This is a genomic window from Pseudomonas sp. GW821-FHT01C01 (genome assembly GCF_059422645.1).
On sequence record NZ_JBWKXF010000025.1, the window covers coordinates 10,464 to 68,134 of the forward strand.

The window sequence follows — 57,671 nt, forward strand, 5'->3', positions numbered from 1 at the left end:
AAATTGGTAGACACGCCAGCTTCAGGTGCTGGTGACCTTACGGTCGTGGAAGTTCGAGTCTTCTTCTGGGCACCAATTTCGAGCTTGAGATTAGATCAATTTCAAGGCTCACACAAAAACCCGCGAAAGCGGGTTTTTGCATTTTTGGCCTCTGGTTTATTAATTTTAAAATCAGGGGTTTACAGATCAAAACGCTCTCCGTATAGTGCGCCACATCAACAGCGGCAACGCTGAAGATGATTGCCCAGATGGTGAAATTGGTAGACACGCCAGCTTCAGGTGCTGGTGACCTTACGGTCGTGGAAGTTCGAGTCTTCTTCTGGGCACCAATTCAAATTCAAGGTTACGGCCTTGAATTCACAAAAACCCGCGAAAGCGGGTTTTTGCGTTTCTGGGGCGCAGAAAACACGCCCCCTCCTGTAGGAGCGAGCTTGCTCGCGATGAACGTGCAGGCAATGCATTTCTCCAGGCAATCCTAATCTTCGTTAACGCCCATCGCGAGCAAGCTCGCTCCTACAGTAGCAATGCACGCGCTCTATCAAACACATGCCAACCTCACAAGGCGCATTTGAGAAACAATATCGTTTATCATTGTTGCAAGTTTTTGCAATGCGACAGTGAGGAACCCTGCGAATGATGTATCGAAATACCCTGCGCCGCGGCCTGACCATCACCCTGCTCGGCCTGGCACTCGCCACTCCCCTCACCCAAGCCGCCGATCCGGTTTCCCTGACCCTCTACAACGGCCAGCACAAAGAAGTCGGCGACGCGGTCGCCAAAGCCTTCGAAGCCAAAACCGGCATCCACGTCAATGTGCGCAAAGGCAGCAGCAACCAACTCGCCAGCCAGGTCGTCGAAGAAGGCGATCGCTCCCCCGCCGACGTGATCTACACCGAAGAATCGCCGCCACTGAACAAACTCGGTGAACAAGGCCTGCTGGCCAAGGCTGACGACACAACGCTGGCCGTTCTGCCCAAGGAATACGTCGCCGGCAACGGCACCTGGATCGGCGTGACTGCCCGGGTGCGCGTTGTGGCCTACAACCCCAAACTGGTTGATGAAAAAGACTTGCCGACCTCGGTGATGGAATTCTCCAATCCAAAATGGCAGGGCAAAGTCGGCTTCGTACCCACCAGCGGCGCCTTCCAGGAACAAGCCGTCGCAATCATCAAAGTGCACGGTATGGACGCCGCCGAAGAATGGCTGACCGGGCTACGTGCATTCGGCAAGACCTACAGCAACAACATGGTTGCATTGAAAGCCGTGGAAAATGGCGAAGTCGCCACCGTACTGGTCAACAATTACTACTGGTTCGCCCTGCAGCGTGAAAAAGGCCAACTCGATTCGAAACTGCATTACTTCACCGGCGGCGATGTCGGCGGACTCATCACTGTTTCCAGTGCCGCAGTGCTCAAATCCAGCAAACATCCCAAAGAAGCTCAGCAATTGCTCGCCTACATGGCCAGCGAGGAAGGCCAGCGCGTGATCACCCAGACCACCGCCGAATACCCTCTGCACAAAGGCATGGAATCTGATCGCGGGCTCAAGCCATTACGCGAATTGCAGGCGCCGAACGTGACGCCAGCCGATCTGGGCAATGCCGAGGAAGCCCTGGACCTGGAACGTGACGTTGGCTTGAATTGATGAGTACTTCGTTATCCGCCACCAGCCCGCACGGCACGAACGCGCCACGTCGCAAACGGCCGCCGGTGGGGCTGGTGTTGCCGGTGTTGCTGCTGGTCGTACTCAGCTTCCTGCCGCTGGCCTATGTCGGGCTCAAAGCCTGGCAAGCAGGCTGGGCAGAAGCCTTGCATCTGATTTGGCGGCCCTATGTGTTTGGCCTGCTGCGCAACACCCTTGCACTGATGCTCGGCGTAACCGTCGCCTGCGGCGTGATCGGCTTGTCCCTGGCGTGGCTGCTGGAACGCAGCAATCTACCGGGACGGCGGCTTTGGGGCGTGATCCTGTGCCTGCCGTTCGCCGTGCCTGCGTTTGTCAGCAGCTTCACCTGGGTTTCACTGAGCGCCCACTTTGAAGGACTCGGCGGGGCGATCCTGGTGATGAGCCTGTCCAAATACCCGCTGATTTTTCTGCCCGTGGCGGCGACCCTGAGCAATCTCGACCCGTCCCTGGAAGAGTCGGCCCGCACGCTGGGGCAGAATCGCTGGGGCGTGTTTTTCCGCGTCACCCTGCCATTGCTCTGGCCTTCACTGCTGGCGGGTTCATTGCTGATTGCGCTGCACATGCTGGTGGAGTTCGGCGCTTTGTCGATCATTGGCCTGCAAACCTTCACCACGGCGATCTATCAGCAGTTCGAGCTGGCGTTCAGTAACGCCAACGCAGCCATGCTTTCAGCGGTACTGCTGGCGCTGTGCCTGATGTTGCTGTGGCTGGAGTTGCGCGTACGCGGCAAAGGCCGACATGTGCGCACCGGCCAAGGCGCGGCGCGCAATGCCGAGCAGGTTCAACTGGGACCGTGGGCATTGGCGGGACAGCTTTACTGCCTGCTGCTGGCAATCATCGGTAGCGGGATTCCGCTCGGCATGCTGGCCTACTGGCTGGCAGTGGGATCATCGGCCGCCTTTCCCGTGGCGGCAATCGGCGAGGCACTGCTGTCATCCCTCGCACTGTCGCTGGGTGGCGCTACGCTGTGCCTGGTCCTGGCGGTGCCGGTCGGACTGCTGGTCGTACGCTACAAAGGTCAACTGGCGATCTGGGCCGAGCGGTTGCCGTATCTGCTGCACGCCCTGCCGGGGCTGGTCATTGCCCTGACCCTGGTGTACTTCGCCCTGCACTACGTGCCGATGCTTTACCAGACGTCCGCGTTGCTGCTGATCGCCTATGCCCTGCTGTTTCTGCCATTGGCCCAAGCGCCGATCCGCACCGCCCTGAACAAGGCGGCGCCGCAACTTGAGGAGGCGGCTCGCACACTGGGCGCATCTTCATTCAGTGCTTTCTGCCGAGTGACACTGCCGATTATTTTCCCGGCGCTGGGCGCAGCTTTTGCGCTGGTGTTCCTGGATGCAATGAAGGAACTGACGGCAACCTTGCTGTTGAGCCCCACCGGGCTGAACACCCTGGCAACGGAAGTCTGGGCGCATACCGCGAATGTTGAATTTGCGGCGGCGGCGCCTTATGCGGCGTTGTTGATATTGGTGTCGGGGTTGCCGGTCTATCTGCTGACGACCCGGATGTATCTGAGCCGTTGAGACCGTATTCGCGAGCAAGCCCGCTCCCACACTAGATCTGCTGTGAACTCACTATTTGTGAACACCAGAGATTAAATGTGGGAGCGGGCTTGCTCGCGAAGGCGTCGGTCCAGGCAACCCGTCAAGCCCGGAACTGCCCCAGGCTCGCCTTCAACTGCGCCGCGAGGCCGTCCAGTACCTTGCCACTGGCCGTGGTCTCCACGACGGCTTGCGCCGCCTTCTCGGCCTGGGCATGAATGGTCTGGACCCTGCCTCGCACCGCCTGCGCGCCCTGAGCCTGATGCGCCGCGGCCTGGGTGGCCAGACCGATTGCCGCATGTACCTGTTCGACGGATGCCTGCACCGACTGCTGCAACCGCGCACTGTCACGCAGCACCAGCAAACCCTCACTGGCCTGGCGCCCGGCCTGACCAATCGCCGCCACCGCCTCACGCGCACCTTGCTGCAACGCCACGATATGCGCCTGAATATCGCCAGTGGAGCTCTGCGTCTTGCTCGCCAGCGCCCGCACCTCATCGGCCACCACCGCAAACCCGCGCCCGGTCTCGCCGGCACGCGCCGCTTCGATAGCCGCGTTCAGCGCCAGCAGGTTGGTCTGCTCGGCGATCCCATGAATCACCGTCAGCACCACCTCAATCTGCTCACTTTGCTGTGCCAGGCGCTCGATCACTTGCGCGCCGGTGTTGACCTGACCCGCCAACTCCTCGATCAGGCTGCCGACTTTCGCCGAGGTCCGGGTGTTTTCATCGGTGGCCTGGCGAATGTCCACGACTTGCTTGAGTGCCGCCTGCATGGCGTGGCTTTCCGACTGCGCCTCATCAGCCATTTGCGACAGCGCACGCAAACTCTCCGCCACCTCGTCGCGCTGCATCCCCGCCGCCGCATCCGCCCCGGCATTGCGTAAGGTCATGGCGCCAATTTCCACACCGGTACGCTGGGCCACATCGCCCGCCTCGCGCACGATCGGCTGCAACTTATCCACAAAGCGATTGACCGCCGAGGCCATGTCGCCGATCTCATCCTTGCTGCTGATCTGCACACGCTTGGTCAGATCGCCCTCGCCCGCTGCCAGGTCATCCATGGCAACGATCAGCATTTTCAGGCGATTGACCACCCGGCGACCGAGCACCACCGCCAACAACAGCAGGACACCGAAACCCACCACCGCCAGACACACACCGATGCGCCAGCGCAAGGTTGCCGCGGCTTCCTGCACGGTACCGGTGGTGTTGGCTTTCATTTCCGCCGCCGTGGACTGCGCTGACTGCAGGCGCGAGCGCATGGCCGCTGCGCTGTCAGCCGCCGCGCCTTTCAGGCTGTCGCCCACCAGTTGATCGCTGCTGGCGATCAAGGCCGAGAAGCGCTTGTCCAGGGCCGCGAGATCGGTCTCCACCGACGCGGTCGAGACCCCCATCAGAACCTTGCCGATTTCCACGCCATTGGGGTTGATCGAGGCCTCGACGTAGAACACCGAAGGATCGTTCTTCGCTGCATCCAGCACCTTGTCGAGCGCCCGCTCGCCCTGGCCTTTTTCCAGCAATGCCTTGTTGATCGGGTTTTCCCGGTTGAGGTAGCGCGTCAGGTGCTGGCCGGTAGCGTCGTCATACACCACGAACAGCACATTGGGATTGCGCTGGGCCCGGCGGGCGAACTCGGAAAGTGTCGGAACGTCGTTGTCCCACATGGCGCGGGGTGCGACCGAAGCCAGAAGCTGCGCCATGTCGCTGGCGGAGTCCTTCAGGTCCTTTTCCAGGGTCGAACGCAATTGCGCCTGCTCTTCCTCCAGGCGCGAGGACAAACCGGCCGTGAGGCGCTGACGGGTGCTGGTAGAGAGACTATCCAGACTGGACGTGACTTCACGACCGGCCTGCTCAAGCTCGGCGGAAAGTTTTTGACTGTCCGCGCCCAGGCGCATGCCCAGATCGGCTTCCAGCGCGGTCACCGTGCTCCGGGTCAGAGCAACAGCCACCAGCACCTGCACCAAAAGGGCGATACCAAGGGTAACGAACACGGGCCGCAACAAACGGCTTTGTAACAATGAGAGAACGGCCGACATCTGAAATCCCTCTGCTTTGGCGCCATTAAATTGATAGCACGCCGGAAGCAATGCTTTTTTTAATGTTCGCAGCAAAGGTCATGCCGTCCAGCAGGCATAAACGACAAAGGGCCCAATTAAGGGCCCTTTGTTTTTTACATCAACGACTTATCAAGCAAACGGATGACGCAGAACGATGGTTTCGTTGCGATCCGGGCCCGTCGAAATAATGTCGATCGGCGCGCCGACCAGCTCTTCGACACGCTTGATGTAGTTGCGCGCAGCCTGCGGCAGTTCTTCCAGGGTCTTGGCGCCCAGGGTCGACTCGCTCCAGCCCGGCATTTCTTCGTACACCGGCTCCAGGCCGATGTAGCTGTCGGCGTCGGTCGGGGCGTCGATCACTGCACCGTCAGCGTTTTTGTAGCCAACGCAGATGTTGATGGTTTCCAGGCCGTCCAGTACGTCCAGCTTGGTCAGGCACAGGCCCGAGATGCTGTTGACGTCGATGGCGCGACGCAGGATGACGGCATCGAACCAGCCGCAACGACGGGCACGGCCGGTGGTTGCACCGAACTCGTGGCCACGCTTGGCCAGGAACGCACCCACATCGTCGAACAGCTCAGTCGGGAACGGACCAGAACCCACACGGGTGGTGTAGGCCTTGGTGATGCCGAGGATGTAATCCAGGAACATCGGACCCACGCCCGAACCGGTCGCGATACCGCCAGCGGTGGTGTTGGAGCTGGTGACGTACGGGTAGGTACCGTGGTCGATGTCCAGCAGGGAGCCCTGGGCGCCTTCGAACATGATGTCTTTGCCGGCGCGACGCAGGTTATGCAGCTCGGCGGTGACGTCCAGCATCATCGGCTTGAGCAGCTCGGCGTACTCCATGCACTCGTCCAGAGTCTTCTGGAAGTCGATGGCCGGCTCTTTGTAGTAATTGACCAGTACGAAGTTGTGGTAATCCAGCAACTCGCCCAGCTTGGCGGCGAAACGCTCGCGGTGGAACAGATCGCCGATGCGCAGGCCACGACGTGCAACCTTGTCTTCGTATGCCGGGCCGATGCCGCGACCGGTGGTGCCGATCTTCAGCTCGCCACGGGCCTTTTCACGGGCCTGGTCCAGCGCTACGTGGTAGGACAGGATCAGCGGGCAGGAAGGGCTGATACGCAGGCGCTCGCGCACTGGTACGCCTTTCTCTTCCAGCTTGACGATTTCCCGCATCAGGGCGTCAGGTGCAACCACCACGCCGTTGCCGATCAGGCACTGCACACCTTCGCGCAGCACGCCCGACGGGATCAGGTGCAAGACGGTCTTCTCACCGTCGATCACCAGGGTGTGGCCAGCGTTGTGGCCACCTTGGTAACGCACTACGGCGGCAGCATGTTCGGTCAGCAGATCAACGATCTTGCCTTTGCCCTCATCACCCCACTGGGTGCCCAGGACTACGACATTCTTACCCATAACACTTGTCCTCATTCGCGCAAACTTGGTGCCGGCGGCAGCCGGCGGGAAAACTCAAGAAGCCAGTGGCGATACTTGCCAAAGCCCGTTCTGCTGAATCAATTGCCGGTCGCAGTCCGCTTCACGGGCGGCGGCCAAAGGTTGTCCAGGCAAGGCCTGAACGACACGCTGACCCTCACTGCGCAACTGGCAAACCTGCTGCCAGAGTGCCGCATCCGTACTGTCAGGCATCCAGATACCGCCAGACGGTAGCTCGATCTCAGCACGCCCCAGGGTCACCAGGGTTTTCAAATCGGTGGAGAAGCCGGTTGCCGGACGCGCGCGACCGAAGTCGGCGCCGATATCGTCGTAACGACCGCCCTGGGCAATCGACTGGCCAACACCCGGCACGAACACGGCGAACACTACACCCGTGTGGTAGTGGTAACCACGCAGCTCGCCCAGGTCGAAATACAACGGAAGCTCAGGGAAACGCACGGACAGCCGCTCGGCAATCGCCAGCAAGTCGTCCAGCGCCGCCGTCACCTGTGCCGGTGCCTTGGCCAGACGCTCGCGGGCCGCAGCCAGCACTTCACGGCCGCCACACAGATCGACCAACGCGCGCAGCATGCCCGACAGATCGGCAGGCAAGCCCTCGGTCAAGGTAATGACCTCATCGATGGCCTTGCGTTGCAATGCGTCGAACAACTGCTGCTCGACTTCACCGGACAAACCGGCGGCGCGGGCCAGGCCACGATAGATGCCGACATGACCGAGGTCCATGTGCACATCCGGCACGTCGGCCAGTTGCAGCATGGCCAGCATCAGGCTGATGACTTCGACGTCGCTGCTCGGGCTGCCATCGCCGTACAACTCGGCACCCAATTGGATCGGGCTACGCGAGGACGACAAGGCGCGAGGCTGAGCATGCAGCACGCTACCGGCATAACACAGACGGCTCGGACCTTCGCGACGCAGGGTGTGCGCATCGATGCGCGCCACTTGCGGCGTGATGTCGGCACGGAAACCCATCTGCCGGCCCGATTGCGGGTCGATGACCTTGAAGGTGCGCAAATCCAGGTCCTGGCCTGCGCCGGTCAGCAGGGATTCCAGGTACTCGATATGGGGAGTCACGACAAACTCGTAACCCCAGCTCTGGAACAGATCCAACACCTGACGACGCGCGACTTCAATACGCGCCGCTTCAGGTGGCAGTACTTCTTCGATGCCATCTGGCAGAAGCCAGCGGTCTACCGTTGCCATTACGCCTTCCCCTTTATCCGGGCGGCCAGCCCTCGGCCGAGCCTTGAGTGAAGCAGAAAATGATTGCTTCGCGCATGAGCAACGAAGCGAAAAGCCTCTTACCGGCTTCGCTAACCACTTTCCTCGAAAAACTGTCGAGCCAATCGGCCCGGCGCCTGCTTAAAAACAGCAATCAAACGTGCAGACGCAAAAAAGCCGGGAATTTCCCGGCTGCCGCATCATACACACGTTTTCCCAAAGGATCACCCCGCCAGAGGTTTTAGCCGCCCGGCGGGAGGATTCAGGTCAACGTCGTATCAAGGCTTGGCTTTTTCCAGGTAGTGGAAGAAGTCGCTGCTTGGGTCGAGGACCATGACGTCGGATTTGTTCGCGAAGCTTTCACGGTAGGCGCGAAGACTACGGTAGAACGCGTAGAACTCCTGATCCTGACCGTAGGCCTTGGAGTAGATCGCAGCGGCCTGGGCATCGCCGTCACCGCGAACCTCTTCGGATTCACGATAGGCTTCAGCCAGCAGCACGCGGCGTTGACGATCGGCGTCGGCACGGATGCCTTCGGCCAGCTCGTTACCCTTGGCGCGGTGCTCGCGAGCTTCACGCTCACGCTCGGTGCTCATACGCTCGAACACACTGCGGTTCACTTCTTTCGGCAGGTCGATGGTCTTGACCCGAACATCGACAACTTCGATGCCCAGTTCCTTTTCAGCCATCTTGTTCAACGAAGAAGTAATATCCGCCATCAGCGCATCACGCTCACCGGAGACCACTTCGTGCAAGGTGCGCTTACCGAACTGGTCACGCAGGCCCGACTCCAGACGTCGGGACAGACGCTCGTCGGCGATCTGCTTGAGGCCGGAAGTCGCGGTGTAGAAACGCTCTGCGTCCTTCACGCGCCACTTGGCGAAGGCATCGACCATCACGGCTTTCTTTTCCAGCGTCAGGAAGCGTTGCGTCGGTGCATCCAGCGTCATCAGGCGTGCGTCGAATTTACGCACCTGGTTAACGTAAGGCACTTTCACATGCAGACCCGGCTGGACATCGGCCTGAACCACGCGACCGAACTGCAGCAACACCGCACGCTCGGTCTGAGCCACGATGTAGAAGCAGTTCCAGGCAGCGATCGCCACGACGACGCCGACAATAAGGGCGATCAGCGATTTATTGCTCATCAGCGACTCTCCCTGGTACGTGCTTGCTGTTGCTGCAGATCTGCTGCCGCACGCGCATTCGCTTCATTGCTGTTGGCTGTGGCGCTGGTCACCGGAGTGCTCGTGTTGCGACCACTTTCGACCATTTTGTCCAGCGGCAGGTACAACAGGTTGCTCTGGCCGTTCTTGTTGCCGGTCACGAGAACCTTGCTGGTGTTGCTGAAGACTTCCTGCATGGTGTCCAGGTACAGACGCTGGCGAGTGACTTCAGGGGCCTTGCGGTACTCGGCGACCAGTTTGGTGAAGCGATCGGCCTCACCTTTGGCGCGCGAGACGGTTTCGTCACGGTAACCATTGGCATCCTCGAGAATGCGCTGGGCCTGACCACGAGCTTCCGGCACGACGCCGTTGGCATAGGTTTCGGCCTGGTTGCGCGAACGCTGCTCGTCTTCCCGGGCACGGATCACGTCATCGAAGGCTTCCTGGACTTCACGCGGTGCCGCTGCGCTCTGAACGTTGACCTGAGTAACGGTGATACCGGTGCGGTAGGTGTCCATGAAGCGTTGCAGGCGCTCCTTGATTTCGCTGGCCATCAATTCACGACCTTCGGTCAGCACCTGGTCCATCGCGGTGGAACCCACCACATGGCGCAAGGCACTGTCGGTCGCGTGCTGCAGGCTGATTTCCGGCTGGTCGACGCTCAGCACGAAGTCCTGCAGGTTGCTGATCTTGTACTGCACGGTCAGCGGCACTTCGACGATGTTCTCGTCTTCAGTCAGCATCTGGCCCTGCTTGGTGTAGGCACGCTCACGCGTGACGTTTTCCAGGTACTTCCTGTCGATCGGCGGGAAGTAGATATTCAGGCCCGGACCCACGGTTTCGTAGTACTTGCCGAAGCGCAGCACCACGGCCTGCTCCTGCTCGTCGACGACATAAACCGCGCTGTACAGCCATACGGCGGCCAGCACGACCAGCCCGATGCCGAGCAGGCTGCCAAAGCCGCCACTCTTGCCCGGACCACCACCGCCGTCGTCACCACCACGTTTCTTTCCACCACCGAACAAACCGTTCAGGCTTTCCTGCAGCTTTCGGAAGGCCTCGTCGAGATCCGGTGGTCCCTTGCGGTCGCCGTTGTTACGACGCTTGCCACCCCAAGGATCCTGATTATTCGAGTTGCCACCCGGCTCATTCCAAGCCATAGCGCTCTCCATCTGATAAAGCAAAGACGCACCCACGGCGCGCCGACCAATGCTACAGAATGCCTGTCACCACGACACAACCGCTTTCTCAGGCTTTTATTGCAAAGTGTGTTGCTCGATGAATTCCATCGGTTGCAAACCTTCGCGGCTCACCAGCCGATTCAATTCGGCTCGTGGCAAACGAACGGCCAGTAAACTGATGCCTTCGTCATCGTGTTCTTCTTTCTGTACTGCACCGAGTTCGAAAAACTGCGCACGCAGTCGAGCAAATCGATTCGGCAAGCGCAAGGTCCCGACAAACAACTCATCGCCAAGCAGTTCGGCCACAGCCTGCTTGAGCAGGTCCAGGCCTGTACCATCTTTCGCCGAAAGCCAGACCCGCTGCGGTTTGCCATCGGCATCGCGCTGGATCTGCGGCTCCACGCCCTCGAGCAAATCGAGTTTGTTATAGACCTCCAGGATCGGCAAGTCTTGAGCCCCGATCTCTCCGAGCACCACCATGACCTGTTCAATCTGGGCCATGCGCTCGGGTTCATGAGAGTCGATCACGTGCAGCAACAGGTCGGAGTTGCTCGACTCTTCGAGCGTAGCCCGAAAAGCCTCGACCAGCTTGTGCGGCAAGTGGCGAATGAAGCCCACGGTGTCAGCCAGCACGATCGGGCCGAGGTCATCGAGTTCGAGTCGGCGCAAGGTCGGGTCGAGGGTGGCGAACAACTGGTCAGCCGCGAAGACATCGGAATCGGTTACCGAGTTGAACAGCGTCGATTTGCCGGCGTTGGTATAACCCACCAGCGAAACCGTCGGAATGTCCGCTCGTTTGCGGCCACGGCGCGATTGCTCACGCTGGCTGCGGACCTTTTCCAGGCGTCCCTTGATCTGTCGCAGGCGAACCCGCAACAGGCGCCGGTCGGTTTCCAGCTGGGTTTCACCCGGACCGCGCAGGCCGATACCGCCTTTCTGCCGCTCAAGGTGAGTCCAGCCGCGAACCAGCCGCGTACTCATGTGCTCAAGCTGGGCCAGTTCGACCTGGAGCTTGCCTTCATGGGTGCGGGCGCGTTGGGCGAAGATATCGAGAATCAAACCCGTACGGTCGATCACGCGACACTCGAAAATACGTTCGAGGTTACGTTCCTGACTGGGGGTGAGGATGTGATTGAAAATCACCAGATCGACCTGTTCGGCCTGGACCAGGTCGCGCAACTCTTCGACCTTGCCGCTGCTGATCAGGGTTTTGGCGGTTGGCCGATGACGCGGCACGTTGAAAAACGCGACGGTCTCGGCGCCAGCCGAAATTGCCAACTCCTGAAACTCCTGCGGATCTTCGCGCGCCTCAGGGTCCTGACCATCCAAGTGAACGAGAATGGCTCGCTCACCACCACCGTGGCGCTCAAAGAACAAAGGAGACTCCTATCAGGCGTTACCTGGCTCAGCATCACCTGCATCGGATTCGGTTGCGCTAGGCAGACGAATTGGACGAACCGGCACCACTGTAGAGATAGCGTGTTTGTAGACCATCTGGCTAACGGTGTTTTTCAGCAGGATGACGAACTGGTCGAAAGACTCGATCGTGCCTTGCAGTTTGATACCGTTGACCAGGTAGATGGACACCCCAACTTTTTCTTTACGTAAAGTATTCAAGTAAGGGTCTTGTAGCGAATGCCCTTTTGACATGTGCCGCACTCCTTTAAGGATTCAATATAAAAAATAGGTAAACAGATGGCTTTGGCCGTCACACCCCCAAGGATAGACGGCAATTGCAGGGACTCAGCTCAATATGGAGATGGTCCCCAGGTATTTCAAGGCGCGCGGCAGATTGTCGCAATCCAGACTGTCCAGCCAATGCAGATCAGTCCAACTGCGCAGCCAGGTGAACTGGCGTTTCGCCAATTGGCGCGTGGCAATGATTCCACGCTCCTGCATCTCGGCTGACGTCAGCTTGCCATCCAGGTAGTCCCAGACTTGGCGGTAGCCTACTGCACGTATAGACGGCAACCCGGTATGCAGGTCACCTCTTTTACGCAGGGCTACGACCTCGTCAATGAATCCCTGTTCCAACATTAAAGTGAATCTTTGTTTAATTCGCTCGTGCAATACCTGGCGATTTGCCGGGGCAATTGCCAAGTTCGCGACAGTATAGGGCAATTGTTGCCGTCCCGAAGCGGCTGCTTCAGTACTTTGCGCAGATTGTTGCAAACGCAGGGCGGTCATGCTTTGACCGCTGACACGATAAACTTCCAGCGCTCGACTCAGGCGCTGGGGATCGTTCGGGTGGATCCGCGCCGCAGACTCCGGATCGATCACTGCCAATTGTTCGTGCAAAGCTTGCCAGCCAAGACGTGCAGCCTCTTCTTCGATTTGCGCACGAACGTCGGGATCGGCCGCCGGCATATCGGCCAGACCTTCAACCAAAGCCTTGTAATAGAGCATGGTGCCACCCACCAGCAGCGGTATTTTTCCGCGGGCAGTGATATCGGCCATGGCTTCCAGGGCGTCACGGCGGAAATCCGCAGCCGAATAGCTCTCGGCCGGGTCGAGAATATCGATCAGACGATGCGGATACTGCGCCAGCAGCTCTTTGGAAGGCTTGGCGGTGCCGATATCCATGCCACGGTAGACCAACGCCGAATCGACGCTGATCAACTCGCAGGGCAGGACTTTGCTGAGCTCGATGGCCAGGTCGGTCTTGCCGGCGGCGGTCGGGCCCATCAGGAAAATCGCAGGTGGGAGCTGGCTCATCAACGACCGCGCAAGAACAGTTTGTCCAGATCGTCCAGCCCCAGTTGGGTCCAGGTCGGTCGGCCATGGTTGCATTGACCGCTGCGCTCGGTGTTTTCCATGTCTCGCAGCAGAGCATTCATTTCCGGCAGGGCCAAACGCCGATTCGCACGAACCGCTCCGTGGCAGGCCATGGTCCCGAGCAACTCGTTCAGATGCGCCTGGATGCGGTCGCTGGTGCCGAATTCCATCAAGTCGGCCAGGACGTCGGCGACCAGCCGGTTGGCCTCGGCCTGCTTGAGCAGTGCCGGAATCTGCCGGATCGCCAGGGTTTCCGGGCCCAGGCGCTGCAATTCAAAACCCAGGCGCTGGAACCAGGCGACATGCTCCTCGGCGCAATCGGCTTCACGCTGGCTGACGGCCAGGGACTCCGGCACCAGCAACGGTTGGCCGCTCAGGCCTTCGCTGGCCATGGCGACTTTCAGGCGCTCGTACATGATCCGCTCGTGGGCGGCGTGCATGTCTACCAACACCAGGCCCTGAGCGTTTTCCGAAAGAATGTAGATGCCCTTGAGTTGTGCCAGCGCATAACCCAGCGGCGGGATGTCGTCCTGCCCGGCCGGTAGCGCGACGGCATTGGCCTCGGGCAGCGGCGCAAAAAACTCGCGATAAGCGGCCTGCGCTTCGGCGACAGGAACACCGGACTGCGGACGCGGCGTGTATTGATACTGATAACCCGCGCCAGCTCCCGAACCCGCCGGCGCATTGAACGACGGCTGAGCCTGAGGCTGCTCCAGCAGCGCATTGGCGGCCAGGCGCATTTCGCCCTGGGGGCCGAACTCACCGGCTTCGAGGCCGGTAGGCCGGACGATGGCCGTGGCAACCGGTGCCGCCAGATGATCGTCCGGTCGCACATCGCCCAAGGCGCGGTGCAAGGTGCCGTAGAGGAAATCGTGGACCATGCGCCCTTCACGGAAGCGCACTTCGTGCTTGGTCGGGTGCACGTTGACGTCGACGCCGGTCGGATCGACCTCGAAAAACAGTACGAAGGTCGGGTGCCGGCCATTGAACAGCACGTCGCGATAGGCCTGGCGTACCGCGTGGGCTACCAGTTTGTCGCGCACCGCACGACCATTGACGAAGAAATACTGCAAATCCGCCTGGCTGCGGTTGAAGGTCGGCAAGCCGACCCAGCCCCACAGGTGCAAGCCGTTGCGCTCGATTTCGATCGGCAGCGCCTGTTCCAGGAAACCCGGCCCACAGATTGCCGCCACGCGCCGGGCACGGGCCGCATCGTCGTGGGCCTCGTGCAGGCTGAGGATGGTTTTGCCGTTGTGGCGCAGATGGAATGCCACATCGAAGCGCGCCAGGGCCAGACGCCTGATCACTTCTTGCAGGTGATCGAATTCGGTTTTTTCGGTCTTGAGAAACTTGCGTCGCGCCGGTGTGTTGAAGAACAGGTCGCGCACTTCAACCGAAGTGCCCACCGGGTGGGCCGCAGGCTGCACGCGGGGCGCCATGTCCCGGCCCTCGGTCTCGACCTGCCAGGCCTGATCGGCGTCACGGGTGCGGGAAGTCAGGGTCAGGCGCGCGACGGAGCTGATCGATGCCAGGGCCTCACCGCGAAAACCCAGGCTCATGACCTGTTCGAGGTCTTCCAGGTTGCGGATCTTGCTGGTGGCGTGACGGGCCAGGGCCAGCGGCAGGTCATCGGCGGAAATGCCGCTGCCATCGTCACGCACCCGCAGCAATTTGACGCCGCCCTGCTCCACATCGACATCGATGCGTCTGGCACCGGAGTCGAGGCTGTTTTCCAGCAACTCCTTGATCACCGAAGCCGGGCGTTCGACCACCTCACCCGCGGCGATCTGGTTCGCCAGTCGCGGGCTGAGCAGCTCGATTCGTGCGCCACTGTTCAGGACCTGATTCATTCTTTGGCCGCCAATTCAGTGCCCGGAATAGTCAGGTGCTGACCGATCTTGAGCTCATCGCTCGACAGGTTGTTGGCGCTGCGCAGGGTGGCTGGCGACACCTGATAACGCACGGCGATCATCGCCAGGGTCTCACCCGGATTGACCCGATGATCACGTGGACCTTGCACAATCTTGCCGGAGTCGCGCAGCCAGGCAATGTAAGTGCCCGGCGGCGGGTTCTGCTGGAAGAACTGGCGTACACCGCTGCTGATTGAACGCGCCAACGCCTGCTGGTGGTTCGATGCCGCGAGTTTCGAGGCTTCATTGGCGTTGGAGATGAACCCGGTTTCGACCAGGATCGACGGAATATCCGGCGACTTCAGCACCATGAACCCGGCCTGTTCGACCCGCTGCTTGTGCAGTGGCGTAACCCGGCCAATGTTGCTCAGCACCTTCTGGCCAACGTTCAGGCTGGACGTCAGAGATGCCGTCATCGACAGGTCGAGCAGCACGCCGGCGAGCATGCGGTCCTTGTCATCGAGGCTGACGTTGCCGGCACCACCGATCAGGTCGGAACGGTTTTCGCTGTCGGCCAGCCAGCGCGCCGTCTCCGAAGTTGCGCCGCGATCGGACAGGGCAAACACCGAGGCACCGAAAGCGGCGGCAGAAGGCGCGGCGTCGGCGTGGATCGAGACGAACAGGTCGGCGCCTTTCTTGCGGGCAATTTCGGTACGGCCGCGCAACGGAATGAAGTAGTCGCCGGTACGGGTCAGTTCGGCGCGGAAGCCTTTCATGCCGTTGATCTGACGTTGCAATTCGCGGGCGATCTGCAATACCACGTCTTTCTCACGCTGACCGCGAGAACCCGATGCACCCGGGTCTTCGCCACCGTGTCCGGCGTCGATCACCACAATGATGTCGCGCTTGCCGGCCGGGGCCGGTGGCAGCTTGATTGCAGGTTCAGCAGGCGTTACCGGCACTGCGGGCACCGTGGCGACCGAGGGTGCAGGCGCCGGAGGTGGAGCGGCATCTGCGGCGTTATCGAACAGATCGACCACCAACCGGTTGCCATACTGGGCGTTCGGCGCCAGGGAGAAGCTTTTTGGCGTCACGGCCTTTTTCAGGTCGATGACCACCCGCAGGTCGGTCGGCGTGCGTTGAGCCGAGCGCATGGCGGTAATCGGGGTGTTCGAGGTGTTGACGTTGAGCGGCGCACCGAGGGTCGCGCCATTGATGTCGATGACCAGGCGATCCGGAGCCGTCAGGGTAAAGACGCTGTGTTGCACCGGGCCGGTCAGGTCAAACACCAGTCGCGTGTTGTCCGGTGCCCGCCACAGACGAACACTGTTGACCTTCGTATCGGCCACAGCGTCGACGGTCACCGCCAGAAACAACACCCCTACGGCAGCAACCAACGCGCGAAAGCGCATACCTAACCCCATCATCTATATGGATTCCAATGCCAAAGCGGCACACCAGGACTCGCCGCGCGAACCCTGGGATAAAATTTTCAGCGAACGTCCGCTGTCTTGCGGGCTAATGGTAATGGTCAGGTCGGGCTTTGGCAAAAAGCCTGCACCTTTCTCGGGCCACTCGATCAGGCACAGGGCATCGTCTTCGAAGTAGTCGCGGATGCCGAGGAATTCCAGCTCTTCCGGGTCGACCAGGCGATACAGGTCGAAATGGAAAGCGCGAATGTCGCCGATCTCGTAGGGTTCAACCAGGGTGAAGGTCGGGCTTTTTACTGCCCCGACATGCCCCAAACCGCGGATGATGCCCCGGGACAACGTGGTTTTACCCATCCCCAGGTTGCCCTCAAGGAAGATCAGGCCATGGCCTTGGGTGATTCGGGCAATGCGTGCGCCAAAGTCGCTCATGGCCTGCTCATCGGCCAGGTACAGGGTTACTTCAGACACGGTGCTTGCTCCTCCAACAACTGACGAATGGCTGGAATCAGATCACTGGCCGCCAGCCCACGGCCGAATTTACCTTGTTGTTCACCGGCATTGGCGTGCAGCCAGACCGCCAGGCAGGCCGCATCGAATGCCTCCATGCCCTGGGCCAGCAGCGCGCCGACCAAACCGGCCAGCACATCGCCCAAACCGGCAGAAGCCATCGCCGGATGCCCTTGATGACACAGCGCCAGACGCCCATCTGGATGGGCGATCAGGCTGCCGGCACCTTTCAGGACGACGACCGTTGTATATTTTTTGCTCAAGGCATGGGCCGCCGCCGGACGGTCTGCCTGAACCTCGGCGGTGCTCATGCCAAGCAACCGTGCAGCTTCCCCCGGATGCGGGGTGATTACGCAGCCCATGGGCAGGCTCACCCGCTCTTCGGCCAGCAGGTTCAACGCATCCGCGTCCCAGACTTGCGGCAGCAGCGCGTTGGCGGCGGCCGACAAAAGACTGCGTCCCCAAGCGGCCTGGCCCAAACCGGGGCCGACGACCAACACGGAAACTTTTTGAAGCAATCCCATCAACTGATTGGCTGACGAAGTACCCAGCACCATTGCCTCGGGCACCCTGGCCAGAGCGGCCGGGACATGTTCGCTGCGGGTCGCCACAGACACCATGCCCGCACCGCTGCGCAGCGCACTTTGCGCGCTCAACAGGATTGCCCCCCCGAAACCACGATCACCGCCGATCAGCAGCACATGACCGAATCTGCCTTTATGGGAGGCCGGAGCCCGGGCCGCCGGACGCGGCAGGTTACCGGCTGTCAGGCGAAGTGCCGTGATTGCAGCGCCCGCAAGCAATTGCGGATCGGCGTGCAAGTCGTTGAACACCAACTCGCCGACCACATCCACTGCATCACCGGTGAACAGCCCCAGCTTCAACCCGATGAACGTCACGGTGAGGTCGGCACACACAGCGCAGCCAAGCACACGACCGGTATCGGCGCACAGCCCTGAAGGGATATCCACCGCCGCAACCGGCAGCCCGCTGGCATTGATCGCTGCGATCGCGCTGGCATACGGCTCACGCACATCGCCACTCAGCCCGGTGCCAAGCAAAGCATCGAGCACGATGCCGCGCAATCCGGATTGTGCGGTCCAGGGCTCGATGAGCACTTTTTCAGACAGCGCTTCGGCATGGGCCAGCGCCGCGTCACCCTGCAAGCACTGCGGATCCCCTACCGCCAGCACCCGCACCGTCCAGCCGGCGCGCCGGGCCAGCGCCGCCACCAGATAACCGTCCCCGGCATTGTTGCCATGACCGGCCAACACGCTCAGTTCGCTCGCCGTCGGCCATTGGCGGACGAGCGCACGCCACGTCGCCCGCGCCGCGCGCTGCATCAATTCGAAGCCCTTTGTTCCGGCCGCAATCAGGCTCGCATCGAGCCCTCGCACTTGCGCGGCACTGTACAGCGCGTCGGGAAATTCATCTTTAGTGTGCGGCATGCGTCTTCGGGCTCCGATGTCTGGCAGAATTATACGCACCTCAGCTCCGGTTTCTCTCGCCTCATGCCCGCTATTACCACAGACCTGCCTGCCCTCGCCCAATCCATCAAGGACTGGGGTCGCGAGCTGGGCTTTCAGCAAGTCGGCATCAGCGGCCTCGACCTGGCCGAGCATGAGCAGCACCTGGAGCGCTGGCTCGAAGCCGGTTATCACGGCGAAATGGACTACATGGGCGCCCACGGGAGCAAACGTTCGCACCCGGAAGAGTTGGTGCCCGGCACATTGCGCGTGGTGTCCCTGCGCATGGATTACCTGTCGGGCGACACGCAAATGGCAAAAATGCTCGCCCAACCGGAAAAAGCCTACGTCTCGCGTTACGCCCTGGGTCGCGATTACCACAAGTTGATCCGCAAACGCGTGCAGCAACTGGCGGAAAAAATCCAGGCCGAGATCGGCCCGTTTGGCTTCCGCGCTTTCGTCGACAGTGCGCCGGTGCTGGAAAAGGCCATTGCCGAACAGGCCGGCCTGGGCTGGATCGGCAAAAACACCCTGGTCCTGAATCGCCAGGCCGGCAGTTATTTCTTCCTCGCCGAGCTGTTCGTCGACTTGCCGCTGCCAGTCGACCCGCCCCACGCCACCGAACATTGCGGCCGCTGCAGCGCCTGCCTCGACATCTGCCCGACCAATGCCTTCGTCGGCCCCTATGTGCTGGATGCCCGGCGTTGCATTTCCTACCTGACCATCGAACTCAAGGGCGCCATTCCCGAAGAATTGCGCCCCCTGATCGGCAACCGGGTGTTCGGTTGCGATGATTGCCAGATCGTCTGCCCGTGGAACCGCTTCGCCCGTCCGTCCGGCGAAAGCGACTTCAAGCCGCGCCACAATCTGGATAATGCCGGGCTGGCGGAACTGTTCATGTGGGATGAAGACAAGTTCTTGAGCAGCACCGAAGGCTCGCCGCTGCGCAGGGCGGGTTATCAGAGTTGGTTGCGCAACCTGGCGGTAGGTTTGGGAAATGCGCCTTCAACGATTCCGGTGCTGGAAGCGTTGAAGGCGCGACAGGACTATCCGTCTGAGTTGGTGCGCGAACACGTTGAATGGGCGCTAAGGCAACACGCCAGTCGCCTGGCCTGAGGCAGCCGGAGAACTCAGGTATGCCCCCCTACTTGCAGTATTTCGACAATGTGATCGGTTTCATCGACCAAAAATGTCACCCTGTCTTTGCCGCTTATACGCACTTCAAACCGGTTCAATTTTTTCTCCAGTAGCGTGTACTTGGGGTCGCCCATTTTCTGGGATGCCTGCACCGGAGACAGACCTTCGTCAGCTACCCCCTTTCTGAATACGTCGTACTGTTCCATGGCGCTATCGCTCAAATCGGCCTTGATGTTTTTACCCTTGGGCTCTTTGAGGCTCCACTTGACGGGTGCGTCATCCGCCTTTCTACCTGACTTGGCAACCTTCGCCGCAGCCTTGGCGCCTTTGCCTTTTACCATCGACGATCCCGCCTTCGAGCTCCCCTTGCCCATTCCCCTGGCCATTTCTTTGGCAGCCGCCTGCGCTCCTTTGCCGCTCAGCCCAGGCTTATAGGCATTGGCCAGCTTGTTCCCCCATTGCACGGCACCTTTGCCGAGGGCTCCCAAACCCGCTCCTGCCGACAGCACGCCAGTGGCCAGGCTCGCCCAGCCCAGGATGCCTCCGATCCCCGACTCCGGCGCCACTTCATTGACGATGATGCCAGCGACCCCCAGCGTCGCAGAGGACGCCGCCAGTGTCAGACCGATCACCGCCAGAGGCGTGGCGGCACCCATCGTCACGACACTCAGGGCAAAACCGGCAATCGACAGGGCAATCCCCAACAGAGCTTTCCAGAAATGGCCGGTGGGATCGACCCGATTGATCGGGTCCCCGCCGCAGTAAGCGTAAGGATTCAACCCGCCCGCACCAAACGGACTCATGCTGTCCGGGCTGAGAAAGCGCATCAGCGTCGGGCTGTAGGCCCGGTAACCATTGCCCAACAGATACAGCCCGGTCAAAGGATCAAGTTGCTGGCCACTGAAACCGAGCAGGCTGAACAGCCCGCCCTCTGCCGGCCGATGCCCATAGGGGCTGTAGGCGACGTCCTGGCGTTGTGCGCCCATCACTTCGGTCAACACACTCTGTTGCTGATCCGTGCCCAACAAGCGGGTGCTCGCGCTCTGCCCCTGCCGACTCTGCCCCAACACCACGTCAACATTGTGCAAACAGGTGCTCTTGTCCAGGCCATTCTCCTCATTGATCACCCGTCCATCACGGTAGTAACGCCGGGTGACCGGACCGACCCGTTGCGACATTTCGACCAATCGGTCCTGGGCGTCGTAGTGATAACCGCGCACCACCGCGCCGACGGCACTGGCCACTTGCGTCAGGCGACCCAACGCGTCGTAAGTCAGCGTGCAGGCCTGTTCGTCCTTGATCAATTGCCCGTTGGCGTCGTACTGCAGCACCACAGGTGCCGGATAATCCTTGTGACTGTGCCGGATGCCGATCAACTGGGTAGGGTCACTGGCGCTGTAGTCGTAGGAACACAGGTTTTTACCACCGGGAAATTCGGTTTCCAGCGTGACGATGTTGTCCATGGCATCAAGCACGAAAATCTGCTTGATGATCTCTTTGCCATGCGGATCTCGCGGCCGTTGCGTACCACTGCAGGTGTACTCAGTCAGCCGACCGCGCCGGTCATAGCTGAAACGCTCGTCGCGCAGGACCTCATTGCCGCTTTTCAACATTCTTTGCGCCAGTTTGCTGGCCAGTGTGTAGCTCGAGGTCAAGGTTTGCGTGCCGGAACCGCTGACCTCAAAACTACGCGACACCTCGCGTCCCAGATCGTCATAGGCCAATCGGGTGACCAGCGAACGCGTACCGTTGGCCTCTTGTGCGTTGACCATCGCCAATTGGCCAAGTGCGTTGTAAGCGAATGCGGCTTTGAGCGAGTTGTGCTCAAACGATTTCGGACGCCCATGTTGGTCGTAATCAGTTTTGTGCTGGTTACCGAACACATCGGTGCAGGTTAAGGGGCGTCCGCCGAGGGAATAAGTATACAGAGCCTTGTCCTGTCGGGCGCCCTGGGTCGAGGTCTCACCCTTGAGCCGCCCGGACGGGTAATACTCGAAACGGGTCTCACGCCCTTGCTCGGTACACATCGTTGGCAGGCCGAGCCGGTGATCATAGGAGTAACTGGCGACAAGTCCGCCTGCCTTGCGCTGTGTCACCAGGCCACCGAGGTTAGGTTCGTATCGGTACTCGACCCGGTCACCGCCCGGCGTCTGTTCCCAGACCGGCTTGCTGACGCCAGCCTCGAACCCCGCCGTCGTCACCCGCCCACCGACCTTGCTCTGGATCAAACGTCCGAGACCATCAAACGTCTGTTGACCCAGACTGCGCCCCGCAACCTTTACCTCGACCGGCAACTGCCCATGGCTATGCACTGCATACTCGGTTTCCACCGCGTGACCATCCGGCAGTACGCTGCGCCGCAGGCGATTGAAGACATCGTATTGGTAGAGTGTTTTGTTTCCTGCCGGATCCGTCTGGCTAACACCACGACCCAAGCCATCGTACTCATGAAGGATCTTGCCCAGGCTCCTTCCTTGAAGGTCGAAAGTCTCTACGCTCTGCGGCTTACCGAACTTCTGGTAAACCGTGACGGTTTTGCCCATGCCTTGCTGCCAACTCGCTTCCTGCAGGGTCACAGGGTCGAACTCAAGATGCTCAGCGCGACCATCGGCGTGGAGAGTGGTTTTCAGTTGCCCCCATTCATCAAAGACAAAGCTCTTTTTTTGCCCCAGAGGCACGCCCTGCAACCAGTCAGTCGCGATCTCTTCGACAAGTTGGCCTATGGCGTTGTATTGCACTGAATAAACCATCCGCAGCGGCCCGCCAGCCTGGCTGTCGCTGTCCTGTTCATCGATACGAATCGTCCGTCCCAGCCCGTCACAGGTGACTCGCTGTTGCACGCCGTTGACATCGACGCTGACCATCGACGCCGGAGTAACGCTGCCGGAAGCCAATTGATAGGACCAGCTTCGGCTGGCTTCAAACGCCGTGCCCGGTGCCACGGTCTCGCGAAGCAGCCTGCCAAACGGGTCATGTGTGAAGATAACAGTCCCTTCATCTTCATTACGCTCCGATAATTTCGTGCCGTTGATTGCAGAAAGCGTTCGGGCCGTCGTCTTGCGAGCGCCATCGAAACCCGTCTGGGTAGTCTGCAACTCAAGGACCGTCCCGCTTAAACGGTATTCAAATTCGCAGTGCGTCGGCTTGCCCTCGCGAATAACCGTTTGCTTGCGTACGAGCCCATGACGTGTGGGATCGCCCGGGACGTTGAAGTAATCCAGATCCGTTTGAGCGCGCAGCGTCTGGGCTTGCCCACTGAGCTCCAGAAACTGCTCCTGAACAGGCACGATAACCGGCACAGTCGCACTGTCCGCCTTGGTCAGCAGGTCATAACGATAGCGAGTGAGTGAGGTAGGGGCAGAGGCAAACCCTGTCGCCGGGGAAACTGTGCGTTGCTTTTCGAAGCGCACGAAACCCAAAGGGTCGTCCGGGCAGCCGTCGCTCGCAGTCGATGGGTAGAACTCGCAAACCGTCGTCACACCGCTCGGCTCGATCTGCCTGAGCAAGTTGCCCCACTCGTCGTACTCGGTACGGGTAACCTGCGGCGACGACTTCACTCCCGTCCTGCGATTCTCATGGATGACCGTCTCGACTTTAGGCATGCGAAATTGCTCCGGTTGCCCGGCCAGATTCACGCCTGGCAATTGGTGATACTCGATCGATCGTGTCGTCGATGCATCCCCGCAAATGCTGACTTGCGACACCAACAGATGAAATTTGTTGTAGGTCCTGACGGTAGAGCTGTGTACTCGATCACCCAGCATCAGGCGTTCGGTGGACGTATAGGTGTAGTTGGCGCCTGCCCGGTAGAGATTGTCGCCTTCGTTTGACCAGTTGATACCGGCACCGAAACCCAAAAAATTGGCATCGGAAAAGTCGTAATTCGTGGTAATCGACGGTTGATCGAACCTGGGGTTGCTGATGTGTGCGCTCACACAAGGCATCGATTGCAACGGACCCAAGGGTGGAAAACGATGCCCCACCGTTTTATAGCGGATGGTTTCCATACCACCCAGCGGAGACTCGACAGAGATGATGCAGTTCAGGCCGCCAATCTGCTGCAAGCCCAGTTTCCACTCGCCGCCAATGGGCATACCGACTTTTACCTGACCACTGGATTGTGACAATGTGAACGCTGCTTCACAGTCCGTGCCGGGATACAGCGTCAGTTTGACACTCGCATTTCGCGTAATGCTCAGCAAAACGCGCTGAGCATCCCGGACTTCACTCAGTACCGGCAATCCATTGATCGAGGTATAGGCAAGGGTAATACTTGTGCCGTTTACCGCAACAATTCGAATCGGCACCGCAATATTGCTTGATCCATGAAGCCGAAGCTCCTCAAGAACTCCGTTTTTATGGACGATGTCATAGCGCCCTGCCTCAGGCTTACTAACCTTGAGTGTATTGAGCTTCAATTCGCTAAACAGTAGAGCAGAAGCCGTTTCTGACGCCTTGTACCGTTCGCCGCTCGACAACGACAGGACCTTGTTGAGTACGTCATAGCGCGTCAATGCCAAATGCCAACCCTTGCCAAAACCGGTATCAGTGGAATTAAGCGGATTGAACTGCAACTGAATAGGCAAGGAAGGCCCATTCAACCCTCCGGACTTGATTTCGCCCAGGGACACGCTGAACGTGTACATACCCGTGCGGGCGTCGACACTACCATTAACAAAATCATTAAAGTTAAATGCATTGGAATAGACAAGACTTTCAGAAGCCATCAGAGATTCGCCTTACAAATTAATAAATATCCTCCGCCATATTGCCAATAAGTGAAAATGACATAATCAAGCACCGGACCAACCGACGTATTAAACCGAATTGGCCCGACTCTTTAATAGCGGAACGTTAAACCACTATCAGCCACGATCCAGAAAGATGTCTTTTAGTTGATTATCGGCATAAAATGTTGGTCGCAGGCTCAATCTATGCTCAGTACCGTATTCATCAATAGCAGAGAAATAAAATACACCCAATTTTTTCGGGCCTGATGCAGTTTGGTAATTCAGGACCGAAACAAGGGTAAGCTCACCACGTCGGTCATTTACCGAAACAGGGAATGTCCCGCCCCCATTCATCAAGGGGACCGGATAGCTTTTAGTCTCTTCGTGGGCCAATGCATAAAAGAAGGTCCAGATTTTCGGCTCCTTCACATCACGGAAAACCTCACTGCCTGGGCGGCCTACCGAACCGTCCCGCTCCCGCCAGCGGCGCAACTGCACGCTTCTGCCCGGTGGATTCAATCTCAGATATATTTTGTTCATCGGACTAAGGCTCGGCGCGTTCTCCACACGCACCGTTTGAAGACTGAAGTAATCGATTGGGTACACCACCGGCAATAGAGCGTTTAGCGTTACGCTGCTGTCGAACTTGTTCGCGCCGGTATTGTTGGTTCTGATCGTCTCACCATTGAGCACCACCTTTGCCCCGACTTGAGCGGTGCCGACAATCTCGGATGAAATCCAGAATTCCAGAACATGGGGAAGTTGCTGGCTCAGGTTGCCTGTTTTTGTTTCTGAGAGAACGCCGTGATCGGACAAAGTGTTTGAGGGCAATTCATGTAAATAGTCATTCTCCGCCCCCCATACAGACCAGTTCCCGCCCAGGGATTGACCCCCATTGTAATAAATCGGAAAAACCGAATTCAAAACAGAAGCCGGCAGGGGCACTACGTTCTCATCCTTGTCCTTTCCGGATATCAACACCAATACCCGGACCTGCATCCGACCATTGCCGTACAAGCTTTTATTGCGAATGGCAGAGTCCGCATCGAACTGGACATCGAACTGACTGATGGCTACTGCCGGATTGTTCGCGACTTCAACATTGATACTGGATGTACCCGACAACTGTTCAGCAATAATCATGGCTAACTCCCAACTATCTATTTGCGCAGCATATCGACTGCAGTTATTCGCCATTGAAACCTCATGAAATTTCAACAACGAGTGATTGAGCGAAAGAAATAACACAGGCGCAAAATGCCTACCAGCCAGGAAAAACCACACAACAACAACCTCACAACTTACTTACTGAAACCGACAACCAATAACGTTACCCAAGATTACAAAAACAAAAAACTTTTATAAAATTCATTTCCTCAACACATAAAGCAAACAACTCAAACCCACTACAAAACTCCATCCGGCTTGCCACTCAGGACATGAATGGCTAACCGATATCACCCATTTACAACCAAACAAACTTGTATCAACCACCGAAACAACAACAAAACACAGCCCCAACTAAAAAACATTAGCGAGCATCACTTTCTTCGCCACTTTCGACCCCACTCTCATCAGACTCAGAACTGAAGCCATCTTCAAACTCATCTTCACTGTGCGCACTCACTTCATCATCGAATTGAATCAAGACTTTTCGATCCAGGCCTGAATTTTCGACATACCCAGAGATACGTTGCCTGCTTTCATCGCTCAACGGGTTGTCACAAAAATTGAAATTGGTCGGCTGCGTGTCTGGAACGTCGAACAACTCGTCCGGCAAATCGACAATCCGATTGAACGTCAAATCCGCAAAGCGCAATTTTTTCAGGTTGAAGAGCCCGTGAGGTGCCTCGGCCAATCCGGTGGATTTCAGGCTCAGACGCTGCAGGCCCTTGATATAGCCAACATCAGGTGTAAAGCCCAGGAGATTGTTGTCCAACTCCAGTTCTTCAAGACTTTCCATATGGGCTAACCCCTCCGCGGTGGCTTCGCTCAGGCGAAGGTTGCAATCGTCCAGCGTCAGACTGATGAGCGAGCGCATCTGGAAGGTTTCAATCGGGAAACCATCGAGGCGAACGCCCCTGATCGTCAGATACTTCAAACCGGTAAAGCCCTTCAAGAATTTGCCAGCGCTCAAAAACGGGCTTGTATTGATCAACAGGAATTCGGACACATGACTGAAATCCGCCGACAACTCGGGTAAATCACCGAGGATGTCGAGTTTGGAAAAGAACCTGCCGGTATCAAACCGGTTCTGCGCCGTCAGGCGCCGACTCCAACTCGCTTGCACCACGTCAGCAAACGCCTCCCGGTAGCGCCTTTGGCTGGCAGCGCCCTCGGCCGTCAACGCGATGCCGGACAGCGGGTCATGGGAAGGCACTTCGCCGACCCACACTTGCAGATGATTGGCCAACGCGACGTATTCGTTTTCCAGACGTGCCATCGCCACCAGCGGCTCGGTATGCAACAACTCCCGGCGCAAGGTTTCCAGTTCCTCTTCATTGAGCGTGGGGAACAGCCTGCGCATTCGCTGCGCAACAGATTCCGCCTGCAACGGTTTGAAATCGCCGCCGCCCAGTAGATAGCCGGCACGCCCCACCGCAAGCGCCATGGGTGAACGCAACGCGGGATCCAGTGGTGGCTGTCCCAACAGTGCCCTGAGCTGCGAGCGAGGCAAAGGTGCCTGCTTCCTGAGCATCAGCTTGAGTTCGCCACCCTGCCCGACATGGGGCAGACCAAGCGCTTTGCGTTGCGCATCAGGGAGAGCATGTTGCACTGCACTGAAAAAATCGTCGAAGCCATGCAGCTCTTCACCGGCCCCACTGTATGCACGGTAACCAACGTTTTGCCTGACCAGGACCTTGCGGATTGGCACGTCTGACCCGCCGATACTGTCCAGCAAGGCACCATCGAAATGTCCGTCCCGCACCTCGATACGAATGTCCGGGGACCAGCCGTTCACGGTTTCGAGCATGTGCAGCGCCAGGACATCGCTATCCACGCTGGCTCGCGCCTCCAGGTACAGCCCTTCATAGGCACGGCTCAGGCGCACCTCTCGCAGGTAGAACAACGCTTCGTGCGCCATGTGCCGGGGGATTCCCGGTTTGTTGAGCAGGTGCAAACGGTCGCTCGCGCTGGCCTCGGACCATAACTCTTCGGCGATGGATCGCGGCAGCTCAGGGAAGATCCTGCGAATTTGCCGGGTTGGCGCGTCCGCGCTCAGCTCAAATGAATCCTCCAGCAAGTTGAACAGCTGTACTCGCTGTTCCTGCGCCCAGTCGGCCATTCTGATGCGCAGCAGGGCAGCGCGAACAGGGATTGCCGGCAAACTGTCACCAGGCGCAGGACTCAATCCAAGGAGTTTTTTCAGAGCACCCTCCTCCAGCGTTTCCACGACGGTTTGAATCACGTCGGCATGGCGTAACTGACTCTGCGACAAATTGACCTGCTGCCCCTTCAGTACATGCAGTTGCAACTGTGCATCGGCGTCGGTGTAGATCGCCGGATCGCTGCTGGACATTTGCACCCTGAACTTTTCAATCTGCCTATCGAGCTTGAATCGCCGAAGGGTGTCCTTGAGCAAGGCCGGCGGACGCCGTGCATGAACGTGAAGGTGCCGCAACATCGCTTCATCGACCCCGCTGATCGTGAGGATGCGTCGTGCCGTCTCATCGGAAAACTCCGCGACCGAATGCCCCAGACGCCGGAACAGTTGCGCGCCTTGCCACTCCATCGGTCGCTCGACCTCATGGGCCCAGGCGCCGGTGTTGTTGTGGGTCAGACGCGGTCGGTAGGCGTTCGGTCGCTGCGGGTGGCGGACGTGATAGGCGTCACCTTGAGTGTCGGCAGCGATTTCATAAGTGCGCGCGTCAAGGGTGAGAAAGGTTTTGCCTGCTTGATGCTGTAAGCCCAGTTCGTCCGGTTCGCCCTGGAGGGACAGCGAAGCCGGTTGCTCATAGGGCTGGAGGTCGGGATTCCATAAACGTATGCGGCCGTCGTGCAGCTCAACCGGTTTGAGCCCCTCCACAAACACCGAAGGCTTGATGGCCAATACTTTGCCAGCTACGGCTGCGGCCACTCCGAAGGCTGCCAGTTGCGCCATGTTTTCGGCGATGGTCAGCAGGTGGTCGGCGGCCTCGATCACTTGCCCCTCGGCCCAATCGAGAATGCCGGTAAAGGTTTCGTCGAGCAGTTGATAAGCGGTGTAGGCCAGCATCAATTCGCCCAGAAACGGCACGAAAGGGATCGCCACCAGTGTCGCGACCTGCATGACGATCGATGCCACGCTTTGCAGACTGTCCCACAACGCCCAGCGCGACTTACGGTCTTCATCCGCCGTGGGCACGGCAATGTTGCGCGCGTCATTGAGGATTTTGTTGAGCGTGTCCTGATACAGCCATTGCCAAGGATCAGCCGGGATTCGATGCGCGTCAAAGTGCAGCGCAGGATTGTCGACGGGAGTGCGGCGCCAGGCGGGTTGCGGATCATTGGCTTGTGGTGGATGCCAGGTCACAACATTCAGACGCTGGTCGAGCATGGCAAAGAACTGCCCGCGTTGCTCATGCGCGATAAACCGCGCAAAAAATGCCTGATAGGCGGGTGTGCGCAGTTGTTCGGTCAATGTCGCCCTGAACGCCAGGGTCGACGGATATTCCTTGAGCGGATGCTGCGGATCATCGGGTATGTACACCACCAGCGGCTCTACTCTGGACGAACGCTCAAGGTCACCCGCCAGCACCATAATCCCGGTCAGCCTGGCCGTCATGATCTGCAACTGATGGCAGTACAATGCCGGACTCGCCACGCCATCAGCCAGCTGCAACAGCCTTTGCTGCGAGTCCGCGCCGATATCGCCTTTCATCCGCGCCAGGAGCACGGACGCCCTGAATGCATCTTTCTGACTGGCCTTGACCCTCAGTTCCAGCACCGCTTTGGCCACCGCATCCCTGGGTAATAACAGCGCTTGCAGTTGTCGTGAGTACTGGCCGCCAATATCTAACTCCCGGCACATCGAAACAAATGCACTGATACTTATCCGTTCATTAATCGGGAGTACTTTGAAATGGCCACGATTGTCGGGCTCATTGATAAAACCAGAGGCGTGTTCGAAATAGTTGTCGGTCGACTCTTTTTTCTCGAAGTTGTGCAGCGCTGCATCCAGCAGTGAAAGGGTTTTAACTTGATACGCGGTCAACACACCTTTGGGCAGATAGAGCCGCAGGTACGTTCGCGCGACATCCAGCTCAATATCAAAGCGATCTTTCAGCGCCTTTCGCAATAAGGGTTCGGCGAACCGACGGGCATCTGCCAGCGGCTCGAACACCTTGTCCAGCCGGGTCTGCGACAGCCATCTGGCTTTAACGGCTTGCGCCAGTTGTGCATGCGAAGCGGCTGAGGCGGCTCTGTACCAATCGGGAATAACCACGGGGGTACGCTGCAACGCCTGGCGCCTGTGGGGCAACGCCTGGGTCAGCCAATCAGGAATTTTTTCTTCTATGAGCGGGCGATGCTTACTGTCGGGACGCTGTTGTGCGGGTACTTCAAACATATAATCAGTCTCCAAGCCGAAATGAAACTTCAGCTTAGGGAACTCATCGCCCGGAAAAGTCTACATAGTTAACGCACTCAATCACGCAAACTGTGGCAAACAACGGTCAATGTTCGTCGTTATACACAAACTTTGGCATTTCCCAGTGAAAGCGGATCGCCAGTAACCGCAACAGGAAACCGCCGAACAGGGTGATCAGAATCGATTGTTCGCCAGGTAATTGCAGGTAGATGCAGAGCATGTAACACCACGCCGCCGCAAACGACACGCTGGCGTAGAGTTCGCGACGGAAGATCAGCGGAATGTCGTTGCAGAAGATGTCGCGCAGGATGCCGCCGAACACCCCAGTGATCACACCGCTGACCGAAGCCACCAACATGCCATGGCCCATTTCCAGGGCGGTGATGCAGCCGATCAGGGTGAAAGCCACCAGGCCCATGGCATCGAGCACCAGAAACAACGAGCGCAAATGGCGCATCCAGCGCGCCGTGAACACCGTGATCATGGCGGCGGCCGTGGTCAGTACCAGGTATTCCGGGTGTTTGACCCAAGTCAGCGGGTAGTGCCCGAGCAATACATCGCGTACCGAACCGCCACCCAGCGCCGTGACACAAGCGATCAGCACCACACCAAACCAGTCCATGCCACGCCGGCCGGCAGACAAGGCGCCAGTCATGGCTTCGGTGGTAATGGCGATCAGGTAGAGCATCAGCAGCATGGTGGCGGTCCTTGCAAAAAGGCGCGCAGTCTACTGACTTCGCTGGAGCACCAAAAGAGGGCGCTGCTACTTGTAGGAGCCGGCTTGCCGGCGATGGCGCCCTCAAGGGCCTCTTCGCTGGCAAGCCAGCTCCTACAGGTCGGGTTTCAAGCTCAAGCCTTGATGAAATGCTTGCGGTAGTGCTGCAATTCAGCGATCGACTCGCGGATGTCGTCCAGCGCCAGGTGGGTGCTGCCTTTCTTGAAACTGTCACGCACGTCCGGCGCCCAGCGTGCGGCCAGCTCTTTCAGGGTCGACACGTCGAGGTTGCGGTAGTGGAAGTAGCTTTCCAGGGACTTCATGTGGGTATAAAGGAAGCGACGGTCCTGGCAGATGCTGTTGCCGCAGATGGGCGACTTGCCCTTCGGCACCCACTTCTCCAGGAAGGCGATGGTTTCGGCTTCGGCTTCGGCCATGCTGATGCGGCTGTCACGAACCCGCTGGGTCAGCCCGGAGCCGCCATGTTGACGGGTGTTCCACTCGTCCATGCCGGCGAGGATTTCGTCGCTGTGGTGAATGGCGATCACCGGGCCTTCGGCCAGGGTGTTCAGGTCACTGTCGGTGACGATGGTGGCCATTTCGATGATGACATCGGTATCAGGGTTCAGACCGGTCATTTCCAGGTCGATCCAGATCAGGTTCTGCGGGTTTTGCATGTGTCGGCTCCTAGGCAATGCTGCGCAGTTTAGCCTAGGCCGGTGGCCGGGCGTGCTAAACTCGCGGCCGTTTTACCTAATCGCTGCATTATTGATACGGAACACCCATGGCCAAACGCCAACTCAATCGTCGTCAAAACTGGCGCATCGAAAAGATTCAGGGCGAACGCGCCGCCCGCGCCGCCAAACGCGAGTCCTCGGCTGTCGAGGCACTTGAGGGTGGCGACCTGGGCCCGGAACAGCACGGCCTGGTGATCGCGCACTTCGGTGTGCAGGTCGAGGTCGAGGCCCGCGACGGCGAACTGGCCGGCCAGGTGTTCCGTTGCCACCTGCGCGCCAACCTGCCGGCGCTGGTGACCGGCGATCAGGTGGTGTGGCGCGCCGGCAACCAGGGCATCGGTGTGATCGTGGCGCAACTGCCGCGCAACACCGAGCTGTGTCGCCCGGACAGCCGTGGTCAGCTCAAGCCGGTGGCGGCCAACGTCGACATGATCGTCATCGTGTTTGCGCCGCTGCCCGAGCCCCACGCCAACCTGATCGACCGCTATCTGGTGGCGGCCGAGCATGCAGGCATCAAGCCGCTGTTGTTGCTGAACAAGTTCGACCTGATCGACGAAAACAACGCGCCTGCGCTGAATGCCCTGCTCGCGGTTTACCGCACCCTCGGCTATCCGGTACTGGAAGTGTCGGCGCACCACGGCAATGGCATGGAGCAATTGCAGGCACAACTGGACGGGCGCATCAGCGTGTTCGTCGGTCAGTCCGGTGTCGGCAAGTCGTCGCTGGTCAACAGCCTGCTGCCGGATGTCGAAACCCGCGTCGGCCCGCTGTCCGAGCTGTCCGGTCAGGGCACCCACACCACCACCACCGCGCGGCTGTTCCACTTCCCTGGCGGCGGTGAGCTGATCGACTCCCCGGGCATTCGCGAATTCGGCCTGGGCCACGTCAGCCGTGCCGACGTCGAAGCCGGTTTCATCGAGTTCAACGACCTGCTTGGCACCTGCCGCTTCCGCGACTGCAAGCATGACCGCGAACCCGGTTGCGCCCTGCTCAAGGCCCTTGAAGACGGTCGCGTGCAGCAGCAACGGATGAACAGCTACCGCTCGATCATCGCCAGCCTGCCGGAAAACGGCTACTAAACAGACGTGTCGGCCGCCCTGACTACAGCGGGGCGGCCGGCGACTGGATCTTCCCCCGCTTACACATCAGATCTTTCTGTAAGGCTTGCGCACGCTCGCTTGTAGGGCATTTCTCTTTCCGCCCCCGCCCCTTGTGGTCGCCCTTCAATCGCCTAAGTTCAAACCCTCTTCGCACTCCAGCGACACCGAGGGATACCATGCAAACCTACCACCTGTTCATCAGCCACTCGTGGAACTACTCCAACGCCCACGACAATCTCGTGCGCCTGCTCAACGCGCAGCCCGGTTTCACGTACAAGAATTTTTCGGTGCCGCCGGACAATCCGATTGTCGGCGCGAAAACCGACAAACAACTTGAGGAGGCCATCGAAAACAAGATCCGCCTGTGTTCGGCGGTATTGATCATGGCCGGGATGTATTCCACGTACAGCAAGTGGATCAATAAGGAAATCGAGATCGCCAAACGCATGGGCAAGGTGATCATTGCGATCAAGCCGTTCGGCGCCGAGCGGATTTCCACGGTGGTACGTGACGCGGCACATGCCGAATGTGCGTGGAACACGAGCAGCATCATCAACGCGATTCGCCAGCATACGGCGGTGTAACCATGCGCAAGGGACTGTTTATCGGCATCAATGACTACACCCATGTGTCGCACCTGAGCGGTTGCTGCAATGACGCCATGGCCATGGCGTCCGTGCTGAAGACCGACGCCAACGGTGATCCGAACTTCAAGAACATCGTGCTGACCTCCGCCGAGGACTACCTGAGCCGGGAAAAACTCGAGAACCAGATCCACGAGCTGTTTTCCGGGGACTGCAATGTCGCGCTGCTGTATTTCGCCGGCCACGGCAGCTTCGACACCGACACAGACGAAGGCATGTTGATCCCGCAGGATTACAAGAACGCCAAGGACGGGATTCGCCTCAGCGACATTCTCAACTGGGCGACCAAAGCCACCCGGATCAAAAACAAAGTGATCATCCTCGACTGTTGCCAGAGCGGCGCGGCCGGCGAACTACGTGCCTTGCGCAGTGAAGGCAGCGTGGTCGGCGAAGGCATGACGATTCTGACCGCCTGCAAAAAGGAAGAGCCGGCGATGGAGGGCGTGCAGCATGGCGTGTTCACCGGCTTGTTGCTCCAGGCCCTGCACGGTGGCGCAGCGAATATCCTGGGCAAGATCACGCCCGGCAGCCTCTATTCGTTTGTCGACAACGCCCTCGATGCCTGGGAACAGCGCCCGGTGTTCAAGACCAACGTGTCGCAGTTCATTTCCCTGCGCGAAGTTTCGCCGCTGATCCCCAAGGAAATCCTGCGCAAACTCCCTGAATGGTTTGCCGAAGCGGAGTCGGTGTACCCCCTCGCCCCCAGCTTTGAACCCACCGAACCGGAATTCAACCCGGAACACGGCGAGGTCTTCGCCCAGTTGCAAAAGTGCAACCGCCACAGCCTCATCGAACCGGTGGAGGCCGAGCACATGTATTACGCCGCCATTCACGCCACCGGCTGCCGCCTCACCGCCCTCGGTGCCTATTACCGCGAACTCGCGATCAAGGGACATTTCTGATGCCAGTGTTTATCAGCTACCGCCACATGGATCGCGCCCACGCGGTCAAAATCAACACGCGCCTGATGCAGGCCAGCATCAAGACCTACCTCGACGTGCTGGATGCCGAATCCCAGACCACCGATGACATTACCGGGGTGATCACTCGCAACATCAGCGAATGCACGCACCTGCTGGCAGTGGTGTCGGAGAAAACCGCGCTGTCCTGGTGGGTGCCGTTCGAAATCGGCGAGGCGACCATCACAAATCGGCGTATCTGCTCGTACAGGACCGGCCCGACAGAGCTGCCGCTGTACCTGGACAAGTGGCCGAAGCTGAGCAGCGACCGGGACATCGAGTTCTTTATCGATGCCTATCGAAACGAAGCGATGCTCAAGCGCTCAATGTCGCTCGAGTCCGTGACCGGCAGCGAGTCAGCGCGCAGCGTCAATAAATCCAATGCGGATCGCTTCCACGCCGACCTCAAGTCCCGAATCATCCGCGGGTTCTGACGTCGCCCTGCTCCCCGATCCGTCCTCGTGACCGGTCGGGGGTTACTCTCACCCACCATCTGTAGGAGCCAGCTTGCTGGCGATGGACTCCAGTACGCCGAGTGGATTCAGACAGCACGCGTTATCGTTGACGACCATCGCCAGCAAGCTGGCTCCTACAGGGGATCATGCCCCTGGTGGCCTCCAAACCAGTGAAAGCCGCACAAAAAAGCCGACATCGCTGTCGGCTTTTTTGTACGTCACTGCTTGGGCGCTTCACCCGGTTTCGGCGCCGGAGCATCAAACAGATTCAACCGTTCGCGCAATTCGTGAGCCGGCAGCGGTTCCTTGTCCGCCGGCAACGCGTTCGGGTCGACCGGTGCGGCTCCCGGAACTGCCGAACCTTGCGGAGCGTCAGGTGTCGGCTCCGCGCCTTGCGAACCTTCGATCGCATGCTGGGCTTTCTTGGTCAGCACCACGATGTCGATGCGACGGTTGACCGGGTTGAACGGATGCTCGCGATCGAACAGGGCCGACGAGGCATAACCGACCACGCGCGCCACCTGTGCATCCGGATAGCTGCCCGCCACCAGCGCACGACGTGCGGCGTTGGCACGGTTGGCCGAAAGCTCCCAGTTACCGAAATCACCGGTGCCGGTGTACGGCTTGGCGTCGGTGTGGCCGCTGATGCTGATCTTGTTCGGCACCGCTTTGATGGTGTCGGCCATGGCCAGCAGGATGTCTTCGAAATACGGTTTCAGACGGGCTGAACCCGAATCGAACATCGGGCGGTTTTCCGCGTCCACGATCTGGATGCGCAGGCCGTCCGGAGTGATTTCGAACAGGATCTGGTCCTTGAACTTCTGCAGTTGCGGGTTCTCTTCGACCTTGTTCTGCAGTTCCTGCAGCAACAGTTCGAGGCGTTCTTTTTCGACCTGCTCGGCCATGCCTTCAACCTGATCGGTATCGATGGTGACCTTGTCCGGCTGCGGCTGGGACTTCACCTCGGGGTTGAGGGTGTTTTCCGGCGCCAGGGTCGGCGTGCCGCCCAGATCGATGATGTACGGTGTGCCGCTTTCGGAGAAGCCGATTGGGTCCTTGAAGTAACCGGCGATGGCGATCTTCTGTTCCGGCGTTGCCGTGGACAACAGCCATAACACCAGGAAGAACGCCATCATCGCTGTCGCGAAATCCGCGAAGGCGATTTTCCAGGAACCCCCGTGATGCCCGCCCGCGTATTTCTTGACGCGCTTGATGATTATTGGCTGGTTATTTTCCATGACTTAGCGACCGCGAACCGCTTGTTCCAGCTCAGCGAAGCTAGGACGGTGCGCCGGATACAGAACCTTGCGGCCGAACTCCACCGCCAGCGATGGCGGCATGCCGGAAGCCGAAGCAACCAAAGAGGCCTTGATGGCTTCGTAGACGTTCAGTTCTTCCTTGGCATCGTGACCCAGGGCGTGGGCCAACGGACCGAAGAAACCGTAGGCGGCGAGAATACCGAAGAAGGTACCTACCAGCGCTGCACCGACGTGCAGACCGATCATTTTCTGGTCACTTTCACCCAGGGAAGCCATGGTCACCACGATACCCAATACCGCCGCGACGATACCGAAACCGGGCATGGCGTCGGCGATGCCGTTGACTGCGTGGGAGGGGTGGTCCAGGTCTTCCTTGAGGCTGGTCAGCTCCATGTCGAACAAGCCTTCAAGCTCATGGGGAGCCATGTTGCCGGAGGACATGATGCGCAGGTAATCGCAGATGTACGCGGTCATGCGTTCATCTTTCAACACCGTCGGGTACTTGGCGAAGATCGGGCTTGCGGCGGCATCTTCGATGTCACCTTCGATCGCCATCATGCCTTCGCGGCGGCTCTTGTTGAGGATCTCGTAGATCAGCCCCAGCACTTCCAGATAGAAGCCGTGGTTGAAGCGCGAACCGAACATGCCCAAGGCCTTCTTGAGCACGCGCATTGTCATGTGGCCGGGGTTGGCCTGCAGGAATGCGCCAAGGGCCGCACCCCCGATAATCATCACCTCGAAAGGCTGGATGAGAGCGCCGATTTTGCCGTGGGAGAGCACGTATCCGCCGAGCACGCTCGCGAATACGACGATGATGCCGATAATTTTAGCCATAGGTAGGAGAGCACTTACTGAGTCGGGTTCAAGGTCATATTCGGAAGTTAAAAAATCTCTTCTTCTACTTATCGGCAAAACTGCGCCAGACTATAGGCCGTTCAGGCGAAAAGCCAATTTGACCCAATCCGGGCATAGGTAATGTTGACGATGATCGCCTCCCACCATGGTTAACGAAACGAACGTTCCAACGCCAAAACCGACGACGCTCGAAGGCTGGGTCAAGCTTCTGGATAGTGTGCGCCTGCCGGTTCCGCAGGACAGTCACGACCGAGTCTGCCGGGCGATCCGCGACAGTCGCAGCTCGCTGCGCGATATCACTGAATTGATGCAGGACAGCCCGGCCCTGGCCCTGAGTGTCATCCGTGAAGCCAACCGGCACACCCACGGCAGCATGACCGAGCCGGCGGAAAACCTTGAGATCGCGATCAATCGCCTCGGCTTGAAGCGCACGGAAGAGCTGCTCGCGCGCCTGCCCGCCGAACCCCAGTCCGAAATCCCCAAAGCCCTGCGTCAGTTGCAGATGATCAGCCAGCACGCCACGCAACAGGCCAACGGTTTTTTTGCCAGTCGCCTGGCACGCCTGTGGCAGGACATCCACTGGGGCAGCCTGCTGTTTCTTTCGCCTCTGTGGCCGTTGGCACTGACCCATCCAAAACTGCTCGAAGACTGGGAGTTGCGGGTCATCCATAAAGGCGAGTCGGCACGCAAAGTCGAACAGCAACTGTTTGGCGTACGTCTGCTGGACATCGGCCAGGCGCTGGTGGATATCTGGCGCTTGCCGATCTGGGTGCAGCAGGGTTATCGGCTGTTACTCACTGAACAGCGGGAACTGGTGAAAGTCCTGCGCATCGCCCGTGACAGCGAGCATCCACTGCGCCAGCAGAACCGCCTCGATGACGATCCGACCCTGCGCCGCTGGCTCAATCAACCGGCCAACACGGTGCTGCTGGCCAACGGTCTGGCGCTGTCGGCACAACACGCCTGGGACAGCCCGCACAGTGAGCGCTGGCAGCTCCTGACCAGCCTTTACCTGCAAATGCCGATGGACGAGGTGCAGCAGCAATTGCACCAGCAAGCTGCCAACAGCGCACGCCAACACGCCATGCCCGACCTCTGGCACCCCGCCGAATCGCTGATCTGGCCGTGGGGCATGAACCGTATCCACGCCGGTTTGCTGCCGGCGGCGGCACCGAACGCCGAAGAGCTGGCGATGTGGCGCAAGCAATGCGCCGAATTGCTGGTCGAGCCGAGTCGCTTCACCAACGCCATGCACTTGACCATCGCCGCCCGGGACGCCCTCGTGGCCTGCGGCATGCGTCGGGTGATGATCCTGATGGCCGACCGCACCCACGCCAATCTGCGCGTGCACCAGACGGCCGGCCTGCCAAAGGAAGCGGCCGGGCTGAACTTCGTGGTCAGCCAGAGCAACGTGTTGCAACGCCTGCTCGCGCAACAGGCCCAGGTGCGCCTGACGCCAGCCAACAACGCGCAATTCTCGCCCCTGTTGCCCAACAACCTGCGTAAACAGTTCAGCGGCGAACACCTGCTGCTGCGCTCGCTGGTCAACAACGGCCGGGTGATCATGATCGTCGTGGCAGATCAGGGCGGCGGTCCGTTTTCGGAAATTTCCGTACAGGCCTTCGGCAAAACTGCGCAGTGCATCGAAAAAGCCCTGCACAGCTTTAGCCACCGAGGCCAATAAGCTGCGTTACAATCCTCCCTTTTGTGCTCTGGAGACCTCACATGTCTGACTTCTCTGGCTTGCCGCTGGTGATCGAGCCGAGCGACTTGCTCCCTCGCCTCGACGCCCGCGAACTGATTCTGGTGGACCTGACCAGTGTCGCCCGCTACACCGAAGGGCACATACCCGGCGCGCGCTTTGTCGATCCGAAACGCACGCAACTCGGCCAGGCGCCCGCCCCGGGATTGATGCCCCCCCAGGCAGCGCTGGAAACGTTGTTTGGAGAGCTTGGACACAACCCCGATGCGGTCTACGTGGTGTATGACGACGAAGGCGGCGGTTGGGCCGGACGCTTTATCTGGCTGCTGGACGTCATTGGCCACGGCAAGTACCACTATGTCGACGGCGGCCTGCGGGCCTGGCTGGCAGAAGGTTTGCCCATGTCGATCCAGGTCCCGCCAGCCGTGGGTGGCCCGGTTTCACTGACCTTGCACGACGAACCCACCGCCACCCGCGAGTACCTGCAAAGCCGTCTCGGCGCCGCCGACCTGGCGATCTGGGACGCACGCGGGCCGCTGGAGTATTCCGGTGAAAAAGTGTTGGCGGCCAAGGGCGGACACATTCCCGGCGCGGTCAATTTCGAATGGACCGCCGGCATGGATCAGGCACGCCAGCTGCGCATCCGCACCGACATGCCGCAGATCCTCGAACAACTCGGGATCAGCAAAGACAAAGAAGTGATTACCCACTGCCAGACCCACCACCGCTCTGGCTTCACCTATCTGGTGGCCAAGGCTCTCGGTTATCCGCGGGTCAAGGGCTACGCCGGCTCCTGGGGCGAATGGGGCAACCATCCCGATACCCCGGTAGAAATTTAAGATTTTTAAGGACTGTGAATGAACAAGCGTCTGTTTCTCCTCGGCCAGTACCTGCTGCCCCACAACTTGCTCTCGCGACTGGCCGGCTGCATCGCCGAATGCCGCGTGCGCTGGTTCAAGAATGCCTTTACCGCCTGGTTCGCCAAGCGCTATCAGGTGGACATGTCCCAGGCACTGGTCGAAGACCTGACTGCCTACGAACACTTCAACGCGTTCTTCACCCGCGCACTGAAAGACGGTGCCCGTCCGCTGGACGAAACTCCGGGCGCGATCCTCAGCCCGGCCGACGGCGCGATCAGCCAGCTCGGCCCGATCGAACACGGTCGTGTGTTCCAGGCCAAGGGTCACAGTTTCAGCGTGCTGGAACTGCTGGGCGGTGATGCGGCGAATGCTGCACCGTTCATGGGCGGTGAATTCGCGACCATTTACCTGTCGCCGAAAGACTACCACCGCGTGCACATGCCGCTGGCCGGCACCCTGCGCGAGATGATCTATATCCCGGGCCGCCTGTTCTCGGTCAATCAGACCACCGCTGAAAACGTTCCGGAACTGTTCGCCCGCAATGAGCGCGTAGCGTGCATTTTCGACACCGAGCGCGGCCCGATGGCCGTGGTGCTGGTGGGTGCGATGATCGTTGCATCGATTGAAACCGTCTGGGCCGGCCTGGTCACGCCGCCGAAGCGCGAGCTGAAAACCTTCCGCTACGACGAAGCCGCGCGCGCACCGATCCACCTGGAGAAAGGTGCGGAACTGGGTCGCTTCAAGCTGGGTTCGACCGCTGTCGTGCTGTTCGGGCCGGATCAAGTGAAGTGGGCTGAAGAAATGACCGCCGGTACTGCGGTGCAGATGGGTCAGGGCATGGGGTCACCAAAAGCCTGACCTGTATGAAGATCTGAATGTGGGAGCGGGCTTGCTCGCGAAAGCGGACTTACAGTCAACATAGATGTTGAATGTGACGACGCCTTCGCGAGCAAGCCCGCTCCCACATTGTTTTACAGCTGTCCGTCGCGATCGCGGAAGCCGAGCAGGTACAACACACCATCCAGGCCCAGCGTCGAAATGGCCTGCTTGGCCGACTGCTTGACCAGCGGCTTGGCACGGAATGCCACGCCCAAACCGGCAATCGCCAGCATCGGCAGATCGTTGGCACCATCGCCGACCGCAATGGTCTGTTCCAGGCGCAAGCCTTCCTTGTGTGCCAGCTCCCTCAGCAAATCGGCCTTGCGCTGTGCATCGACAATCGGCTCGACCGCCACGCCGGTGACTTTGCCGTCGACTACTTCCAGCTCGTTGGCGAACACGTAGTCGATACCCAGCTTGGTCTGCAATTGCTTGGCGAAGTAGGTGAAGCCGCCCGACAGAATCGCGGTCTTGTAGCCCAGGCGCTTGAGTTCGGCGAACAGGGTTTCTGCGCCTTCGGTCAGGCGCAACGAGGCGCCGATGGAGTCCAGCACGCCAACGTCCAGACCTTTGAGCAGGGCCAGGCGTTCTTTGAAGCTGGCGCGGAAGTCCAGTTCGCCAGCCATCGCCCGCTCGGTGATTTCCGATACTTTGTCGCCGACACCGGCAGCCTTGGCCAGCTCGTCGATTACTTCGGCTTCGATCAGGGTCGAGTCCATGTCGAACACCGCCAGGCGACGGTTGCGCCGGAACAGCGAATCTTCCTGGAAGGCGATGTCGACGTTCAGTTCCTGGGCGACGCTGAGGAACTCGGCACGCAGCGCCTGCGGATCCGCCGCCTCGCCGCGCACGGAGAACTCGATGCAGCCCTTGCCCTTGTCCGCCGGCGTGTCCAGCGGCATGCGCCCGGACAGGCGATCGATGTGATCGATGTTCAGGCCATATTTGGCGGTGATCGAACTCACGGCCTGCAACTGCCCGGCTGTCACCTTGCGGGTCAACAGGGTCACGATGTGGCGTTTTTTGCCCTGGTTGCCGACCCACTGCTGGTAATCCTGCTCGGACACCGGTGTGAAACGCACCTGTTGCTCGAGCTCGTAGCCCTTGAACAGGATGTCCTTGAGCACGGACTTGCCTTGCTCGGTATCAGGAATTTCAACCAGGATGCCGAACGACAAGGTGTCGTGGATCACCGCCTGACCGATGTCGAGAATGTTCACACCACCCTGGGCCAGAACGCCGGTAATGGCCGCAGTCAGACCCGGACGGTCGACTCCCGTGATGTTTATCAGGACGATTTCGCGCAAGGCGCACCCCCGCAGGTGGAAAAAAACCGCATTCTACCCACTTTCAGTGACCATCGGGCACCGTGAGCGCTTTGACGGTCTAGGGCCTGTCGCTATACTGCGCGTCAACTTCACGGACAAAAGAGCCGAGCTCAAGTGAACCGGCCCACGCCAGTAAAAACCGATAACTTCTTCCTGCTGATCTTCCGTGCACTGCGCCACCGCCGTGTACCGATTGCATTGCGCATTGCCAGCCATAACGTGATCCTGGTCGCCCTGGCCCTGGTCATCTATGCCGGCGTGATGGGCTTGCAGTTCAAGCAGGCCATGCACGAGCAGGCAGATGCGCTGGGCGAAAGCCTGACCACGCAGACGGCCACGTCGGCCACGGAGCTGTTGGTGTCAAACGACATCCTCAGCCTCAACGTGCTGCTCAATAACCTGACCAAGAACAAGCTGGTGGCCCACGCCGCCATCTACAGCCCGGACAACCGCATCCTCGCCGAGTCTGGCCAGCGCCCCAAGCATGGTCTGCTGGGCGAAGCCGAGGGCATGTACCAGAGCAAGATCACTTTCCAGGACGTGACTGCCGGACAATTGCGCATCAGCCTGGACATGGACCAGTTCCAGCAGCCAATGACCATCAGCCTGCAAAGCATGGGAATTCTGAGCGCAATCCTGCTGGCCCTGTCTTTGGCCCTGAGCCTGCGCATGGGCCGTTATCTCTCCACGCCGCTGCTGCAATTGCGGGTGTGGCTGCGCAATATCGATGAATACACACCGGCCACCGACCGCCAGGACGAAATCGGCGATCTGGCGCGACAGCTGCACGCCAACTTCGCCCCGGAGCCCGCCCCTGTGCCGGAACCGGAACCGGAATTCGACGACGTCGATGACGAGGCCGACCCGGCCTTCGAAGTCCGTAACCTGCGCGATCCGAGTTTCGACGAGAGCCGCCCGGTAGCTGCACTCAAGCCAGCGCCAAGGCAGATCGTCAGCACCGTCGAAGACGACGATGACGAAGACCCGTTCGCCGATCTGCGCGACGAGTCGCTGGGCAGCAATCCGCAACCGGCGATTCGCCAGGCCACGCCGAGCGTGCCGCAACACAGCGCGGTGCTGGCCGTGCAACTGGGCTCCCAGGAGCAATTGCGCCGCCTGCCGCGGGCGCGTCTTGAGGAACTGCTCGAACGCTATCGCGACTGCCTCGACCAGGCCGCTTCGCTGTACCAGGGCGAAGTGGAGACCCTGAACGACGGCAGCACGCTGATGCTGTTCCACACCGAAGACAGCGGCGACGACTACCTGACCAATGCCATTTGCTGTGGCGAGTTGCTGCGGGCCTTGGGCCACCAGTTGCAAATCGAAGTCGCGGACAGCGGCATCACCCTGCAATTGCAGCTGGGCCTGACCCTCGGCGACGAACTGTTCGGCCTGAGCCAGATCGACCTGTTGCTGACCGACTCCGCCCAGGACGCCCTGGCCCTGTCGCAGCACAGCCGCAACCTGCTGCTGGTGGAGCGCAAGATCAGTGATGACGCCTTGATCCGCCAGCGCGCACGGATCCGTCCGATAGCCAGCCCTGAAGGTGCGTGCTGTGTGGAGCGGTTGATGGAGCCGTATCCGTCGATGCTTGAGCGGCAGCTGGCGCGGATGCATGAACGTCGCGCTTAAGCCTTAGGCCCGATGTGAAGAAGCCCGCAGATGAGTGATCGTCTGCGGGCTTTTTGTTGCCTGAGCTGACGCCTTCGCTGGCAAGCCAGCTCCTACAATGGATAGGTATAAGCCCACCATTTTGTGAACGACGCAAAACCTGTAGGAGCTGGCTTGCCAGCGAAGAGGCCAGAACAGGCCCTGTAGATCTCCCGGCTGCAGAAACAACAAAGCCCGCATCAATGCGGGCTTTGTTTCAAATCCATCCGGGGTCAGAAGCGGAACACTTCCATATCCGTACGAATAGGCGCGGCCATCGGGATCTTCGGCTGCTTTTCCTGTTCTACCGCAGGCGCTGCCGGCTTGGCTGCCGGTTTGCGCGGGACTTCGGCGATCGGCGGCTGATTGGCCAGTGGCTTGAGCGCCACCGACAATTGCTCGGCCAGGCGTTGCAGCAACACGCCCTGCGCCTGAACCTGAGCCGACGTACTACCGGCATGCTGCTCCTGCAAATGGATGATGCGGTTGTCGCGGACTTGCCCGCGACGGTCGATCAGGCGCCATTGCGCGTCGAGGATCGCCGGTTGTTTTTCACCCGAATCCAGGCGGGTGATGGTCAGCAGCACCTGAACATCCGGGGTGAAACCCACTGTAGCCGGGGCCAGCACTACGCGCTGGCTGTCCAGGTGACCTGCGACCTGACGCAGCAACAGTTGATCGATATCCGACGAAAGGCTGCCGGCCCAACGACCGTCGGTCGAGGCTTGCAGGCTGCCATCCGGCTGACGCTGCAACAGTGTTTCGCGTTGCAGGTAGTCGGCCACGGTGACCGGTCCCAACAATACCGCCATGCCTGCGTTCTGTGCAGGCTGAGCCGGACTTCCAGCGTCCAGCTGATACAACGACACCGGTTGGTGAACGCTGCAGCCCGCCAGGCCAAGAATGCCGGCGAGCATAAGAATAAAAGGAAGGCGCAGAGCAGTCATCGTCCCATCCAGGTGATCGCTAAAAGGCTGATCACAGTGAAAATACTCAACAAATATGAAGAACGCGCGGCAGTGCCGGCGTTTGAAAGGCCATATCATCCGTGAATATTCGTTCCGACTCCAGCGCAAAGCGCCGAACTACGGGTTAAATCGTAGTTCGGCGCTTCTAAGTCGCCTAATTGAGGTTTTCGACGAGCAGCGCATCTACCCGTTGGAAACCACGCGGCAATTTGTTGCCACGACGGCCACGTTCACCCTTGTAGTGTTCGAGGTCGTCCGCTTTCAGGGACAAGGTACGTTTCCCGGCCTGCAACACCAGTGTTGCACCGTCCGGCAATACGGCGATGTCCGTCACAAATTCTTCGCGACTGGCCACTCGCTCACCGGGAATCCCGATGATCTTGTTGCCTTTGCCTTTACCTAATTGTGGCAGGTCGCTGATCTTGAAGATCAGCAGGCGACCTTCGGTCGTCACCGACGCGAGCCAGTTCTGTTCACGATCGGCCACAGGGCGCGGCAGCATGACCTTGGCGTTGTTCGGCAGGCTCAACAGGGCCTTGCCCGCCTTGTTCTTGGCCTGCAGGTCTTCACCCTTGACCACGAAACCGTAGCCGGCGTCGGAGGCGATCACGTACAGCGCATCGTCTTCCGGCATCAGCACGCATTCGAAACTCGCCCCCGGTGGCGGCGTCAGGCGACCGGTCAGCGGTTCGCCCTGGCCTCGGGCCGACGGCAAGGTGTGGGCGGCCACCGAATAACTGCGGCCGGTGGAGTCGATAAACACGGCAAACTGGTTGGAACGTCCGGCGGCCAGCGCCTTGAAACCGTCCCCGGCCTTGTAGGAAAGCCCGGTGGCATCGATCTCGTGGCCTTTGGCGGAACGAATCCAGCCTTTTTCCGACAGCACGACCGTCACTTTCTCGTTCGGCAGCAGATCGTGCTCGGTCAGGGCCTTGGCTTCGGCACGCTCGACAATAGGCGACCGACGGTCATCGCCGTAGGTTTCAGCGTCCTTGATCAGTTCGCTGCGCACCAGTTTTTTCAACTTGGCTTCGCTGCTCAGCAGGGCTTGCAGCTTCGCTTGTTCCTTGAGCAGTTCATCCTGCTCGGCACGCAGCTTCATCTCTTCCAGTCGCGCCAACTGACGCAGACGGGTGTCGAGGATGTAGTCAGCCTGGATTTCGCTCAGGGCGAAACGCTCGATCAGCCTGGCCCGTGGCTGCTCCTCGGTACGGATGATGTGGATCACTTCATCCAGGTTGAGGTAGGCAATCAACAAACCGTCCAACAGGTGCAGACGACGCTCAACCTTGTCGAGGCGGAATTGCAGGCGACGACGTACGGTCTGCACCCGGAACTCCAGCCACTCGACCAGCAACGCGCGCAGGTTTTTCAGCTGCGGCTTGCCGTCCAGGCCGATGATGTTGATGTTGACCCGGTAGCTCGACTCCAGCTCGGTGCTGGCGAACAGGTGCTGCATCAAGGCATCGTGGTCGAAGTTCTTCCGCGCCCCCGGAATGATCACGATCCGGCACGGGTTTTCGTGGTCGGATTCGTCGCGCAGGTCGGCAATTTGCGGGGCCTTGGACGGCTTGGCCTGCATCATCGCGGCGATCTGCTCCAGCACCTTGGCGCCCGAGACCTGGTGCGGCAGTGCGGTGACGATGATGTCGCCGTCTTCGATGTGATACACGGCGCGCATGCGCACCGAACCGCGACCGGTTTCGTAGATTTTCAGCAGGTCGGCGCGCGGGGTGATGATTTCCGCTTCGGTCGGGTAGTCCGGGCCCTGGATGTGTTCGCAGAGCTGTTCGACCGTGGCCTTGGGCTCATCGAGCAAACGCACGCACGCCGTGGCGACTTCGCGCAGGTTGTGCGGCGGAACGTCAGTGGCCATGCCCACGGCGATGCCGGTGGTGCCATTGAGCAGGATGTTCGGCAAACGCGCCGGCAATACCAGCGGCTCGTCCAGCGTGCCGTCGAAGTTCGGGCCCCAGTCCGCCGTGCCCTGGCCCAGTTCGCTGAGCAGCACTTCGGAATAACGCGAAAGCCGCGCTTCGGTGTAACGCATGGCGGCGAAGGACTTGGGATCATCCGGCGCACCCCAGTTACCCTGGCCGTCGACCAGCGTGTAGCGATAGCTGAATGGCTGGGCCATCAGCACCATGGCTTCGTAGCAGGCCGAGTCGCCGTGGGGGTGGAATTTACCGAGCACGTCACCGACGGTTCGCGCCGACTTCTTGTGCTTGGAGTCGGCATCCAGCCCCAGCTCGCTCATGGCGTAGACGATACGCCGCTGTACCGGTTTGAGACCGTCGCCGATATGCGGCAAGGCACGGTCCATGATCACGTACATGGAGTAGTTGAGGTAGGCATTTTCGGTGAAGTCAGCCAATGACCGGCGTTCTACACCGTCCAGGCTGAGATCAAGGGAGTCGCTCATGCGGGCCTCATCGGTTCGTTGTCTGGCGCAGCAGCATGGTGCCACCGCGCTGGGTAAATTCAAGTTTGTTCAGTGCGCTCATGCCGAGCAACACCTGATCGCCATGCAGTCCCGGCGCCACCAATGCGCGCACGTCGTGCAGCACGATGTCGCCCAGTTGCAGGCGTTCGATACGAGTGCGATAGCCCTGGCTCAAGCCATTGGCCGTGCTCAGGGTCACGCCGAATCCTTCTTCGAGCTTCAAGCGCCTGGCCAGGTCTGCCGGGATCGACACATCGGTCGCCCCGGTATCGAGCATGAAGTCCACCGGCTGGCCGTTGATTTGGCCACTGGCGACAAAATGCCCCTGGGCATTGCTGACCAGTTTCACCTCAATGAAACCTTCGCCCTGCTCCGAGCTGACCACCACATTCGGATTTTGCTGTCGGGCTTCCCATTGGCCGAAAAAACGCGTGGCCAGAAACAGTGCGGCACACCAGGCCAGTACCATAAACACCCGACCGATGCGCTGACCCGGCGTTTGTTGCCTCATGGCTTGGCACTCCAGCCACCTTCCGGTGCAGCGAAGCGCCAGACCACCGGACGCACTTCGCCATCGGCACGCGCGCCAAAATTGTTGTCGACACCGACCCAGGCGCCATCGGCATCCACGATCAACGCTTCTTCAAGCCCGTAGTTCTGTGGATAACGACGGTTTTCCTGCAGCAACTCGGCGGCGTATGACCAGCAGCGCTCGACCTTGGCCGTCTGCGGATCCCGGCGGCAGATCTGGTAGGCGATACGTTCAAGGGTGAACAGCTTGCCGTTGAACAGCGACAGGTCAGAGAAATCCCGCGGGACAGCTTTGGCATGGGGAAACTGCTCGGGCTGCATTTCCACGCCCGCTTCGCTCAGCAGCACGCAGCCACCGTCGCAGTCCCACAACGTCTGTTTGCGCTTGATCATTAGCAGTCCGCGGCCCTGACGCTCGGCGGCGAGCCACATCTGATCACCCGCCGGATTGATCGCCAGCCCCTCGAACAGCGCATTGAATTGCAACAGCAGGCCACTGGCCCGCGCCTCGCGAACCAGCATCGGCGAGATTTTCAACCAAGAGGCAGGCCCCGTTGGCGGCACTTGCAAGACAGCGGCATGGCCTTCACTGACCACATAACGATTACCGGCGCTGTCGCAGGTGATGCCCTCGAAGTCCAGATTACCGCCACGCACGAACGAAGCCCCCCAAACGCGAGACTTCAGCCCCCAGGGCAATCCGCTGTCAGGTACCGGCGGTACGTCAATGTGCACCGTTTCGGCCTGCCAGGCAGATTCACTGGTATCGAGGCGGTAGATCTGATCATCGTCGCGGTCGGAAACCGCCCACAAATCTTTGCCGCACTGCGCCAGCCCGGACAGGTTGCCGCCGCGCATGCCGTCGACGACATGCTCGGACAACAGGCGAAGCTGTGGCGCCGGCTCGGCGGATACCGTGATCGACGTCAGCAGCAACCCACAGGCCAGGGCAAAGCCCAAACGCATCAGCCCAGAACCTCGGCCAGGTTGCCCTTGGACTCCAGCCAGGTCTTGCGGTCACCGGCGCGTTTCTTCGCCAGCAGCATATCCATCATTTCCGAGGTCGCTTCGAAATCCTCGCCCAACGTCAGTTGCACCAGGCGCCGGGTGTTCGGATCCATGGTGGTTTCACGCAGTTGCGGCGGGTTCATCTCACCCAGCCCCTTGAATCGGGTGACCTGCGGCTTGCCGCGTTTTTTCTCGGCCACCAGACGATCGAGGATGCCATCGCGTTCGGCTTCATCGAGGGCGTAGTAAATCTCTTTGCCCAGGTCGATGCGATACAGCGGCGGCATGGCGACATAGACGTGACCGGCATCCACCAACGGGCGGAAATGCTGGACGAACAAGGCGCAGAGCAAAGTCGCGATATGCAGACCGTCGGAGTCGGCGTCGGCGAGGATGCAGATCTTGCCGTAGCGCAGCTGGCTCATGTCCGCCGCGCCCGGATCGACGCCGATGGCCACGGCGATGTTGTGCACTTCCTGGCTGGCCAGCACTTCGCTGCCGTCGACTTCCCAGGTGTTGAGGATCTTGCCGCGCAACGGCAGGATCGCCTGGAACTCTTTATCTCGCGCCTGCTTGGCCGAGCCGCCGGCGGAATCACCTTCCACCAGGAACAGCTCGGAACGCATCGGATCCTGTCCGGCGCAGTCGGCCAGCTTGCCCGGCAGCGCCGGCCCCTGGGTAATGCGTTTGCGCTCGACCTTCTTGCTGGCCTTGAGGCGACGGCCGGCGTTGTTGATCGCCAGTTCCGCCAGCAGCATGCCGGTTTCCGGGTGGGCATTGAGCCACAGGCTGAACGCATCCTTGACCACACCGGAGACGAACGCCGCCGCCTCACGGGACGACAGGCGTTCCTTGGTCTGGCCGGAGAATTGCGGTTCCTGCATCTTCATCGACAACACGAAGGCAATGCGTTCCCAGACGTCCTCCGGCGCCAGCTTCACACCGCGCGGCAACAGGCTGCGAAATTCGCAGAACTCGCGCATGGCGTCGAGCAGGCCCTGGCGCAAACCGTTGACGTGGGTGCCACCCTGGGCTGTCGGAATCAGGTTGACGTAGCTTTCCTGGACTGCGTCGCCACCTTCCGGCAGCCACAGCAGCGCCCAATCCACTGCTTCTTTATTACCGGCCAGGCTGCCGCAGAACGGCTCGTCCGGCAGGCGCTCGAATTCGCTGACCGCATCCACCAGGTAGGAACGCAGGCCGTCTTCGTAATGCCATTCGACTTTCTCGCCGGTGGCCTTGTCTTCAAAGCTGACCAGCAGCCCCGGGCACAACACGGCCTTGGCCTTGAGCACGTGCTTGAGGCGGCTGATGGAGAATTTCGGGGAGTCGAAATATTTCGGATCCGGCGCGAAGAACACGCTGGTGCCGGTGTTGCGCTTGCCGACAGTGCCGACGATTTCCAGCTCGGTGGCTTTGTAGCCATCCTTGAAGGTCATCTGGTATTCGTTGCCGTCACGCTTGACCCGCACCCGCACTTCGGTGGACAAGGCGTTGACCACGGAAATACCTACCCCGTGCAAACCGCCGGAGAACTGGTAATTCTTGTTGGAAAACTTGCCACCGGCATGAAGCTTGGTAAGGATCAACTCGACGCCCGACACGCCTTCTTCGGGGTGAATGTCCACCGGCATGCCACGGCCGTCATCGCTGACTTCCAGGGAATGGTCGGCATGCAGAATCACCTGCACCGATGTGGCATGCCCGGCCAAGGCTTCGTCGACACTGTTGTCGATGACTTCCTGGGCAAGGTGGTTCGGCCGACTGGTGTCGGTGTACATGCCGGGGCGTTTGCGCACCGGGTCGAGGCCCGAGAGGACTTCGATGGCGTCTGCGTTATAAGAGCTAGCGCTGGGAGTGGCCATGGGTTCTCGTCGTCAGTGTTCCGTGAAAAAAAGTGTTCTGTGAAAAAAAGTGTTCGGAAAAAAAGTGTTCGGAAAAAAAGAAATCCATGAAAGCAGGCATTGCATCAAAGCGATGTGAAATCAATTGCCTGATACAAATCGGCGCCAATGCCGGCAAAACTCAACATGGCCGGCAGTTGCGTGGCAAACCCCTGAAAACTGTGGTCGCCGCCCGCCTGGATACGCAAGGCGCATGCCCGGTAATACTGCTGGGCGAGGCGATAGTCCAGCGTTTCGTCAGCTGTCTGCAACCACACCTGATAACGCTGCGGATCCTGGGGCGCCGGCACCTCCAGCTCGGCAAGGGCCGTCACGTGGTCGGGGGTCAACTCCCAGGTCTCTTCGGTATACAGGTTTTTCTGCGTCCCCAGATAGCCGTCGAACATCCGGTGCGGGCTGACGGCAGGGTTGATCAACAGGGCTTTCAAGCCATGGCGCTCGGCCAGGTGAGTGGCATAGTAGCCGCCGAGGGAGCTGCCGACCAGCAGCGGCCGCCCCAGCTCGGCAATCGCCTGCTCCAGTTGCGCGATAGCCTGGCGCGGGTGATGGTGCAATGCCGGAACTCGCAAGTGTTCGCCCACGCCCAGACGCTCCATCACGTCGATCAACTGGCAGGCCTTCTTTGACAACGGCGAGCTGTTGAAGCCGTGGATATAAAGGATCGAACCGGACATTTGAGCTCCCTGGACGTCGGCTAAAGAGACGGAGTTTACAGGGACTCTGGGGAATCGGGGATATCCGCGAAATTCAAGGCGTCTGTGTAGACGCCTTCGCGAGCAAGCCCGCTCCCACAGGGGATTTGTGACCGACGCCAATCCCCTGTGGGAGCGGGCTTGCTCGCGAAGGCCGCGCCCCGGTTTTCCAGGAAAATGAAAAATCAGTAGCCGTTGGAGCCGTAATCTACAGTGAAATCGAACCCGGTGACCCGCTCCACCCCGGTTTCCAGCCGCCCGTCGGGCAATAGCCGCAACCAGCGATAGCCCGGCGCCTGCTCCCCGACCTTGAAGTCCTCGCTGCCGGGCTCGAACTGGATGCAGGTCGAGGGCGAGGCGATCAAACGCACGCCATTGCGCATCTGGTCGATTTCCTGATGCACATGCCCCCACAACACTGCGCGCACCTGTGGAAAACGATCCAGCACTTCAAAAAACGCCTCGGGATTGCGCAGTCCGATCGGTTCCATCCATGCACAACCGATGGACACCGGGTGATGGTGGAAGCACACCAGATGATGGCGCTCCGGCGCTTCGCTCAACGAGCGGGCGAGCAACTGCAACTGTTCGTCCTGCAAATACCCCGGCACCGAGCCCGGCACGGCCGAATCAAGCAACGTGACCCGCCAGTTGCCGATATCCACCACCGGTTCGAGCAAGGCACTCTGCACCGCCGCCTCGGCCATGACCCGCGGTTCATCGTGATTGCCGGGAATCCAGCGCGCCGGCGCATCCAACTGACGCGTCATGTCGCGAAATTGCTGGTAGGACGCAAGCGTTCCGTCCTGGGACAGGTCACCCGTGGCCAGGATCAAATCGATCTGCGGCTGTTGCGCGCGTACCAGTTCAATGACCTTTTGCAGGCTGTCGCGAGTGTTCATGCCCAGCAGCGTACCGTCCGCTTCGGCAAACAGGTGGCTGTCGGAGAGTTGCACCAGCAACGCCGGATCGGCGATGGTCAATATGGATACGCTCGGCAAGGCGTTCTCCCAGGGCGTGATCACGGGAATGGGTAAGTGCCGCAATTATGCTGGGGGATGATCGAAAGGGGAAACCTGTGAACCTGACATAGTTCACAACTGCGCTTCACAACTAACGTACTACTTCGTACTCATGCCCCAGCGCCAGGCAATGGCTCAGCCATTCGCCCAGAAACATGTTCAGCTGGGCCTTTTCGTCCGGCTGGTGCATTGAGGCGTTCGGGTAAGGATAGATGCCGCGAAAGCGTCGCGCATGTTCGGCGCTGACCACTTCGGCCATGCGTGCGTCGTGGTAGACCTGCACTTCCAGTTGCGGCACCGGCAGCCACGGCAGGCTGTGTTCCTGACGCACTTGCAGGGTCGTGGTGTAAGGACAGGTCAGCAGCACTTCCAGGGCCAGCACGCCGAGCATCTGCTCACCATGGGTCACGGCGATGCGCCGGGCGGCGGGCTCGCTGCGCATGTCCGGCAGCAGTCGCATCAGGCGCGCGTAGTTCGCCTCGCAGGACGCTTGCAGCCCCACCAGGTCCACCCGATAGCGATCGCGCAGCTTGTTTACGACCATAACCCCCTCACTTCAACGCGGTTCAAAGCCAGCCATTGCAAGGCAATGATGCTCGCCGCGTTGGCAATACGCCCGTCGCGCACGGCTTGCAGGGCATCGTCGAAAGCCCAGACCGTGACGCGGATATCTTCTGCTTCTTCCTCCAGCCCATGCAGGCCGCCAACCCCGGTAGTGTCGCAACGCCCCAGGTATAAATGCACGAATTCGTTGCTGCCGCCCGGCGATGGAAAGTATTTGAGCATCGGCCAGAGCGCCCCGATTTCCAACCCAGCTTCCTCCTGCGCCTCGCGGTGAGCAACTGCTTCCGGCACTTCATCCTTGTCGATCAGACCAGCGACCAGTTCGATCAGCCACGGGTTGTCGGTCTTGCCCATGGCACCGACGCGAAACTGCTCGATCAGCACCACTTCATCGCGCTGCGGATCGTAAGGCAGCATGCATACCGCGTCATGACGAACGAACACTTCACGATTGATCTCGCGGCTCATGCCCCCGGCGAACAATTCGTGGCGCAAGTGTACGCGTTCGAGTTTGTAGAAGCCCTCGTAGCACTTTTCGCGCCGCACGATATCAACGGCGGTCGGAATGGCGTTGGCAAAATCCGTCATGACAATCCTCTTTTACTGCAAATCCTGTTCGAGGCTCCTTTTTTCCTGGGCCTCGACTTCGCGCCATCCTAACGCGCCCGTGATGTTTGATGCAGCCCCTTTCCCGTCAGCGGGATAGACGGTGAAGGCGAAACCCACTCTAATTAGCTTAGTGGCGAACTGACTGCTTTGTTGAGAGTCGAAGCCGGTAACTTTTTGCCTTCCCCTGTTTCAGAAAGGACGCTCATGTCGCTTTTCAAAATCGCCTCCGTGGCTGCTATCGCCCTGACCCTGGGCGCTTGCGCGAGCCTGTTCCAGCCCAACTACCGGACGCCGCTGGAAACCACCCGCGATGCCTCCGAGCAGCTCAAGCCCGGTTGCAGCAACCCGGATTGCCCGCTGGTCAACATCGATACCCTGCACTTCCCGGCCGAGCCTGCACTTGACGGCATCATCGAAAAACGCCTGCTGCAAATGACCCGTACCTCGCCCGACGCTCCGGTGGCCCCGACTCTGGCGGCCTATCGCGAAGAGTTTTTGCGCACCGCCGGCCCACGCAGCAGCAGCTATCTGCAGGCTAAGGTACGTGAGCAGCATGACGGCTTGGTGATCGTCGAATTGTCCAGCTACCTGGACACCGGCAGTGCCCATGGCACGCCAGGTCGAGGCTTTATCAACTACTCGCGCCAGCAGCATAAAGTGCTGACGCTGTCGGACATGCTGGTGCCGGGGCAGGAAGATGCGTTCTGGAAAGCCGCGCAAGTGGCGCACAACAGCTGGCTGATCAGCACCAAGCTCGACCAGGAACCGGAGTTCGTGAAGAGCTGGCCGTTCCAGAAAACCCGGAACGTGGCACTGACCTATGGTGGGGTGATCCTCAAGTACGAAACCAGCAGCATCGCGCCTTACGCGCTGGGCCATGTCGAACTGAAGATCCCCTACCCTCGCCTGAACGGCATCATCAAGCCCGAGCTGTTTCCTGGCCGGAACTGAAGGCAGCCCCCAGCACAAGTTGCAGCAGCCCTGCCAGAACCAGCGCCGGCAGGGTTGCGCCGACATCCGGGTACAGATTGGCGAGCAAATGATAGGTGCTGACCCCGCCCAGCCAGGCGAGCAGCGCCGGCCAGCGCAGTGCGGCTGAGGCCACCTGGCCGCTACGCTTGCGCAGGATGAAGTGATCCACCAGCACCACGCCGAACAACGGCGCAAACACCGAACCGATCAGCAGCAGGAAGTTCTGGTACTGGGCCAACGGCGCCAGCAGGGCAATCAGCGTGCAGATGACGCCGATGGCCAGGGCCAGGTGCTCGACTTTGGCGCGCAACAGAATCCCGCTGGACACCGCCGCCGAGTGAATATCGGCAAAGGCATTTTCCGATTCATCCAAAAGAATCAGCAGCAGCGGAATCCCCAGGCCGGCACCGGCCAACGCCAGCAGCAAGGCATTGACTTCACCGCTCGGCGCGAACGCCAGGGTGTAGGCCACGCCCAGGCTCATCAGCCAGAAATTACCGATGAAGAAACCGATGGCGGTGCCACCGAAGACGTTTTTCGCCCGCTTGCCGAAACGCGAGTAGTCGGCGATCAGCGGCAACCACGAGAGCGGCATGGCAATGGCGATGTCGAAACCCACGGCAAACGGCATCGAACCGTCACCGGCCTGGGCCCACAACGCGGCCAGGTCAGCCTTGGCGAACAGGTTCCAGGTCAGCCAGGTGCAAGCGGCCAGCAATAGCCAGATGCCCCATTTGCGCAGGATCTGCCGGACGAACGTCAATGGACCGCTAACAGCCAGCAGGGTCGCCAGTGCGCCGAAGAACAGGGTCCAGAGCAGTGGATTGGACAGCAGGCTGCCGTCACTGAACGCCTTCGCACCCAACAGGCTCGCGGCATCGCGCATGACGATGATTTCGAACGAACCCCAGCCGATCAATTGCAGCAGGTTCAGCACCGCCGGCAGGCTCGCGCCTTTCGTACCGAGGCTGAGCTTGAGCGCGGCCATCGACGACAGGCCGGTGTCACTGCCAATCACCCCGACCGCCGCCAGCAGTAGAACGCCGACCAGCGTGCCGAGAAAAATCGCCAACAACGAACCGGACAAGCCCAGGCCCGGTGCGAGCAATGCACCGGTCTGCAGGACCATCAGGCCGATGCCGAGGGAAAACCACAGGGAAAACAGGTCGCGACCGCCGAACACACGTTTGTCGGTCGGCACCGCGATATCGGGTGAATAAGTGCTGGGTTGAATGCTCAAAGGTGTTATCTCAAAGGGATAAGTGTGTCATTGAGATATTCGGTGCCTGGTTTGGCGCCTTCGCGAGCAAGCCCGCTCCCACATTGGTCCTGCGTACACAGGTCGAATGTGGGAGCGGGCTTGCTCGCGAAGACGGCAGCACAGGCGCCGTCAATCACAGGTCAGATCAAACTTTCTGGTACAGCTGACTGCCTTCCTGCTTGAAGCGCTCGGCCTGTTCGGCCATGCCCTGGGCGACGTCCACGTCGACCGCTTCGATCCGTTGGTTGGCCGCGTATTCGCGGACTTCCTGGGTGATCTTCATCGAGCAGAATTTCGGCCCGCACATCGAGCAGAAGTGCGCGACCTTGGCCGAATCCTTCGGCAGGGTTTCATCGTGATACGAACGGGCGGTGTCCGGATCGAGGCCCAGGTTGAACTGGTCCTCCCAACGGAACTCGAAGCGCGCCTTGCTCAAGGCATTGTCGCGAATTTGCGCACCCGGGTGACCTTTCGCCAGATCGGCGGCATGCGCGGCGATCTTGTAGGTGATGATCCCGGTCTTCACGTCATCCTTGTTCGGCAGGCCCAAGTGTTCCTTTGGCGTCACGTAGCAGAGCATGGCGCAACCGAACCAGCCGATCATCGCCGCACCGATACCGGAGGTGATGTGATCGTAGCCCGGCGCAATGTCGGTGGTCAGCGGGCCGAGGGTGTAGAACGGCGCCTCGTCGCAGCACTCCAGCTGCTTGTCCATGTTCTCTTTGATCAATTGCATCGGCACGTGGCCCGGGCCTTCGATCATGCACTGCACGTCGTGCTTCCAGGCAATCTTGGTCAGCTCGCCGAGGGTTTCCAGCTCGCCGAACTGCGCTTCGTCGTTGGCGTCGGCAATCGAGCCCGGACGCAGACCATCGCCCAGCGAGAAGCTGACGTCGTAGGCCTTCATGATTTCGCAGATGTCTTCGAAATGGGTGTAGAGGAAGTTCTCTTTGTGGTGCGCCAGGCACCATTTGGCCATGATCGAACCGCCACGGGAGACGATGCCGGTGACGCGCTTGGCGGTCATCGGCACGTAGCGCAGCAACACGCCGGCGTGGATGGTGAAGTAGTCGACGCCCTGCTCGGCCTGTTCGATCAGCGTGTCGCGGAACAACTCCCAGGTCAGGTCTTCGGCGACGCCGCCGACCTTTTCCAGGGCCTGGTAAATCGGCACGGTACCGATCGGCACCGGCGAGTTGCGGATGATCCACTCGCGGGTTTCGTGGATGTGCTTGCCGGTGGACAGGTCCATGACCGTGTCCGAACCCCAGCGAATGCCCCAGGTCAGTTTCGCCACTTCTTCTTCGATGGACGAACCCAGGGCGCTGTTGCCGATGTTGCCGTTGATCTTCACCAGGAAGTTACGGCCGATGATCATCGGTTCCAGTTCGGTGTGGTTGATGTTGGCCGGAATGATCGCGCGGCCACGGGCGATTTCCTCACGGACGAATTCTGGAGTGATGACTTTCGGCACGCTGGCACCGAAGCTGTGGCCGGCGTGTTGCTGGTCCAGCAGGCCAGCCGCACGGGCCACTTCCAGCTTCATGTTTTCGCGGATGGCGACGTATTCCATCTCGGCGGTGATGATGCCTTTACGCGCGTAGTGCATCTGGCTGACGTTGGCACCCGGCTTGGCGCGGCGCGGATTGTTGACGTGAGCGAAGCGCAACTTGGTCAGCTCCGGATCGGCAAGGCGCTCCTGGCCGAAATTCGAGCTCAGGCCGCTCAGGCGCTCGGTGTCGCCGCGGGATTCGATCCATGGCGAACGCACATCCGCCAGGCCTTTGCGCACATCGATGATGACATTGGGGTCGGTGTACGGGCCCGAGGTGTCATACACCACCACCGGTGCGTTGACCTCACCGCCGAAGTCGGTCGGTGTCACGTCAAGGCTGATTTCGCGCATCGGCACGAGGATGTCCGGACGGGTGCCCTGAACATAGATTTTTTGCGAGCGGGTAAACGGCTGAACCGATTGCTGATCGACCTTGGCCGAGTCACTCAGGTTGGTGGTGATTTTTGCTTTTGTGGTCATCACGGGCTCTCCAGACAGCATCCAGGCAGTGGATTTTTGTCGGAGCGAACCTGTAAACGAATGGACGCACGGGCGCTGGGAAAACCAGCTGTGCTGTGCTCAGTGCTCGAGGGGTGTTCGATTGTCGAACAACATCCCGGACGAAGCACAAGAGGACTCGCCGGGTGACGAGAAATCTTGTTCCCTACGCAGGCGCTAACCTGATCAGGTTCAACGGGATCCGAAATTATTCGATCTCAGCCTCATAGCAAGGCACCCCGACAAGAACCCGGCCAGTCTAGACACAACTGGCAAAGAACGCCAACCCCACTGCAAACACCATGATGAATGGCGTAATTACACGCAGTATCAGGATTGTTGCCGCCTTAATGCACAACTACACTCGCTACGCTGAGCCACGCATTGACGCTGTCAAAGCAGCGCCTTAGCCTTGGCGCTCAAATTACCTGTGTAATATCAATTCTAGGGAACGTCTATGCTGCGCAAACTCTCACTGGCCCTTGCCGTGTCTTGTGCGTCCAATGGAATGGCCTGGGCAGCAGAAGCGCCCTTATCGACCAAGACGGATCTGGTCAGTGTCTATCAGGAAGCCGTGGACAATAACGCCGATCTGGCGGCCGCCATGGCCCAATACGGTGCACAGAAAGAAGTCGTTCCCCAGGCCCGCGCCGGCTTGCTGCCAAACCTCTCGGGCGGCGCCGATATTGCCGAGGTGCGTACATCGCTCGATCAACCTTCGG

The 57,671-nt window shown here is 59.8% G+C and carries 45 protein-coding genes, 1 tRNA gene and 1 riboswitch (1 of these 47 only partly in view); of the genes, 15 read left to right on the forward strand and 31 right to left on the reverse strand.

The genetic code is table 11. The features are described 5' to 3' along the window. From AC07XF_RS16485 to AC07XF_RS16500, 4 genes are all read left to right on the forward strand, one after another. The coding region (locus AC07XF_RS16485) for a hypothetical protein (RefSeq protein ID WP_495027308.1) at window positions 1-234 on the forward strand (234 nt) is incomplete at its 5' end. A gap of 8 nt (window positions 235-242) precedes the next feature. Then, window positions 243-329, forward strand: a tRNA-Leu gene (locus AC07XF_RS16490). 304 nt (window positions 330-633) lie between these two features. Then, window positions 634-1,644: an extracellular solute-binding protein gene (locus AC07XF_RS16495; RefSeq protein WP_495027309.1), complete on the forward strand. Its 1,011-nt coding sequence runs from the start codon at window positions 634-636 to the stop codon at window positions 1,642-1,644. Next, window positions 1,644-3,209 (forward strand): ABC transporter permease, encoded by a 1,566-nt coding sequence (locus tag AC07XF_RS16500; protein ID WP_495027310.1) that lies wholly within the window; start codon window positions 1,644-1,646, stop codon window positions 3,207-3,209. Before AC07XF_RS16495 ends, AC07XF_RS16500 begins: the two co-directional genes overlap by 1 nt. Window positions 3,210-3,330: 121 nt before the next feature. Here AC07XF_RS16500 and AC07XF_RS16505 read toward each other — a convergent pair whose 3' ends face one another. From AC07XF_RS16505 to AC07XF_RS16560, 12 genes are all read right to left on the reverse strand, one after another. Continuing rightward, window positions 3,331-5,265: a methyl-accepting chemotaxis protein gene (locus AC07XF_RS16505; RefSeq protein ID WP_495027311.1), complete on the reverse strand. Its 1,935-nt coding sequence runs from the start codon at window positions 5,263-5,265 to the stop codon at window positions 3,331-3,333. Window positions 5,266-5,415: 150 nt separating this feature from the next. After that, on the reverse strand, window positions 5,416-6,708 hold the full coding sequence (locus AC07XF_RS16510; RefSeq protein WP_007984000.1) for an adenylosuccinate synthase: 1,293 nt from the start codon (window positions 6,706-6,708) through the stop codon (window positions 5,416-5,418). 54 nt (window positions 6,709-6,762) lie between these two features. Then, on the reverse strand, window positions 6,763-7,950 hold the full coding sequence (locus tag AC07XF_RS16515; protein ID WP_007983998.1) for an ATP phosphoribosyltransferase regulatory subunit: 1,188 nt from the start codon (window positions 7,948-7,950) through the stop codon (window positions 6,763-6,765). A 296-nt stretch (window positions 7,951-8,246) separates the two neighbouring features. Beyond that, the gene (gene hflC / locus AC07XF_RS16520) at window positions 8,247-9,116 is read right to left on the reverse strand and encodes a protease modulator HflC (RefSeq protein ID WP_204933348.1); all 870 of its coding nucleotides are present in this window, start codon (window positions 9,114-9,116) and stop codon (window positions 8,247-8,249) included. Continuing rightward, window positions 9,116-10,294, reverse strand: coding sequence for an FtsH protease activity modulator HflK (gene hflK / locus AC07XF_RS16525; RefSeq protein WP_495027312.1), 1,179 nt, complete (start codon window positions 10,292-10,294; stop codon window positions 9,116-9,118). The genes hflC and hflK overlap by 1 nt, the downstream gene beginning before the upstream one ends. Before the next feature lie 96 nt (window positions 10,295-10,390). Beyond that, window positions 10,391-11,692 carry a ribosome rescue GTPase HflX gene (hflX, locus tag AC07XF_RS16530; RefSeq protein WP_057712241.1) on the reverse strand — a complete coding sequence of 434 codons (1,302 nt, stop codon included), beginning with the start codon at window positions 11,690-11,692 and terminating at the stop codon, window positions 10,391-10,393. Between the two features lie 12 nt (window positions 11,693-11,704). Beyond that, the gene (gene hfq, locus AC07XF_RS16535; protein ID WP_003221112.1) at window positions 11,705-11,965 is read right to left on the reverse strand and encodes an RNA chaperone Hfq; all 261 of its coding nucleotides are present in this window, start codon (window positions 11,963-11,965) and stop codon (window positions 11,705-11,707) included. 93 nt (window positions 11,966-12,058) lie between these two features. Continuing rightward, window positions 12,059-13,030, reverse strand: coding sequence for a tRNA (adenosine(37)-N6)-dimethylallyltransferase MiaA (miaA, locus tag AC07XF_RS16540; protein ID WP_495027313.1), 972 nt, complete (start codon window positions 13,028-13,030; stop codon window positions 12,059-12,061). Continuing rightward, window positions 13,030-14,940, reverse strand: coding sequence for a DNA mismatch repair endonuclease MutL (mutL, locus tag AC07XF_RS16545; protein ID WP_495027314.1), 1,911 nt, complete (start codon window positions 14,938-14,940; stop codon window positions 13,030-13,032). Before mutL ends, miaA begins: the two co-directional genes overlap by 1 nt. Next, a complete protein-coding gene (locus tag AC07XF_RS16550) occupies window positions 14,937-16,367 on the reverse strand; it encodes an N-acetylmuramoyl-L-alanine amidase (protein WP_495027315.1) in 1,431 nt (476 codons plus the stop codon). Before AC07XF_RS16550 ends, mutL begins: the two co-directional genes overlap by 4 nt. After that, window positions 16,368-16,838 carry a tRNA (adenosine(37)-N6)-threonylcarbamoyltransferase complex ATPase subunit type 1 TsaE gene (tsaE, locus tag AC07XF_RS16555; protein ID WP_007983985.1) on the reverse strand — a complete coding sequence of 157 codons (471 nt, stop codon included), beginning with the start codon at window positions 16,836-16,838 and terminating at the stop codon, window positions 16,368-16,370. Continuing rightward, window positions 16,826-18,325: an NAD(P)H-hydrate dehydratase gene (locus AC07XF_RS16560; protein WP_495027316.1), complete on the reverse strand. Its 1,500-nt coding sequence runs from the start codon at window positions 18,323-18,325 to the stop codon at window positions 16,826-16,828. The genes tsaE and AC07XF_RS16560 overlap by 13 nt, the downstream gene beginning before the upstream one ends. Window positions 18,326-18,388: 63 nt before the next feature. Between AC07XF_RS16560 and queG the strand changes: the two genes are divergently transcribed. After that, window positions 18,389-19,459: a tRNA epoxyqueuosine(34) reductase QueG gene (gene queG / locus AC07XF_RS16565; protein WP_495027317.1), complete on the forward strand. Its 1,071-nt coding sequence runs from the start codon at window positions 18,389-18,391 to the stop codon at window positions 19,457-19,459. A gap of 14 nt (window positions 19,460-19,473) precedes the next feature. Here the strand turns inward: queG and AC07XF_RS16570 are convergent, their stop codons facing one another. The 5 genes from AC07XF_RS16570 to orn form a co-directional block, all read right to left on the reverse strand. After that, window positions 19,474-24,207: an RHS repeat domain-containing protein gene (locus AC07XF_RS16570; RefSeq protein WP_495027318.1), complete on the reverse strand. Its 4,734-nt coding sequence runs from the start codon at window positions 24,205-24,207 to the stop codon at window positions 19,474-19,476. 138 nt (window positions 24,208-24,345) lie between these two features. Continuing rightward, window positions 24,346-25,353, reverse strand: coding sequence for a hypothetical protein (locus AC07XF_RS16575; RefSeq protein WP_495027319.1), 1,008 nt, complete (start codon window positions 25,351-25,353; stop codon window positions 24,346-24,348). 388 nt (window positions 25,354-25,741) lie between these two features. Further along, entirely contained in the window at window positions 25,742-29,758 is a 4,017-nt protein-coding gene (locus AC07XF_RS16580; protein ID WP_495027320.1) for a dermonecrotic toxin domain-containing protein, read from the reverse strand. A 106-nt stretch (window positions 29,759-29,864) separates the two neighbouring features. Next, a complete protein-coding gene (locus tag AC07XF_RS16585) occupies window positions 29,865-30,476 on the reverse strand; it encodes a trimeric intracellular cation channel family protein (RefSeq protein WP_095943174.1) in 612 nt (203 codons plus the stop codon). A 152-nt stretch (window positions 30,477-30,628) separates the two neighbouring features. Further along, window positions 30,629-31,171, reverse strand: coding sequence for an oligoribonuclease (orn, locus tag AC07XF_RS16590; protein WP_007983969.1), 543 nt, complete (start codon window positions 31,169-31,171; stop codon window positions 30,629-30,631). A 107-nt stretch (window positions 31,172-31,278) separates the two neighbouring features. Between orn and rsgA the strand changes: the two genes are divergently transcribed. The 4 genes from rsgA (at window position 31,279) to AC07XF_RS16610 (ending at window position 34,368) form a co-directional block, all read left to right on the forward strand. Next, window positions 31,279-32,310, forward strand: coding sequence for a small ribosomal subunit biogenesis GTPase RsgA (gene rsgA / locus AC07XF_RS16595; RefSeq protein ID WP_015093224.1), 1,032 nt, complete (start codon window positions 31,279-31,281; stop codon window positions 32,308-32,310). A gap of 197 nt (window positions 32,311-32,507) precedes the next feature. After that, entirely contained in the window at window positions 32,508-32,915 is a 408-nt protein-coding gene (locus AC07XF_RS16600; protein WP_495027321.1) for a TIR domain-containing protein, read from the forward strand. 2 nt (window positions 32,916-32,917) lie between these two features. Further along, a complete protein-coding gene (locus tag AC07XF_RS16605; protein ID WP_495027322.1) occupies window positions 32,918-33,877 on the forward strand; it encodes a caspase family protein in 960 nt (319 codons plus the stop codon). Then, window positions 33,877-34,368 carry a toll/interleukin-1 receptor domain-containing protein gene (locus AC07XF_RS16610; RefSeq protein ID WP_495027323.1) on the forward strand — a complete coding sequence of 164 codons (492 nt, stop codon included), beginning with the start codon at window positions 33,877-33,879 and terminating at the stop codon, window positions 34,366-34,368. The genes AC07XF_RS16605 and AC07XF_RS16610 overlap by 1 nt, the downstream gene beginning before the upstream one ends. Window positions 34,369-34,607: 239 nt before the next feature. Here AC07XF_RS16610 and motB read toward each other — a convergent pair whose 3' ends face one another. Continuing rightward, entirely contained in the window at window positions 34,608-35,627 is a 1,020-nt protein-coding gene (gene motB / locus AC07XF_RS16615) for a flagellar motor protein MotB (protein WP_495027324.1), read from the reverse strand. Between the two features lie 3 nt (window positions 35,628-35,630). Continuing rightward, window positions 35,631-36,482 (reverse strand): flagellar motor stator protein MotA, encoded by an 852-nt coding sequence (motA, locus tag AC07XF_RS16620; RefSeq protein WP_007983959.1) that lies wholly within the window; start codon window positions 36,480-36,482, stop codon window positions 35,631-35,633. Window positions 36,483-36,648: 166 nt separating this feature from the next. On the opposite strand from motA, the gene AC07XF_RS16625 reads away from it, so the two are divergent. Genes AC07XF_RS16625 through asd form a run of 3 tightly spaced genes read left to right on the forward strand, consistent with a single transcriptional unit; the run spans window position 36,649 to window position 39,923 of the window. Continuing rightward, window positions 36,649-38,187, forward strand: coding sequence for an HDOD domain-containing protein (locus AC07XF_RS16625; RefSeq protein ID WP_495027325.1), 1,539 nt, complete (start codon window positions 36,649-36,651; stop codon window positions 38,185-38,187). 41 nt (window positions 38,188-38,228) lie between these two features. Then, the gene (locus AC07XF_RS16630; RefSeq protein WP_495027326.1) at window positions 38,229-39,044 is read left to right on the forward strand and encodes a rhodanese-like domain-containing protein; all 816 of its coding nucleotides are present in this window, start codon (window positions 38,229-38,231) and stop codon (window positions 39,042-39,044) included. Window positions 39,045-39,062: 18 nt separating this feature from the next. Next, a complete protein-coding gene (gene asd, locus AC07XF_RS16635; RefSeq protein WP_495027327.1) occupies window positions 39,063-39,923 on the forward strand; it encodes an archaetidylserine decarboxylase in 861 nt (286 codons plus the stop codon). A 113-nt stretch (window positions 39,924-40,036) separates the two neighbouring features. Here the strand turns inward: asd and serB are convergent, their stop codons facing one another. Continuing rightward, window positions 40,037-41,251: a phosphoserine phosphatase SerB gene (gene serB / locus AC07XF_RS16640; RefSeq protein ID WP_495027328.1), complete on the reverse strand. Its 1,215-nt coding sequence runs from the start codon at window positions 41,249-41,251 to the stop codon at window positions 40,037-40,039. A 135-nt stretch (window positions 41,252-41,386) separates the two neighbouring features. Between serB and AC07XF_RS16645 the strand changes: the two genes are divergently transcribed. Next, the gene (locus AC07XF_RS16645) at window positions 41,387-42,904 is read left to right on the forward strand and encodes an AhpA/YtjB family protein (protein WP_495027329.1); all 1,518 of its coding nucleotides are present in this window, start codon (window positions 41,387-41,389) and stop codon (window positions 42,902-42,904) included. 251 nt (window positions 42,905-43,155) lie between these two features. Here AC07XF_RS16645 and AC07XF_RS16650 read toward each other — a convergent pair whose 3' ends face one another. From AC07XF_RS16650 to AC07XF_RS16690, 9 genes are all read right to left on the reverse strand, one after another. Beyond that, on the reverse strand, window positions 43,156-43,869 hold the full coding sequence (locus AC07XF_RS16650; RefSeq protein ID WP_495027330.1) for a PqiC family protein: 714 nt from the start codon (window positions 43,867-43,869) through the stop codon (window positions 43,156-43,158). 175 nt (window positions 43,870-44,044) lie between these two features. Continuing rightward, window positions 44,045-46,312: a DNA topoisomerase IV subunit A gene (gene parC / locus AC07XF_RS16655; RefSeq protein ID WP_495027331.1), complete on the reverse strand. Its 2,268-nt coding sequence runs from the start codon at window positions 46,310-46,312 to the stop codon at window positions 44,045-44,047. 7 nt (window positions 46,313-46,319) lie between these two features. Next, on the reverse strand, window positions 46,320-46,844 hold the full coding sequence (locus AC07XF_RS16660) for a retropepsin-like aspartic protease family protein (RefSeq protein ID WP_495027332.1): 525 nt from the start codon (window positions 46,842-46,844) through the stop codon (window positions 46,320-46,322). Beyond that, window positions 46,841-47,830, reverse strand: a complete 990-nt coding sequence (locus AC07XF_RS16665; RefSeq protein WP_495027333.1) for an esterase-like activity of phytase family protein — start codon at window positions 47,828-47,830, stop codon at window positions 46,841-46,843. The genes AC07XF_RS16660 and AC07XF_RS16665 overlap by 4 nt, the downstream gene beginning before the upstream one ends. Further along, window positions 47,830-49,737: a DNA topoisomerase IV subunit B gene (parE, locus tag AC07XF_RS16670; RefSeq protein WP_495027334.1), complete on the reverse strand. Its 1,908-nt coding sequence runs from the start codon at window positions 49,735-49,737 to the stop codon at window positions 47,830-47,832. Before parE ends, AC07XF_RS16665 begins: the two co-directional genes overlap by 1 nt. Window positions 49,738-49,841: 104 nt before the next feature. After that, window positions 49,842-50,450, reverse strand: a complete 609-nt coding sequence (locus AC07XF_RS16675) for a YqiA/YcfP family alpha/beta fold hydrolase (RefSeq protein WP_495027335.1) — start codon at window positions 50,448-50,450, stop codon at window positions 49,842-49,844. A 203-nt stretch (window positions 50,451-50,653) separates the two neighbouring features. Further along, entirely contained in the window at window positions 50,654-51,469 is an 816-nt protein-coding gene (gene cpdA, locus AC07XF_RS16680) for a 3',5'-cyclic-AMP phosphodiesterase (RefSeq protein WP_495027336.1), read from the reverse strand. Between the two features lie 112 nt (window positions 51,470-51,581). Further along, window positions 51,582-52,034 (reverse strand): DUF1249 domain-containing protein, encoded by a 453-nt coding sequence (locus tag AC07XF_RS16685; RefSeq protein ID WP_495027337.1) that lies wholly within the window; start codon window positions 52,032-52,034, stop codon window positions 51,582-51,584. Then, window positions 52,025-52,642 carry an NUDIX domain-containing protein gene (locus AC07XF_RS16690; RefSeq protein WP_007991550.1) on the reverse strand — a complete coding sequence of 206 codons (618 nt, stop codon included), beginning with the start codon at window positions 52,640-52,642 and terminating at the stop codon, window positions 52,025-52,027. Before AC07XF_RS16690 ends, AC07XF_RS16685 begins: the two co-directional genes overlap by 10 nt. Before the next feature lie 225 nt (window positions 52,643-52,867). On the opposite strand from AC07XF_RS16690, the gene AC07XF_RS16695 reads away from it, so the two are divergent. Further along, window positions 52,868-53,614, forward strand: a complete 747-nt coding sequence (locus AC07XF_RS16695; RefSeq protein ID WP_495027338.1) for an RsiV family protein — start codon at window positions 52,868-52,870, stop codon at window positions 53,612-53,614. Here AC07XF_RS16695 and cytX read toward each other — a convergent pair. Together cytX and thiC are read right to left on the reverse strand one after the other, a co-directional pair. Continuing rightward, window positions 53,583-54,875, reverse strand: coding sequence for a putative hydroxymethylpyrimidine transporter CytX (gene cytX / locus AC07XF_RS16700; protein WP_495027339.1), 1,293 nt, complete (start codon window positions 54,873-54,875; stop codon window positions 53,583-53,585). The two genes, AC07XF_RS16695 and cytX, sit on opposite strands and share 32 nt — an antisense overlap. Window positions 54,876-55,041: 166 nt before the next feature. Further along, window positions 55,042-56,931: a phosphomethylpyrimidine synthase ThiC gene (thiC, locus tag AC07XF_RS16705; RefSeq protein WP_495027340.1), complete on the reverse strand. Its 1,890-nt coding sequence runs from the start codon at window positions 56,929-56,931 to the stop codon at window positions 55,042-55,044. Between the two features lie 164 nt (window positions 56,932-57,095). Beyond that, window positions 57,096-57,201: riboswitch (TPP riboswitch) on the reverse strand. Between the two features lie 205 nt (window positions 57,202-57,406). Here thiC and AC07XF_RS16710 point away from each other — a divergent pair. Continuing rightward, window positions 57,407-57,671: the 5' portion of a TolC family outer membrane protein gene (locus AC07XF_RS16710; RefSeq protein WP_495027341.1), read on the forward strand. Its footprint extends 1,169 nt past the window's final position; 265 of the gene's 1,434 nt are visible here — the first part of the coding sequence; its start codon is at window positions 57,407-57,409; the stop codon falls past the right edge of the window.

What these genes read in the sequence shown, in the direction of transcription:
- orn (WP_007983969.1), bottom strand. Translation starts at nt 31,171, where the DNA reads ATGCAAAACCCGCAGAACCTGATCTGGATCGACCTGGAAATGACCGGT.
- AC07XF_RS16605 (WP_495027322.1), top strand. Translation starts at nt 32,918, where the DNA reads ATGCGCAAGGGACTGTTTATCGGCATCAATGACTACACCCATGTGTCG.
- rsgA (WP_015093224.1), top strand. Translation starts at nt 31,279, where the DNA reads ATGGCCAAACGCCAACTCAATCGTCGTCAAAACTGGCGCATCGAAAAG.
- AC07XF_RS16695 (WP_495027338.1), top strand. Translation starts at nt 52,868, where the DNA reads ATGTCGCTTTTCAAAATCGCCTCCGTGGCTGCTATCGCCCTGACCCTG.
- AC07XF_RS16630 (WP_495027326.1), top strand. Translation starts at nt 38,229, where the DNA reads ATGTCTGACTTCTCTGGCTTGCCGCTGGTGATCGAGCCGAGCGACTTG.
- AC07XF_RS16495 (WP_495027309.1), top strand. Translation starts at nt 634, where the DNA reads ATGATGTATCGAAATACCCTGCGCCGCGGCCTGACCATCACCCTGCTC.
- AC07XF_RS16600 (WP_495027321.1), top strand. Translation starts at nt 32,508, where the DNA reads ATGCAAACCTACCACCTGTTCATCAGCCACTCGTGGAACTACTCCAAC.
- motB (WP_495027324.1), bottom strand. Translation starts at nt 35,627, where the DNA reads ATGGAAAATAACCAGCCAATAATCATCAAGCGCGTCAAGAAATACGCG.
- AC07XF_RS16660 (WP_495027332.1), bottom strand. Translation starts at nt 46,844, where the DNA reads ATGAGGCAACAAACGCCGGGTCAGCGCATCGGTCGGGTGTTTATGGTA.
- hflC (WP_204933348.1), bottom strand. Translation starts at nt 9,116, where the DNA reads ATGAGCAATAAATCGCTGATCGCCCTTATTGTCGGCGTCGTCGTGGCG.
- hflK (WP_495027312.1), bottom strand. Translation starts at nt 10,294, where the DNA reads ATGGCTTGGAATGAGCCGGGTGGCAACTCGAATAATCAGGATCCTTGG.
- AC07XF_RS16500 (WP_495027310.1), top strand. Translation starts at nt 1,644, where the DNA reads ATGAGTACTTCGTTATCCGCCACCAGCCCGCACGGCACGAACGCGCCA.
- motA (WP_007983959.1), bottom strand. Translation starts at nt 36,482, where the DNA reads ATGGCTAAAATTATCGGCATCATCGTCGTATTCGCGAGCGTGCTCGGC.
- thiC (WP_495027340.1), bottom strand. Translation starts at nt 56,931, where the DNA reads ATGACCACAAAAGCAAAAATCACCACCAACCTGAGTGACTCGGCCAAG.
- hfq (WP_003221112.1), bottom strand. Translation starts at nt 11,965, where the DNA reads ATGTCAAAAGGGCATTCGCTACAAGACCCTTACTTGAATACTTTACGT.
- AC07XF_RS16585 (WP_095943174.1), bottom strand. Translation starts at nt 30,476, where the DNA reads ATGCTGCTGATGCTCTACCTGATCGCCATTACCACCGAAGCCATGACT.
- mutL (WP_495027314.1), bottom strand. Translation starts at nt 14,940, where the DNA reads ATGAATCAGGTCCTGAACAGTGGCGCACGAATCGAGCTGCTCAGCCCG.
- queG (WP_495027317.1), top strand. Translation starts at nt 18,389, where the DNA reads ATGCCCGCTATTACCACAGACCTGCCTGCCCTCGCCCAATCCATCAAG.
- parC (WP_495027331.1), bottom strand. Translation starts at nt 46,312, where the DNA reads ATGAGCGACTCCCTTGATCTCAGCCTGGACGGTGTAGAACGCCGGTCA.
- AC07XF_RS16575 (WP_495027319.1), bottom strand. Translation starts at nt 25,353, where the DNA reads ATGATTATTGCTGAACAGTTGTCGGGTACATCCAGTATCAATGTTGAA.
- AC07XF_RS16610 (WP_495027323.1), top strand. Translation starts at nt 33,877, where the DNA reads ATGCCAGTGTTTATCAGCTACCGCCACATGGATCGCGCCCACGCGGTC.
- AC07XF_RS16570 (WP_495027318.1), bottom strand. Translation starts at nt 24,207, where the DNA reads ATGGCTTCTGAAAGTCTTGTCTATTCCAATGCATTTAACTTTAATGAT.
- asd (WP_495027327.1), top strand. Translation starts at nt 39,063, where the DNA reads ATGAACAAGCGTCTGTTTCTCCTCGGCCAGTACCTGCTGCCCCACAAC.
- AC07XF_RS16550 (WP_495027315.1), bottom strand. Translation starts at nt 16,367, where the DNA reads ATGATGGGGTTAGGTATGCGCTTTCGCGCGTTGGTTGCTGCCGTAGGG.
- AC07XF_RS16515 (WP_007983998.1), bottom strand. Translation starts at nt 7,950, where the DNA reads ATGGCAACGGTAGACCGCTGGCTTCTGCCAGATGGCATCGAAGAAGTA.
- AC07XF_RS16650 (WP_495027330.1), bottom strand. Translation starts at nt 43,869, where the DNA reads ATGACTGCTCTGCGCCTTCCTTTTATTCTTATGCTCGCCGGCATTCTT.
- AC07XF_RS16690 (WP_007991550.1), bottom strand. Translation starts at nt 52,642, where the DNA reads ATGACGGATTTTGCCAACGCCATTCCGACCGCCGTTGATATCGTGCGG.
- miaA (WP_495027313.1), bottom strand. Translation starts at nt 13,030, where the DNA reads ATGAGCCAGCTCCCACCTGCGATTTTCCTGATGGGCCCGACCGCCGCC.
- AC07XF_RS16625 (WP_495027325.1), top strand. Translation starts at nt 36,649, where the DNA reads ATGGTTAACGAAACGAACGTTCCAACGCCAAAACCGACGACGCTCGAA.
- AC07XF_RS16675 (WP_495027335.1), bottom strand. Translation starts at nt 50,450, where the DNA reads ATGTCCGGTTCGATCCTTTATATCCACGGCTTCAACAGCTCGCCGTTG.
- AC07XF_RS16685 (WP_495027337.1), bottom strand. Translation starts at nt 52,034, where the DNA reads ATGGTCGTAAACAAGCTGCGCGATCGCTATCGGGTGGACCTGGTGGGG.
- AC07XF_RS16665 (WP_495027333.1), bottom strand. Translation starts at nt 47,830, where the DNA reads ATGCGTTTGGGCTTTGCCCTGGCCTGTGGGTTGCTGCTGACGTCGATC.
- AC07XF_RS16560 (WP_495027316.1), bottom strand. Translation starts at nt 18,325, where the DNA reads ATGCCGCACACTAAAGATGAATTTCCCGACGCGCTGTACAGTGCCGCG.
- AC07XF_RS16510 (WP_007984000.1), bottom strand. Translation starts at nt 6,708, where the DNA reads ATGGGTAAGAATGTCGTAGTCCTGGGCACCCAGTGGGGTGATGAGGGC.
- AC07XF_RS16505 (WP_495027311.1), bottom strand. Translation starts at nt 5,265, where the DNA reads ATGTCGGCCGTTCTCTCATTGTTACAAAGCCGTTTGTTGCGGCCCGTG.
- parE (WP_495027334.1), bottom strand. Translation starts at nt 49,737, where the DNA reads ATGGCCACTCCCAGCGCTAGCTCTTATAACGCAGACGCCATCGAAGTC.
- AC07XF_RS16580 (WP_495027320.1), bottom strand. Translation starts at nt 29,758, where the DNA reads ATGTTTGAAGTACCCGCACAACAGCGTCCCGACAGTAAGCATCGCCCG.